The 54,832-nt window shown below is 66.1% G+C and carries 55 protein-coding genes and 1 pseudogene (2 of these 56 cut by a window edge); 23 read left to right on the top strand and 33 right to left on the bottom strand.

Features of this window, described 5'->3' with window-relative positions; all coding sequences use genetic code 11:
• The 3 genes in view from ACFQU0_RS21235 to dut are tightly spaced (at most 13 nt apart) and all read left to right on the top strand, a layout consistent with a single transcriptional unit that may run on beyond the window.
• Positions 1-19, top strand: the final stretch of a protein-coding gene (locus tag ACFQU0_RS21235; protein ID WP_382204168.1) for a TRAP transporter small permease subunit. Its footprint begins 581 nt before the window's first position; only the last 19 of its 600 coding nucleotides appear in the window; its start codon lies beyond the left edge, outside the window; the stop codon is at positions 17-19.
• A 2-nt stretch (positions 20-21) separates the two neighbouring features.
• Positions 22-1,821: a TRAP transporter large permease gene (locus ACFQU0_RS21240; RefSeq protein ID WP_382204170.1), complete on the top strand. Its 1,800-nt coding sequence runs from the start codon at positions 22-24 to the stop codon at positions 1,819-1,821.
• A gap of 13 nt (positions 1,822-1,834) precedes the next feature.
• Positions 1,835-2,284, top strand: a complete 450-nt coding sequence (gene dut, locus ACFQU0_RS21245; RefSeq protein WP_382204385.1) for a dUTP diphosphatase — start codon at positions 1,835-1,837, stop codon at positions 2,282-2,284.
• A gap of 24 nt (positions 2,285-2,308) precedes the next feature.
• On the opposite strand, the gene ACFQU0_RS21250 is transcribed toward dut, so the two are convergent.
• A complete protein-coding gene (locus ACFQU0_RS21250) occupies positions 2,309-2,827 on the bottom strand; it encodes an FKBP-type peptidyl-prolyl cis-trans isomerase (RefSeq protein ID WP_382204172.1) in 519 nt (172 codons plus the stop codon).
• 14 nt (positions 2,828-2,841) lie between these two features.
• On the opposite strand from ACFQU0_RS21250, the gene ACFQU0_RS21255 reads away from it, so the two are divergent.
• The 3 genes from ACFQU0_RS21255 to ACFQU0_RS21265 all read left to right on the top strand — a co-directional run bounded on the left by ACFQU0_RS21255 (position 2,842) and on the right by ACFQU0_RS21265 (position 4,963).
• Entirely contained in the window at positions 2,842-3,996 is a 1,155-nt protein-coding gene (locus ACFQU0_RS21255) for a JmjC domain-containing protein (RefSeq protein ID WP_382204173.1), read from the top strand.
• A complete protein-coding gene (locus tag ACFQU0_RS21260) occupies positions 3,989-4,516 on the top strand; it encodes a hypothetical protein (protein ID WP_382204175.1) in 528 nt (175 codons plus the stop codon). Before ACFQU0_RS21255 ends, ACFQU0_RS21260 begins: the two co-directional genes overlap by 8 nt.
• Positions 4,517-4,711: 195 nt before the next feature.
• Positions 4,712-4,963, top strand: coding sequence for a hypothetical protein (locus ACFQU0_RS21265; RefSeq protein ID WP_382204177.1), 252 nt, complete (start codon positions 4,712-4,714; stop codon positions 4,961-4,963).
• A 111-nt stretch (positions 4,964-5,074) separates the two neighbouring features.
• On the opposite strand, the gene ACFQU0_RS21270 is transcribed toward ACFQU0_RS21265, so the two are convergent.
• Entirely contained in the window at positions 5,075-6,046 is a 972-nt protein-coding gene (locus tag ACFQU0_RS21270) for a helix-turn-helix transcriptional regulator (RefSeq protein ID WP_382204179.1), read from the bottom strand.
• 125 nt (positions 6,047-6,171) lie between these two features.
• Between ACFQU0_RS21270 and ACFQU0_RS21275 the strand changes: the two genes are divergently transcribed.
• The 3 genes and pseudogenes from ACFQU0_RS21275 (at position 6,172) to ACFQU0_RS21870 (ending at position 10,216) form a co-directional block, all read left to right on the top strand.
• Positions 6,172-6,357, top strand: coding sequence for a hypothetical protein (locus tag ACFQU0_RS21275; protein ID WP_382204181.1), 186 nt, complete (start codon positions 6,172-6,174; stop codon positions 6,355-6,357).
• 559 nt (positions 6,358-6,916) lie between these two features.
• Positions 6,917-8,527 (top strand): annotated as a pseudogene (locus ACFQU0_RS21865) (PAS domain-containing protein); the annotation flags it as partial.
• Positions 8,522-10,216: a putative bifunctional diguanylate cyclase/phosphodiesterase gene (locus ACFQU0_RS21870; protein WP_417452239.1), complete on the top strand. Its 1,695-nt coding sequence runs from the start codon at positions 8,522-8,524 to the stop codon at positions 10,214-10,216. The pseudogene ACFQU0_RS21865 and the gene ACFQU0_RS21870, both read left to right, overlap by 6 nt.
• Positions 10,217-10,236: 20 nt before the next feature.
• On the opposite strand, the gene ACFQU0_RS21285 is transcribed toward ACFQU0_RS21870, so the two are convergent.
• The gene (locus ACFQU0_RS21285) at positions 10,237-11,175 is read right to left on the bottom strand and encodes an inositol monophosphatase family protein (RefSeq protein ID WP_382204185.1); all 939 of its coding nucleotides are present in this window, start codon (positions 11,173-11,175) and stop codon (positions 10,237-10,239) included.
• A 90-nt stretch (positions 11,176-11,265) separates the two neighbouring features.
• Here ACFQU0_RS21285 and ACFQU0_RS21290 point away from each other — a divergent pair, with 90 nt between their 5' ends.
• Together ACFQU0_RS21290 and cysE are read left to right on the top strand one after the other, a co-directional pair.
• The gene (locus tag ACFQU0_RS21290; RefSeq protein ID WP_382204187.1) at positions 11,266-12,006 is read left to right on the top strand and encodes an RNA methyltransferase; all 741 of its coding nucleotides are present in this window, start codon (positions 11,266-11,268) and stop codon (positions 12,004-12,006) included.
• A 12-nt stretch (positions 12,007-12,018) separates the two neighbouring features.
• Entirely contained in the window at positions 12,019-12,792 is a 774-nt protein-coding gene (gene cysE, locus ACFQU0_RS21295) for a serine O-acetyltransferase (RefSeq protein ID WP_382204189.1), read from the top strand.
• Between the two features lie 6 nt (positions 12,793-12,798).
• On the opposite strand, the gene ACFQU0_RS21300 is transcribed toward cysE, so the two are convergent.
• From ACFQU0_RS21300 to yjgA, 5 genes are read right to left on the bottom strand one after another with little or no spacing between them, the layout of a single operon-like run.
• Complete coding sequence (locus tag ACFQU0_RS21300; protein WP_382204191.1) at positions 12,799-13,275, bottom strand: FKBP-type peptidyl-prolyl cis-trans isomerase; 477 nt, start codon at positions 13,273-13,275, stop codon at positions 12,799-12,801.
• A 14-nt stretch (positions 13,276-13,289) separates the two neighbouring features.
• Positions 13,290-13,541 carry a DUF2442 domain-containing protein gene (locus tag ACFQU0_RS21305; protein WP_382204193.1) on the bottom strand — a complete coding sequence of 84 codons (252 nt, stop codon included), beginning with the start codon at positions 13,539-13,541 and terminating at the stop codon, positions 13,290-13,292.
• Positions 13,525-13,767 carry a DUF4160 domain-containing protein gene (locus ACFQU0_RS21310; RefSeq protein ID WP_382204195.1) on the bottom strand — a complete coding sequence of 81 codons (243 nt, stop codon included), beginning with the start codon at positions 13,765-13,767 and terminating at the stop codon, positions 13,525-13,527. The genes ACFQU0_RS21305 and ACFQU0_RS21310 overlap by 17 nt, the downstream gene beginning before the upstream one ends.
• Positions 13,768-13,780: 13 nt before the next feature.
• Entirely contained in the window at positions 13,781-14,389 is a 609-nt protein-coding gene (gene mog, locus ACFQU0_RS21315) for a molybdopterin adenylyltransferase (RefSeq protein ID WP_382204197.1), read from the bottom strand.
• Positions 14,382-15,035 carry a ribosome biogenesis factor YjgA gene (gene yjgA / locus ACFQU0_RS21320; RefSeq protein ID WP_382204199.1) on the bottom strand — a complete coding sequence of 218 codons (654 nt, stop codon included), beginning with the start codon at positions 15,033-15,035 and terminating at the stop codon, positions 14,382-14,384. The genes mog and yjgA overlap by 8 nt, the downstream gene beginning before the upstream one ends.
• Positions 15,036-15,091: 56 nt before the next feature.
• Here yjgA and pmbA point away from each other — a divergent pair, with 56 nt between their 5' ends.
• Together pmbA and ACFQU0_RS21330 are read left to right on the top strand one after the other, a co-directional pair.
• Positions 15,092-16,534, top strand: coding sequence for a metalloprotease PmbA (pmbA, locus tag ACFQU0_RS21325; RefSeq protein WP_382204201.1), 1,443 nt, complete (start codon positions 15,092-15,094; stop codon positions 16,532-16,534).
• A 45-nt stretch (positions 16,535-16,579) separates the two neighbouring features.
• Complete coding sequence (locus ACFQU0_RS21330) at positions 16,580-16,885, top strand: NIPSNAP family protein (protein ID WP_382204203.1); 306 nt, start codon at positions 16,580-16,582, stop codon at positions 16,883-16,885.
• A gap of 128 nt (positions 16,886-17,013) precedes the next feature.
• On the opposite strand, the gene ACFQU0_RS21335 is transcribed toward ACFQU0_RS21330, so the two are convergent.
• The 7 genes from ACFQU0_RS21335 to ACFQU0_RS21365 all read right to left on the bottom strand — a co-directional run bounded on the left by ACFQU0_RS21335 (position 17,014) and on the right by ACFQU0_RS21365 (position 23,716).
• Entirely contained in the window at positions 17,014-17,598 is a 585-nt protein-coding gene (locus ACFQU0_RS21335; RefSeq protein WP_382204204.1) for a chromate transporter, read from the bottom strand.
• A complete protein-coding gene (locus tag ACFQU0_RS21340) occupies positions 17,595-18,173 on the bottom strand; it encodes a chromate transporter (protein WP_382204206.1) in 579 nt (192 codons plus the stop codon). Before ACFQU0_RS21340 ends, ACFQU0_RS21335 begins: the two co-directional genes overlap by 4 nt.
• Positions 18,170-18,976 carry a substrate-binding domain-containing protein gene (locus tag ACFQU0_RS21345; RefSeq protein ID WP_382204208.1) on the bottom strand — a complete coding sequence of 269 codons (807 nt, stop codon included), beginning with the start codon at positions 18,974-18,976 and terminating at the stop codon, positions 18,170-18,172. Before ACFQU0_RS21345 ends, ACFQU0_RS21340 begins: the two co-directional genes overlap by 4 nt.
• A gap of 27 nt (positions 18,977-19,003) precedes the next feature.
• Positions 19,004-19,981 (bottom strand): Bug family tripartite tricarboxylate transporter substrate binding protein, encoded by a 978-nt coding sequence (locus ACFQU0_RS21350; RefSeq protein WP_382204209.1) that lies wholly within the window; start codon positions 19,979-19,981, stop codon positions 19,004-19,006.
• 169 nt (positions 19,982-20,150) lie between these two features.
• Complete coding sequence (tcuB, locus tag ACFQU0_RS21355) at positions 20,151-21,320, bottom strand: tricarballylate utilization 4Fe-4S protein TcuB (RefSeq protein ID WP_382204211.1); 1,170 nt, start codon at positions 21,318-21,320, stop codon at positions 20,151-20,153.
• Positions 21,307-22,722 carry an FAD-dependent tricarballylate dehydrogenase TcuA gene (gene tcuA / locus ACFQU0_RS21360; RefSeq protein ID WP_382204213.1) on the bottom strand — a complete coding sequence of 472 codons (1,416 nt, stop codon included), beginning with the start codon at positions 22,720-22,722 and terminating at the stop codon, positions 21,307-21,309. Before tcuA ends, tcuB begins: the two co-directional genes overlap by 14 nt.
• 100 nt (positions 22,723-22,822) lie before the next feature.
• Complete coding sequence (locus tag ACFQU0_RS21365) at positions 22,823-23,716, bottom strand: LysR family transcriptional regulator (protein ID WP_382204215.1); 894 nt, start codon at positions 23,714-23,716, stop codon at positions 22,823-22,825.
• A gap of 56 nt (positions 23,717-23,772) precedes the next feature.
• Between ACFQU0_RS21365 and ACFQU0_RS21370 the strand changes: the two genes are divergently transcribed.
• The gene (locus tag ACFQU0_RS21370) at positions 23,773-24,666 is read left to right on the top strand and encodes a DMT family transporter (RefSeq protein ID WP_382204216.1); all 894 of its coding nucleotides are present in this window, start codon (positions 23,773-23,775) and stop codon (positions 24,664-24,666) included.
• Positions 24,667-25,059: 393 nt separating this feature from the next.
• A complete protein-coding gene (locus ACFQU0_RS21375; protein WP_382204218.1) occupies positions 25,060-25,947 on the top strand; it encodes a hypothetical protein in 888 nt (295 codons plus the stop codon).
• Here ACFQU0_RS21375 and ACFQU0_RS21380 read toward each other — a convergent pair.
• Positions 25,925-26,386, bottom strand: a complete 462-nt coding sequence (locus ACFQU0_RS21380; RefSeq protein WP_382204220.1) for a GatB/YqeY domain-containing protein — start codon at positions 26,384-26,386, stop codon at positions 25,925-25,927. The two genes, ACFQU0_RS21375 and ACFQU0_RS21380, sit on opposite strands and share 23 nt — an antisense overlap.
• 108 nt (positions 26,387-26,494) lie before the next feature.
• Positions 26,495-26,707 (bottom strand): 30S ribosomal protein S21, encoded by a 213-nt coding sequence (gene rpsU, locus ACFQU0_RS21385; RefSeq protein ID WP_056273869.1) that lies wholly within the window; start codon positions 26,705-26,707, stop codon positions 26,495-26,497.
• Positions 26,708-26,898: 191 nt separating this feature from the next.
• Between rpsU and pap the strand changes: the two genes are divergently transcribed.
• Positions 26,899-28,386: a polyphosphate:AMP phosphotransferase gene (gene pap, locus ACFQU0_RS21390; protein WP_382204222.1), complete on the top strand. Its 1,488-nt coding sequence runs from the start codon at positions 26,899-26,901 to the stop codon at positions 28,384-28,386.
• Between the two features lies 1 nt (position 28,387).
• Here pap and ACFQU0_RS21395 read toward each other — a convergent pair whose 3' ends face one another.
• From ACFQU0_RS21395 to nirB, 11 genes are all read right to left on the bottom strand, one after another.
• Entirely contained in the window at positions 28,388-29,599 is a 1,212-nt protein-coding gene (locus ACFQU0_RS21395) for a BaiN/RdsA family NAD(P)/FAD-dependent oxidoreductase (RefSeq protein ID WP_382204224.1), read from the bottom strand.
• Positions 29,600-29,626: 27 nt separating this feature from the next.
• Entirely contained in the window at positions 29,627-32,356 is a 2,730-nt protein-coding gene (locus ACFQU0_RS21400) for a diguanylate cyclase domain-containing protein (RefSeq protein ID WP_382204226.1), read from the bottom strand.
• Between the two features lie 16 nt (positions 32,357-32,372).
• Positions 32,373-32,765, bottom strand: coding sequence for a phosphonate transporter (locus ACFQU0_RS21405; RefSeq protein ID WP_382204228.1), 393 nt, complete (start codon positions 32,763-32,765; stop codon positions 32,373-32,375).
• Positions 32,766-32,888: 123 nt separating this feature from the next.
• Positions 32,889-33,509, bottom strand: coding sequence for a type IV pili methyl-accepting chemotaxis transducer N-terminal domain-containing protein (locus tag ACFQU0_RS21410; protein ID WP_382204230.1), 621 nt, complete (start codon positions 33,507-33,509; stop codon positions 32,889-32,891).
• Between the two features lie 71 nt (positions 33,510-33,580).
• Positions 33,581-33,901 (bottom strand): helix-turn-helix domain-containing protein, encoded by a 321-nt coding sequence (locus tag ACFQU0_RS21415; RefSeq protein ID WP_382204232.1) that lies wholly within the window; start codon positions 33,899-33,901, stop codon positions 33,581-33,583.
• Positions 33,891-34,172 (bottom strand): BrnT family toxin, encoded by a 282-nt coding sequence (locus tag ACFQU0_RS21420; protein WP_382204234.1) that lies wholly within the window; start codon positions 34,170-34,172, stop codon positions 33,891-33,893. The genes ACFQU0_RS21415 and ACFQU0_RS21420 overlap by 11 nt, the downstream gene beginning before the upstream one ends.
• Positions 34,173-34,240: 68 nt before the next feature.
• On the bottom strand, positions 34,241-35,023 hold the full coding sequence (gene cobA, locus ACFQU0_RS21425) for a uroporphyrinogen-III C-methyltransferase (RefSeq protein ID WP_382204236.1): 783 nt from the start codon (positions 35,021-35,023) through the stop codon (positions 34,241-34,243).
• Entirely contained in the window at positions 35,020-35,946 is a 927-nt protein-coding gene (ybiB, locus tag ACFQU0_RS21430; RefSeq protein ID WP_382204238.1) for a DNA-binding protein YbiB, read from the bottom strand. The genes cobA and ybiB overlap by 4 nt, the downstream gene beginning before the upstream one ends.
• Before the next feature lie 36 nt (positions 35,947-35,982).
• The gene (locus ACFQU0_RS21435) at positions 35,983-38,817 is read right to left on the bottom strand and encodes a nitrate reductase (RefSeq protein WP_382204240.1); all 2,835 of its coding nucleotides are present in this window, start codon (positions 38,815-38,817) and stop codon (positions 35,983-35,985) included.
• 16 nt (positions 38,818-38,833) lie between these two features.
• Complete coding sequence (nirD, locus tag ACFQU0_RS21440) at positions 38,834-39,241, bottom strand: nitrite reductase small subunit NirD (protein WP_382204242.1); 408 nt, start codon at positions 39,239-39,241, stop codon at positions 38,834-38,836.
• Entirely contained in the window at positions 39,238-41,742 is a 2,505-nt protein-coding gene (nirB, locus tag ACFQU0_RS21445) for a nitrite reductase large subunit NirB (protein WP_382204244.1), read from the bottom strand. The genes nirD and nirB overlap by 4 nt, the downstream gene beginning before the upstream one ends.
• Before the next feature lie 417 nt (positions 41,743-42,159).
• On the opposite strand from nirB, the gene ACFQU0_RS21450 reads away from it, so the two are divergent.
• Entirely contained in the window at positions 42,160-42,639 is a 480-nt protein-coding gene (locus ACFQU0_RS21450) for a hypothetical protein (RefSeq protein ID WP_382204246.1), read from the top strand.
• Complete coding sequence (locus tag ACFQU0_RS21455) at positions 42,636-42,938, top strand: single-stranded DNA-binding protein (RefSeq protein ID WP_382204248.1); 303 nt, start codon at positions 42,636-42,638, stop codon at positions 42,936-42,938. The genes ACFQU0_RS21450 and ACFQU0_RS21455 overlap by 4 nt, the downstream gene beginning before the upstream one ends.
• Here the strand turns inward: ACFQU0_RS21455 and ACFQU0_RS21460 are convergent.
• From ACFQU0_RS21460 to ACFQU0_RS21480, 5 genes are all read right to left on the bottom strand, one after another.
• Entirely contained in the window at positions 42,927-44,195 is a 1,269-nt protein-coding gene (locus tag ACFQU0_RS21460) for an ATP-binding protein (protein ID WP_382204250.1), read from the bottom strand. The two genes, ACFQU0_RS21455 and ACFQU0_RS21460, sit on opposite strands and share 12 nt — an antisense overlap.
• Positions 44,196-44,368: 173 nt before the next feature.
• The gene (locus ACFQU0_RS21465) at positions 44,369-45,169 is read right to left on the bottom strand and encodes an ABC transporter ATP-binding protein (protein ID WP_382204252.1); all 801 of its coding nucleotides are present in this window, start codon (positions 45,167-45,169) and stop codon (positions 44,369-44,371) included.
• The gene (ntrB, locus tag ACFQU0_RS21470; protein ID WP_382204254.1) at positions 45,166-46,086 is read right to left on the bottom strand and encodes a nitrate ABC transporter permease; all 921 of its coding nucleotides are present in this window, start codon (positions 46,084-46,086) and stop codon (positions 45,166-45,168) included. The genes ACFQU0_RS21465 and ntrB overlap by 4 nt, the downstream gene beginning before the upstream one ends.
• A 10-nt stretch (positions 46,087-46,096) precedes the next feature.
• On the bottom strand, positions 46,097-47,359 hold the full coding sequence (locus ACFQU0_RS21475) for a CmpA/NrtA family ABC transporter substrate-binding protein (RefSeq protein WP_382204256.1): 1,263 nt from the start codon (positions 47,357-47,359) through the stop codon (positions 46,097-46,099).
• A gap of 237 nt (positions 47,360-47,596) precedes the next feature.
• Entirely contained in the window at positions 47,597-48,874 is a 1,278-nt protein-coding gene (locus ACFQU0_RS21480) for a nitrate- and nitrite sensing domain-containing protein (protein ID WP_382204258.1), read from the bottom strand.
• A 52-nt stretch (positions 48,875-48,926) separates the two neighbouring features.
• Between ACFQU0_RS21480 and tsaD the strand changes: the two genes are divergently transcribed.
• The 5 genes from tsaD to pnp all read left to right on the top strand — a co-directional run.
• On the top strand, positions 48,927-50,042 hold the full coding sequence (gene tsaD / locus ACFQU0_RS21485) for a tRNA (adenosine(37)-N6)-threonylcarbamoyltransferase complex transferase subunit TsaD (RefSeq protein ID WP_382204260.1): 1,116 nt from the start codon (positions 48,927-48,929) through the stop codon (positions 50,040-50,042).
• Positions 50,043-50,179: 137 nt separating this feature from the next.
• Positions 50,180-51,472, top strand: coding sequence for a branched-chain amino acid ABC transporter substrate-binding protein (locus ACFQU0_RS21490; protein WP_382204262.1), 1,293 nt, complete (start codon positions 50,180-50,182; stop codon positions 51,470-51,472).
• 15 nt (positions 51,473-51,487) lie between these two features.
• On the top strand, positions 51,488-52,657 hold the full coding sequence (locus ACFQU0_RS21495) for a pyridoxal phosphate-dependent aminotransferase (RefSeq protein WP_382204264.1): 1,170 nt from the start codon (positions 51,488-51,490) through the stop codon (positions 52,655-52,657).
• A gap of 117 nt (positions 52,658-52,774) precedes the next feature.
• A complete protein-coding gene (gene rpsO / locus ACFQU0_RS21500; protein WP_382204266.1) occupies positions 52,775-53,041 on the top strand; it encodes a 30S ribosomal protein S15 in 267 nt (88 codons plus the stop codon).
• Between the two features lie 236 nt (positions 53,042-53,277).
• A protein-coding gene (pnp, locus tag ACFQU0_RS21505; protein ID WP_382204268.1) for a polyribonucleotide nucleotidyltransferase crosses the window boundary here: on the top strand, positions 53,278-54,832 show its 5' portion. Its footprint extends 641 nt past the window's final position; only the first 1,555 of its 2,196 coding nucleotides appear in the window; its start codon is at positions 53,278-53,280; the stop codon falls past the right edge of the window.

Here is a 54,832-nt window from a genome sequence, read left to right on the forward strand (position 1 = left end):
CCTGAAGGGAGCCAACTGATCATGATCGAATTCATCTCTGCCAACTTTGTGCCGCTGATGTTTGGCGGCTTGCTGGTGTTTTTGCTGACCGGTTTTCCCGTGGCTTTCTCGTTGGCCGCGACCGGTTTGTTTTTTGGCCTGATTGGTATGGAAGTGGGGCTGTTCCCCGACAACCTGTTCCAGGCTTTGCCGCTGCGTGTGTTCGGCATCATGCAGAACGACACCCTGCTGGCCATCCCCTTCTTCACCTTCATGGGCATCATCCTTGAGCGCAGCCGCATGGCCGAGGACTTGCTCGAAACCGTGGCCCAGGTGTTTGGTCCGGTGCGCGGTGGCCTGGCGGTGGCTGTGGTGTTGGTGGGTGCGCTGCTGGCGGCCACCACGGGCGTGGTCGCTGCGGCGGTCATTTCCATGGGCCTGATTTCGCTGCCCATCATGCTGCGCTACGGCTACAACCGCACCATCGCCACCGGCACCATCACCGCGTCCGGCACGCTGGCGCAGGCACTGCCGCCCTCGCTGGTGCTGATCGTGCTGGCCGACCAGTTGGGCCGTTCGGTGGGTGACATGTATGCCGGTGCCTTGATACCTGGCCTGCTGCTGGTGGGCTTGTACCTGGCCTTCATCGCCGCCGTGGCGTTGCTCAAACCCGACTGGGTGCCCGCGTTGCCGCTGGAGGCGCGCATCTACTCCGAACCCAATGGCAGCAGCGGACACCGCTCCTTGCTGCTGCTGCTGCTGGCCTGTGGCGCGGCTGCTTATGGCTGGTCACAGATTCACGACAGCATGATGGCGCAGTGGATTGGTCGTGAGAATCCGGCCGCCACCGATGAGGTGTTCATCCTCTCCGCCACGGTTGGCTCGGTGTTGGCCTTGGCGCTGGCGCTGCTCAACCGCTTGTTCCGCCTGGGGCTGTTGTCGCGCCTGGCTGAGCAGGTCACCTTTGTTCTGATCCCACCGCTGGTGCTGATTTTCCTGGTCCTGGGCACCATCTTCCTGGGCATTGCCACGCCCACCGAAGGCGGCGCCATGGGCGCGCTGGGTGCCTTGATCATGGCGGGCTCCCGCAATCGTTTGTCGTTTGACCTGATGAAACAGGCGCTGGAGAACACCACCAAATTGGCTGTTTTTGTGCTGTTCATCCTGATTGGCTCGACAGTGTTCAGCTTCACCTTCAATGCGGCCGATGGTCACATCTGGGTGGAACACCTGTTCGACAAACTGCCAGGTGGCCAGCTCGGGTTCCTGATTTTTGTGAACGCCCTGGTGTTTGTGCTGGGCATGTTCATCGACTTTTTCGAGATCGCTTTCATCATCATCCCGCTGCTCGCCCCGGTGGCTGAGAAGATGGGCATCGACCTGATCTGGTTCGGCATCATCATCGCGATGAACCTGCAGACCTCGTTCCTGACGCCGCCGTTCGGTTTTGCGCTGTTCTACCTGCGCAGCGTGGCGGCCCGCAACGATTACACCGACCAGATCACCAAGCAGCGCATCCCAGCGGTGACCACGGCGCAGATCTACAAGGGCTCGATTGCGTTCATCATTCTGCAGTTGCTTATGGTGGCGGCCATCATTGCGTTCCCGGGCATGGTCACGGGCAGCCTGGGTGAGAAGGTCAAGGTCGATGAATCGGCTGTGACCGACATGCTCAACAACATGCCGGGCATGGAGGACACCGACTCGGGCCAAGAAGCCAGCCAGGAAGGCATGGGCGCCGAGCCCGCTGCCGAAGGCGAAGCCGCTCCGGCTGAAGAAGCTGCGGCCGAGGACGATCCGGCCAAGGCGCTCCAGGACGCCGTCAAGGAAGACAAGAAGTGAAGGTGCCATGCACATGCTGATTGATGTGCGGGTCATGGATGCGCGCATGGCCGGCCAGCTGCCGGCCTACGCCACGCCTGGCAGCGCCGGCCTGGACCTGCGTGCCTGCCTGGATGAGCCTGTTCTGTTGGCGCCCAACGCCTGGCAGCTCGTGCCCACCGGGCTGGCCATCCACCTCAGGGACCCGGGGTACGCGGCGCTCATCCTGCCGCGCTCCGGACTTGGCCACAAACACGGCATTGTGCTGGGCAACCTGGTCGGCCTGATCGACAGCGACTACCAAGGCCAGCTCATGGTGAGCGCCTGGAACCGCAGCGACGTGGCCTACACCCTGCAACCCATGGAGCGCCTGGCACAACTGGTCATCGTGCCGGTGGTGCAGGCGCAGTTTCGTGTCGTGGATGACTTCGATCACGCCACCGAACGTGGCGCCGGCGGCTACGGTTCCACCGGCAAAGCCTGACGCTGGCGGGTCAGCGTCAGCGCCTCAGTGCAGGGTCGCGTCCGGCGGCGAGCCGGTCTGCACATTGAAAAAACCGGTGCCCAGCGTGCCCCGGCCAATTTCTTCTTCCGTCGCTTCGCGCACCTGGTGCACACGCAACTGCAGGCGCAACGCGATGCCGGCCAGCGGGTGGTTGGCGTCCAGCACCACGTGCTCGGGGTAGATTTCGCTCACGAAGTACACCAGATCGCGTGGTGCGTCCGGGTTGCAGCCTTCGGGCAGGCCTTCAAAGGCCATGCCGATGTCCAGTTCGGCCGGAAAATGCGAGAGCGGCTCCAGAAACAGCAACTGGTCGTCGAAGTCGCCAAAGGCGTGTTCGGGTTCGAGGTGCAGGTCGATTTTGTCGCCCGCCTCATGACCCATCAGGCCCTCTTCAATTTTGGCCAGCAGATCGCCGCCGCCCAGCAGAAACTCCACCGGGTCATCCGATTCGTCCAGCACTTCACCCAGGGTGTCCTTGAGCGTCCAGCTCAGCGACACCACACATTGTTCCGAAATTTTCATCGCACAATTGTCCCATGATCTCCTCAGCGCCCCCCAGCCTCCCGCCCGCTCCCGACCAGGCCCTGGCCTTGTTGGGTGGGCTCACCCCTCAGCAATTCATGCGTCGGCACTGGCACAAAAAGCCTTTGCTGGTGCGCCAGGCCCTACCGGCGTTTGTGCCGCCGCTGGACCGCAAGGCGCTGTTCGATCTGGCGGCCCACGAAGGTGTGGAGTCCCGGCTGATCGCGCACGGTGGCAAGGGGTGGCAGCTCAAACACGGCCCGTTTGCGCGCCGCAGCCTGCCGCCGCTGGAGCAGGCGCGCTGGACCCTGCTGGTGCAGGGTGTGGACTTGCACAGCAACGCCGCGCATGAGCTGATGAGCCGTTTTCGTTTTGTGCCCGATGCGCGGCTGGACGATTTGATGATCTCTTGGGCCAGCCCCGGGGGCGGTGTGGGGCCACACTTCGACAGCTACGACGTGTTCCTGCTGCAGGCCACCGGCCAGCGCCGCTGGCGCATCGGCCGCCAGAAAGACCTGAGCCTGCAGCCCGATGTGCCGCTCAAAATCCTGCAGCACTTTGAGCCTGAGGAAGAGTGGGTGCTCAACCCCGGCGACATGTTGTACCTGCCGCCGCGTTGGGCACACGACGGCGACGCCGTGGGAGGCGACTGCATGACCTGTTCCATCGGTTTCCGTTCGCCTCAGCGTGGTGGCTTGGCCGGTGAGCTGGCTCTGCGCTTGGCTGACGAACACGAGGACACCACGCTCTACCGCGACCCGAGCCAGCCCGCCACCGCCACGCCGGCGCGTGTGCCCGAAGCCTTGCAACAGTTTGCGGCCGACGGCTTGCGCCGCCTGTTGGCCGAGGGCGATTTGTTGGCTTGCACCCTGGGCGAGGTCTTGACCGAGCCCAAACCCACGGTCTGGTTCGACGAACCGGCGGCCGCGTGGTCGGGCGGCGCGCTGCAACTGGACCGCCGCAGCCGCATGATGTACGACGACAAGCATGTGTTCATCAACGGCGAGAGTTTTCGGGCCGGTGGTGCCGATGCGCGCCTGATGCGGCAACTCGCCGATGAACACCGGCTGGACGCGCGCGCCTTGGCCCGTGCCAGTGAGGGCGCGCGCGCGCTGCTGGCCGAATGGGTGGACAGCGGCTGGCTGATCGAGGTGCCCGGCGATGACTGACAACCCAACCCCACAGCCTTCGCCTGTTCCGTGGCCGGAGGGGCGTTTTGTTGGCAGGGCGAACTTTCACAACCTGCTGGTTCAGGGCGTGCAGCAAGCCGCTCACCATGCCTGCCCGTTGCTCTGGCTGTGTGACCCTGACTTTGCCGATTGGCCGCTGGGCGAACGCCAGTTGATGCAGGCGCTGGACGACTGGGCGGTGGCCACACGCACCCACCCGTTGGCGCAACTGCGTGTGCTGGGCCAACGGTTCGACGACATGCGCCTGCGCCATGCGCGTTTTGTGGACTTGCGGGCGCGTTGGTCGCACCGCGTGGAGGTTCGTGTCTGGTCGGCGGGCCAGGCCAGTTTGCCCAGTGTGTTGTGGACGCCCTCGTGGACGATGCAGCGGCTGGACAGTGCCCGCGATGTGGCCGTGGCCACCACCGAAACAGTGCAGCGCACGCGGCTGGATGAAGCGCTGCAACAGCTCTGGTCACAGGCCAGACCGGGTTTTCCTGCGACCGCACTGGGTTTGTAGGAAACACCTGGCCACAATATTTCACAAAAATCAATATTTCAGGGTAAGTGCTATTGACTTTTTCGGATATGATCCGGCCGCTTTGTCTTCTGCACTTGTGTGCAAGGCAAATCCGGCCGGCAGTGCTTCACATCGGGGGTGCCTGTTTGCCGAATCCAACATCGTCCCGAACCCCTGCATCAGAGCTCTGACACCATGAACAAGTCGTTTGTTTTCGCCGCCGTGCTGGCCGCCGCTACCCTGGCCGCCTGCGGCAAGAAGGAAGAAGCGCCCGCGCCCGCACCTGCACCCGCTGCTGAAGCCGCCCCTGCCGCTCCCGCCGCTGCACCGGCCGACGCTGCTGCCGCACCTGCTGCTGCTGCCCCCGCCGCAGCCGCACCTGCTGCCGACGCCGCTGCCGCCCCGGCTGCTGCTCCCGCTGCTGCTGAAGAAGCCAAGAAGCCCTGATGTTGCTGTTGCGCCAGCGCCACCGGTTGGTGGCCTGGCGAAGCATCTGAACCCGCCGAGCCATGCGCTTGCGCGGGTTTTTCTTTGCCTCAATGGGTGCTCGGTCCACGCTCAGGCTTGGGCATATTGCTCTGCTGCCTTGCGCAAGGCTTCAGCGACCTTCTGCCGCAGTTCGGGGGGGTGCACCACCTCGCAGTCCGGGCCGTGGCGCAGGATGTCGCCCAGCAGTTCGCGGTCGTCCGCGTAGGGCAGCTCCAACACGTAACTGCCATCCGGCTCCACCTGGGCCGACTGGTCGGGGTGCCATTGCTCGCCACTCACCCAACGCGCCCGTTGAGGGGTGAATCGCAGGCGCGCCCGGGCGACGGGCGGCCCACTGAAAATGCCGTAGCCGGCTTGCATGGCTCGCTTGAGCTGCTCGGCCGGGACATCCACAGCCGGTGTGTCGGTCAGCATCTCGCAGCGCTCCAACGCGTCCACCGAAAAGCTGCGCAGGTCTTCGCGCAAATGGCACCAGGCGTCCAGGTACCAGTTGTCGCGGTAGTGCACCAGCTGCTGAGGCGACACCTCGCGTTCCACCCGTTGCCCGGTGGCGCGGTTGAAGTGGCGCAGCCACAAGCGCTTGCGTTGCAGCGTCGCGCTGGCCACGGTGTCGAAGGCCTGAGGCGGCAGCCGCCGCTGCCCCGCGTGCACCACCCGCATGCGTTGCGCCAGACCGAGGCTGTCGATGTCGATGTCGTGCAGCAGGTGGGCCAGGCGCTCGCGCAGGGGCGCCAGTTTGTGCCCCAGCAGCCCTGGCGCCAGTTCGCTCAGCAAGTGTTGCAAGGTGACCAGGGCGACCAGTTCCTGCGGTGTCAGCCACATGCCGGGCAGCTCGCGGCGTGTGTTGCCTGGGGCCAGCCGGTAGCCACCGGCCAGGCGGTCGTACACCACAGGTAACGACAAGGTTTCGCGCAGCCGCGCCATGTCGCGTTTGAGCGTCGCAATCGAGATGCCCAAGGTGGCCATGAGTTCTTCGCTGGCCACCGCGTGGCGGCTGGTCAGCAGGCTTTTGTAGCGGTAGAGGCGATCTATCTCGTTCATGTTGCGAGCATGCCCGATTTCCGTATCGCGTTTTGATACGGAGGCGCCGTACCTTTGGTGGGTCGTCCTTTGCCAGCGGGGTGAGGCGGCACCAACCCACCTGATTCACGAAGGGAAGCATTCACATGGCACGGTTTCAACAATGGTTTTCGCAACTTGTCCGCCGCGCGCCCGGGCTGGCCGCTGATGCCGCCGGTGCTGGACACGCAGCGTGGCGTGTCATGCCACCCAGCGATCCGACACAGCCCCTGTGGCTGGTGCCCGCCTACCAGCGCCAGCGCCGCTCAGGCGATCGCCTGATGCCGCGCTGAACGGCGCGCGCAAACAACGCCTGCGCCCGTGCCCGGGCGTGGATCGGTTCGTCCAGCGGCACAAGCTGCGATACTTTGGGCAATGGTCTTCACCGCCCTGCTGATCGATGCCGACCCCCAGCGCGTGCACGCGCTGAGCGGTGCGCTGGTCTCGTTGGGTGCGGTGCAACCGGTCGAGGTGGTGAGCTCACGCGCGGCAGCGGTGCAGCGGCTGACGCACGACGGCCCCGTGCCCGAGGTGGTGGTGATGGCCTTGATGTTGCCGGACGGTTGCATGACCGAGCTGGATCTGCCCTGGGAGCGGTGGCCTGCCCTGGTGCATGTGGCGCCGGGGGAGGAGGCGCTCGCGGCCCAGGCCATGCGGCGTGGTGTGAGCGACTACTTCATTGTCGATCCGGCTGCGGGCTATTTGCACGCATTCCCCGAGCAGGTGCGTGCCGTGATGGCCAAGGCCGACAACCTGCGGCAGTTGCAGAGCACCGTGCAACGCCTGGATTTGGTGCTGGGCGCGGTGGATCTGGGCCTGTGGGACCGCGATCTGCGCAGTGGCCGTGAGCTGATGGACGAGCGTTGGTTTGCGCTGCTGGGCCATGTCCGTGGCGACATGGAAACCGACCACGGGCGTTGGTTGTCCCTGGTCCACCCCGCCGACGCCTTGCAGCTGGAGCACCAGCGCCAGCTGGTGGTCAGCGGCGACCTCTCGATGCTTGAGACCGAGTTCCGCATGCGCCACCGCGCCGGACATTGGCTGTGGATACACAGCCGCGGCCGCACCGTGGAGCATTCGCCCGACGGCACGCCCTTGCGCATGGTGGGCTCACATGCCGATGTGAGCACCCGCAAACAGGCCGAACACACCCTGGCTCGGCAACACCGTCTGCTGCAGGCGGTGAGCCGGGCACAAAACAGCTACATCGAGCAAAGCCACCTGCAGGGCGCGTTTCAGCTGCTGCTGGAGGAGCTGCTTCAGGTCACCGACAGTGAATACGGGCTGGTGGGCGAAGTGGTGCCGCGTCCGGGCAGCGTGCCCTACCTGCGCATCCATGCCATGACCAACATCGCCTGGGACGCGCCCTCGCAGGCGCTCTACGCCAAGGTGGCCGAGGGCGGCATGGTTTTTGACAGCCCCGACAGCCTGCTGGGCGTGACCCTGCGCACCGGCAAGGCCGTGATCGCGAACGACCCCAACAACGACCCGCGTGCCACAGGGCGACCGCACGGGCACCCGCCTTTGCGTGCCTACCTGGGTTTGCCGGTCAAGCTGGATGGGGAGCTGGTGGCCCTGGTGGGGCTGGCGAACCAGCCCGAGGGCTACACCCAGGCCGATGCCGACTTTCTGGCCCCCTTCATCAGCACCGTGGGGCAGCTGTTCCGCGCCTGGCGCGTGGAGCAACAACGCACCCAGGCGCAGCAGGAGTTGCAGATCGCCCTCGACAGCATGGACCAGGGCCTGTTGCGGGTCGATGCGCATGGCGTGGTCACCAGTTTCAACCAGCGCGCGCTCGATCTGCTGGATTTGCCGGCCGCGTTGCTGGCCTCCAAGCCCGACTTCCATGCCTTGGTGAACCACCAGAAGGAGCAGGGCGCCTTTGGGCCACAGTTCGAGTTGGTGGACCCCGGTGGCCGCGCTTACGTGAGCGACGCAGCCAGGCTTGACAGCGAAGGCCTGCCCGCGCCCGGCAGCTATTGGCGGCGCACGCTCAAGGGCCTGGCGCTTGAGGTGCGTACGCGGGCGCTGCCCGACGGTGGCATGGTGCGCACCTATGCCGACGTGACCGGCTACTTCGACGCCCAAGAGGCGCTGGCGCAGAGCGAGGCCCGGTTTCGCAGCCTGGTGGAGCTGTCGTCCGACTGGTATTGGGAGCAGGACGCACAGTTCCGTTTTGTGCAGGCGGCCGGCGACCTGGAGCGGGGCACCGGCATGTCGATTGAGGACCACCTGGGCAAGACGCGGCAGGAAATCGGCGCCCTCAACATGACCGATGCGGACTGGGCCGAACACCAGCGCCTGCTGGAGGCGCACCAGGTGTTTCGCGACCTGGAGTTGCTGCGCGAAGGCGAGCACGGTCAAACCTTTTGGGTCAGCATGAGCGGTGCCCCCATCTTTGACGCCATGGGTCGCTTTACCGGCTACCGTGGCGTGGGCCGCAACATCGATGCGCGCATGAAGGCCCAGCAGGAGGTGCAGGCCGCCCGCCACCGGCTGCAGGCCATTCTGGAAGCGATACCCGACCCGTTGTTTGAAATCACGGCCGACGGGCACTACGTGTACGTGAGCTGCAACGACGAGCGCTTGTTGGCCATGTCGCCCGAGCATTTGTTGGGGCGCCACATCAACGAGGTGCTGGCGCCCGAGGCGGCTGAGGTGGTGCAGGCTGCCATCGCCGAGGCGCGCGCGCAGGGCGCTTCAGTGGGGCGGCAATACCCCTTGTTGTTGCCCGAGGGCGAACGCTGGTTTGAACTCTCGGTGACGCGCAAACCCGTGCAGGCCGGCGAGACCGAGCGCTTCATCATGCTGGCCCACGACGTGACCGACCGCAAGCATGCCGAAGAGGAAATCGAGCGGCTGGCTTTTCACGACGTCCTGACCGGGCTGCCCAACCGCCGCCTGTTGCTCGACCGCCTGGCCATGGCCATCACCGGCAGCGTGCGCGCGGGCCAACACGGCGCGTTGCTGTTCATCGACCTGGACAACTTCAAAGACCTCAACGACACCTTGGGCCACGACCGGGGCGACGAGCTCTTGCAACTGGTGGCGCAGCGGCTGCAAAGCGGCGTGCGCAGCGCCGACACCGTGGCACGTCTGGGCGGCGACGAGTTTGTGCTCATGCTGGTGGGCTTGCACGCTGACGTGGCACAGGCGGCTTCGGAGGCCGAGGCCATTGCGCGCAAGGTGCTGGTCATGCTCAACCAACCCTATGTGCTCGCTGGGCGCGAGCACAACAGCTCGCCCAGCATAGGTGTGGCCTTGTTTGGCCATGGCGATGACACCGTGGACGAGTTGCTCAAACGCGCGGATCTGGCCATGTACCGAGCCAAGATCGAAGGCCGTAACACACTGCGCTTTTTCGACCCCCAGATGCAGGCGGCGGTGCTGGCACGCGCCTCGCTGGAGGCCGACCTCCGCGTGGGCCTGCAACGCGACGAACTGGCGCTGTTTTTCCAGCCGGTGGTCGATGCTGCCGGGCGAATGGTCGGCGCAGAAGCACTGGTGCGATGGCGCCATCCCCAGAGGGGCATGGTGTCGCCGGCCGATTTCATCCCGGTGGCGGAGCAAAGTGGCCTGATCCTGCCGCTGGGGCAGTGGGTGCTGGAGCGGGCCTGCGAGTGCCTGCGGGGCTGGGCCGACACACCGGGGCTGGCGCACATGAGTCTGGCCGTCAACATCAGCGCGCGCGAATTCCGCAGTGCCGGTTTTGTGGCGCAGGTCAGCGAGGCCGTGGCCCGCGCCGGCATCAACCCATCGCGGCTCAAACTGGAACTGACCGAAAGCGTGTTACTGCACGACACCGAGGAAATTGCCGACAAGATGAACCGGCTCAGAGCCTGTGGCCTGAGCTTCTCGCTGGACGACTTCGGCACCGGCTATTCCAGCCTGAGCTACCTCAAGCGCTTGCCGCTGGACCAGCTCAAGATCGACCAGAGTTTTGTGCGCGACGTGCTCGACGATCCGGACGATGCGGCCATTGTTCGCACCATTTTGGCCCTGGCGCAGAGCTTGGGGCTGGCGGTGGTGGCCGAGGGCGTGGAAACCCGTGGGCAACGCGATTTCCTCGCGCTCAACGGGTGCCGCCAGTTCCAGGGCTACCTGTTCGGGCGGCCTTCGCCCAACATGGACGATTTCACCCCGCTGCTGTAGCTGGGCAGCAGGCGAGCAGGTCAGAAGGGCGCGTCTTCGCCGTGCGAGCGGGTGTCCGCAGCGGCGTCATCGGTGGCGCTGTCGGCCGAAGGGGCGCCCGTGGCGATTTCGCCGGTGGACTGGCGGACAGCCGCCTTGTCGCCCGCGCTGGCAAATTTGCTGTACTTGCCCACCACCGTCACCAGTTGGCCGTAGATGCGCGGGTTGGCGGCCAGGCATTCCTTTTGTTCCAGAAAGTCGGCCTCGCCGGTGAAGTTGCCGACCAGGCCGCCGGCCTCGGTCACCAGCAGCGAGCCTGCGGCCACGTCCCAAGGGCTCAGACCCATCTCGAAAAAGCCGTCGGAGAAGCCAGCGGCCACGTAGGCCAGGTCGAGCGCGGCCGAGCCGGGGCGGCGCACGCCGGCGCACAGCGGCATCACGTCGGCCAGCATGGCCATGTAGGTCTTGAAATGGTCGCCCGGGCGGAAAGGGAAGCCGGTGGACAGCAGCGTGTCGCGCAACGTGGTGCGCTTGGCCACGCGGATGCGGCGCTCGTTGAGGTAGGCGCCGCGGCCACGCGTGGCGCAGAACAGGTCGTTGCGGGTGGGGTCGTAGACCACGGCCTGCTCGATGCGGCCCTTGACCATGAGCGCAATGCTCACGCAATAGACCGGGAAGCCGTGGATGAAGTTGGTCGTGCCGTCCAGTGGATCGATGATCCACACGTGGTCTTTGTCGCGGCCCCGGCCTTCGCGCTGGCCCGATTCCTCGGCCCAGATGCCGTGGTCGGGGTAGGCGGTGAGCAGCGTTTCGATGATGGCTTTTTCGGCGGCCTGATCGATTTCGGTGACGAAATCGTTGGTCTGCTTGGCGGCTACGCGCACGGATTCGACATCGAGTGCGGCGCGGTTGATGATGGTGCCAGCGGTACGGGCGGCCTTGATGGCCACGTTGAGCATGGGGTGCAGGTTGGACGACATGACTTGTTTAAGAGCAAAAAAAAGGCCGCTCGATGGCGGTGACAATAGCGCGATTTTACCCGCCCGGCCAGCCCGGTGGCAAACCCCGCCATGAAGACCCGTTTTGTCCTGATCGAAACCAGCCATGCCGGCAATGTGGGCGGCGTGGCCCGCGCCATGAAGGTGATGGGCTTTGACGACCTGGTGCTGGTGCGGCCCCGTTGGGCCAACGTGTTGCGCCGCGAAGAAACCATACAGCGCGCCAGCGGCGCCAACGACGTGCTGGCCAACGCCCGCATCGTGGACACGCTGGACGGGGCGCTGGACGGCATCACCCACCTGTGCGCCACCGCCATGACCCCGCGCGACTTTGGTCCGACCACGCGCAGCCCGCGCCAGCACCTGCCCACGCTGGTGGCACCCGACGCGCCGCCCCAAGCAGGTGTCGCATTTCTGTTTGGCAGCGAGCGTTTTGGCATGGCCAACGAAGATGTGTACCGTTGCCACATGTGCCTGAGCATTCCCACTGCGCCGAACTTCGGCTCGCTCAACCTCGCGGCGGCGGTGCAATTGATTGCCTACGAGTGGCGTGAGGCCCTGGGTGGTTTTGCCTTGCCACCCAGTGGCACACCCGAGCAGGTGCCGGCCGACGCGCGTGCGGTGGCCGGCGTGCTGGACCACTGGCAGCAGGCGCTCATCGACGTGGGTTTCCTCGATCCGGCCGCGCCCAAGAAGCTGATACCGCGCCTGAACCAGTTGCTCAACCGGGCGCAACTGGCCGAGGAAGAAATCCACATCCTGCGTGGTGTTGCCCGCGCCGTGCAGCAGATGGCGGCGAAGGCGAAGCGATAGACTGTGCGCCCTATGTTTGAACGCACCCGGGCGGACATCCGCATCATCCTTGACCACGACCCCGCGGCCCGCAGCACCTGGGAGGTGCTGACCTGCTACCCCGGCCTGCATGCGCTGTTTCTGCACCGCCGCGCCCACGCCTGTTGGCATGCAGGCTTCAAGTGGCTGGGGCGTTTCATCTCGCACCTCTCGCGCTGGATGACGGGCATCGAAATTCACCCCGGCGCCAAGATCGCGCCCGGCGTGTTCATCGACCACGGCATGGGCGTGGTGATCGGTGAAACCGCCGAGGTGGGCGAGGGCACCACCATCTACCAGGGTGTCACGCTGGGTGGCACGTCACTCACCAAAGGCGCCAAACGCCACCCCACGCTGGGCCGCAACGTGGTGGTGGGCGCGGGCGCTAAGGTGCTGGGGGGCTTCACCGTGGGCGACAACGCCAAGGTGGGCAGCAACGCGGTGGTCACCAAACCGGTGCCGGCCGGCGCCACGGCGGTGGGCAACCCCGCACGCATCATCGCCGCCGAGGTGGACGCCAAGCGCGAAGAGGTCGCCTCCAAGATGGGCTTCTCGGCCTACGGTGTGACGCAGAACGACGACCCGTTGAGCCAGGCCATGCGCGGCCTGATCGACAACGCCGCCGGGCAGGAGCACCAGATTGCCATGTTGTGGCAAGCCATCGAGCGCCTGCAGGACTGCGTGAAAACGGGGGATTGTGTGCCCAAGGACGCCGCGCGAGAAGAGTGCTTTGAGGCCGACAAGCTCAACCAGCTCGTCGGCAAGTGAGTTTCTTCAGTGGTGGTGCCCGTGCGCGCCATGTGCATGGCCATGGGCGATTTCTTCTGCAATGGCCGCACGCACTGAAATCACTTTCAGCGCGAACTTGAGCGTCTGCCCGGCATAGGCGTGGTTGCCGTCCAGGTGCACGGTGTCGCCCTTGATTTTCTTGACGATGAACCACTGTTCGTGGCCACTGGCGTCATAGCCCTTGATCTCGCCACCCACCTTCACACCGGGCGGGAAGTCCTTCTTGGGCATGGTGGTCACCAGGCTCTCATCACGCGGGCCGAAGGCGTCTTCGGGGGGCAGCGTCAGCGTGGTCTGAAAGCCGGCTTCCTTGCCCTCCAGCTCGGCTTCCACGCGGGGCAGCGTGTTGCCATAACCACCGTGCAGGTAGGCGCGGGGTTCTTTGCCGTCTTCAAGCAACTTGCCTTGGGCGTCGGTGACCTTGAAGGTCATGGTGACCACGGTGTTTTTGGTGATGTGCATAGGTGTTTGGGTGTTCACGCGTGAGCGGCATGGCCGCTGCGGGTCAGATCGGCTCGGCCGGCCAGGAGACCCTGAATAGAAATGTCTTCGTCCAATGCGTCCCAGTGAAGCCCATTGGCGCTCAAGGCCACCTCGGCACGTTGCTCGGGCGATGCCTGCAGCAGCCGCGGGAACCAGGCCAAAGGCGCGGCGATGGTGCGCCCGTCGTTGAGCAGCACCCAAAGGGTGTCTTCATCGATGCGCACCGATTTAGGCGAAGTGTTCATGCCATGCCCTTTCAATCAAGTCGGCGTTGTCGATCACCACGCCGTGCAGTTCGCGCAGGGTCTTGGCGTCGAAACCCACACTGTCTGCCAGCAGCACGGCGGGCGACAGCCAGAATTTTGCCTCACCTTCGGCGCTGCGCACATGGATGTGCAGGGCTTCGCGGGGGTGCCCTTCGTTGGAGTAGAAGAAAAAACGAAAATCCTTGTGACGCAGAACGACGGGCATGGCAGGCGCTGTATCAGCGCGAGGGGCGCACGGCGGATTTGGGCCGAAAGGCCTTGCAGACGTCGTCGTGGGTGTCGAGGTAAGGGCCGCCGAGGAGGTCGATGCAATAAGGCACAGCGGCAAAAATGCCGTTCACCTTCTGGGTGCCGTCGGCGTTCTTCAAACCCTCCAGCGTCTCGGCAATGGCCTTGGGCTGGCCGGGCAGGTTGATGATCAGACTTTTGTCGCGGATCACGGCGACCTGGCGCGAGAGGATGGCGGTGGGCACAAAGGCCAGGCTGATCTGGCGCATCTGTTCACCAAAACCCGGCATCTCTTTGTGCGCCACGGCCAGCGTGGCCTCGGGCGTCACGTCGCGCAGCGCGGGGCCAGTGCCGCCGGTGGTCAACACCAGGGCACAACCGGCGTTCACCAGGTCGATCAGCGTCTGGCTGATGGTGGCCTGCTCGTCGGGGATGAGGCGTGGCTCGAAGGTGAGCGGGTTCTTGAGCGCACGCGCCAGCCAGTCCTGCAGCGCGGGCAAACCTTTGTCTTCGTAGACGCCGCTGCTGGCGCGGTCGCTGATGGAGACGATGCCGATGCGCACGGCATCGAAGGTGGCAGTTGGTGGGGTGTCACTCATGGTCGGTATCGGTTTCGTCGGCGCTGTCGTCTTCGCTGTCGTTGCCCCGCAAGGTCGCACGCACCAGCCGGAAGATTTCGCGGTAGGACTTGCCGTGGCGCACCGCCTCACCTGGGCGTTCTTTCACGCCCTGGGCGTCCTTGCGGGCCTGGCGGATGAGGGTGCGCAGGCGCTGCACATCGGTGTTGGGGAAGGCGGCGAGCCAGTCGGTCAGCGCGTCTTCTTCGGCGATCAGGCGGTCGCGCCACTGTTCTGCCTGGTGCAGCGCCAAAGACTCCTCGGCCGAGCCTTTGTGCTGTTCGTCCAGCGCGGCCTGGGCAGCGGTCACGGTGTCCTCGTCGAGCTGGCGCATGAGCTTGCCGATGAACTGCATGTGGCGGCGCCGGCCTTCAAAGTTGGTGATGCGTTTGGCTTCGGCCAGGGCATCGAGCAGCTTGTCGGACAGGCCCAACTTGGCGAGCAGGTCGGCGCGCAGCGTCACCAGGGCTTCGCCCAGCGCCTGGCGGCGGTCGCTTTCTTTTTTGAGATCGGTGCGACTCAGTTCAACCGAGCCCTTGAGTTCGCGCTTGAGCTCCAGGTCGAGCTCGCTGCCTTCGGCCACGAAGTGGCCTCGGACGTAATAACCTTTGGTGGGTTTTCGGGACATGGTCTTTGGGGAATCCTCGCGGCCCGGCGGACAGCGGCAAGTATCATAGCCGCGCCATGAAGAAAACCCCCACCCGCGCCGTTTCGCCCACCGCAGCCCCTTCCCGGTCCATCGATCCCCAACAACCCGGCCCGGGTTTCCAGTACGCCCGGGCGCAGTTCGAAGCGCTGGCCGATGTGGCCTTGAGCCATGCCAAACACCTGGGGGCGGCCGACGCCGGGGTGGAGGTGTCCGAGGGGGCGGGCCTGAGCGTGTCGGTGCGCAAGGGCGAGCTGGAGAACGTGGAGCGCAACCGCGACAAATCGCTGGGCGTGACCGTCTACCTGGGCCAGCGGCGCGGCAACGCGTCTACCTCCGACTTCTCGCCCGACGCTGTGCGCCAGACGGTGCAGGCGGCCTACGACATCGCCCGTTTCACCGCCGAAGACCCGGTGGCCGGCTTGCCCGACCCCGAGGACGTGGCCGACGAATACCCCGACCTCGACCTCTTTCACCCCTGGGCCATCGACTCGGCCGAGGCCGCGCGCATCGCGCTGGCCTGCGAGGCGGCGGCCTTTGCCACCAGCAAGAAAATCACCAACAGCGAGGGCGCGGGCGTGTCGGCCCAGCAGTCGCATTTTTTTGCTGAACACATGCGCGGCGGCGAACGCCGCATGACCGGCATCTTCAGCGGCGGCTATGCGAGTTCGCGCCACAGCCTCTCCGTGGCCCCCATCGCCGGCAAAGGCAAACACATGCAGCGCGACGCCTGGTACAGCTCCATGCGTGCGCCCGAGCAGCTGGCGAGCCCCGAGGCGGTGGGCCGCTACGCCGCCGAGCGCGCGCTGGCCCGCCTGCACGGTCGCAAGATCGCCACCACCGAATGCCCGGTGCTGTTCGAAGCCCCGCTGGCCGCCGGCCTGCTGGGCGCCTACGTGCAGGCCACGAGCGGTGGCGCGCTGTACCGCAAGACCACCTTCCTGAACGAGAGCCTGGGCAAACAGGTGCTGAGCAAACACATCGACATCGTGGAAGACCCCTTCCAGATGCGCGGCAAAGGCAGCGCGCCGTTTGACGACGAAGGTGTGCGCACCGCCAAGCGCAAGGTGCTCAGCGCCGGCAAGGTGTTGGGCTACTTCCTCAGCACCTACTCGGCGCGCAAGCTGGGCATGCGCACCACCGGCAACGCCGGTGGCTCGCACAACCTGGTGATGACCAGCCGCCTGACCCAGCCGGGCGACACCCTCGACGAGATGCTGCGCAAGCTGGGCACCGGCCTGTTCGTCACCGAGCTCATGGGCCAGGGCGTGAACTACGTCACCGGCGATTACTCGCGCGGCGCGGCCGGCTACTGGGTTGAAAACGGTGTCATTGCCTACCCGGTGGAAGAGATCACCATCGCCGGCAACATGCGCGACATGTTCAAGCAGATCGAGGCCATTGGCGCCGACGCCTACGCCTACGGCGCCAAAACCGTGGGCTCCATCCTCATCGGCAAGATGAAAGTTGCTGGGAACTGACCAGGTTCTAGCCTGTCAGGCGCAAAAACAAGGGAGCAGATTCAAATGATCACGTGTTACTTGAAGTACATCATCGACCCCTTCAAGCTCAAAGAGTTTGAGCATTACGGGCGTTTGTGGATTCCGCTGGTGGAAAAACTGGGTGGCCAACACCACGGGTACTTCCTTCCTTCGGAGGGCGCAAACGACGTGGCGTTGGCCTTGTTCAGTTTTCCGTCGCTTGCCGAATATGAGTTGTACAGGCAGCGGTCATTTCAGGACGCTGATTGCCTGGCCGCGTTCAAGTACGCAGAAGAAACGCGGTGCGTGATCAGCCACGAACGCAGCTTTTTCCGACCGGTATTTGATTGAGTGGGTGCGGCCGACGCTCGGGCGCTCGCCTGCGGTCGGTTTCCCCGAATATCGCTTCCTTTGTTCGTGAGCAAGAAGGCTGCTGGCCCCTTCATCCAGAGCGGTCGCGTCGTTGCCACAGCGTGTTTTTAGACCCAACCCAGGGCACCCAGCGCGGCGCCCACGGCCAGCATCCACAGCAGGTGCAGGCGGGTGCGCCAAATGAGCAAGGCGCTGCCCAGGGTCAGCAGCCACAGGCCCGCGTCCAGCCGGGGGGTGCCGCTGGCACGGCCCAGCAACCAACTGGTGGCCAGCAGCACGCCCACCACAATGGGCGCCATGCCTTGGCGAAAGGATTGCACGCCCAGCTGCTCGCGGTGCCGCTGGCACCAGCGCGTGGCCCACACCGTCAACAGCGAACTGGGGGCGAGCACGCCCAGGGTGCAGATCAGTGCGCCCGCAGTGGAGAGCAGGGCGGTGAGCACCGCGCCCGCCTGCGGGCCGGCCGCGTTGTGGCCCACGTTCCAGCCCACCAGGGCGATGAACAACACATTGGGGCCCGGCGCGGCCTGCGCCAGCGTGACCGACTGGGTGAACTGCAAATCGGTCAGCCAGCGCTGGTCGGTGGCCAGAAAGCGGTGCAGATCGGGCACCAGGGTGATGGCACCTCCCACCGCCAGCAACGAGATCGACAGGTGGTAGAGCAGCAGATGCGCCCAGTCGGCCAGGTTCATGGTGCCCGCTTCCGGTGCAATGCATTGGCGGTGAGCAGGCAGGCCAGTCCGCCCACGCCTAGCACGATGAGGTGCAGCCCCAGGTGCAGCACCACCACCCCGAGGAAAGAGAGCGCGGCCAGCAGCAGCACCAGCACAAAACCCAGCACGTGCCCGCGCAAGCTGGTCAGCAGCTTGAGGCCGGCACCGGCCATCAAGCCCGCCGCCACCGCGCCCATGCCACGCAGCGCGCCGGCCACCAGCGGCTGATCTGCCCCTTGCGTGAACAAGGTGCCCAGGGCCAGCAACAGCAGCATGGGCAAGGCCAGCAGCCCAGCCAGGGCGGTGGCCGCGCCACGCCAACCCGCGTGGCGGTCACCGAACATCAGGGCCAGGTTGCACACGTTGGGGCCGGGCATCACCTGCGCCACGGCCCAGTCTTCCAGAAACTCGGCTTCGGTGAGCCAGCGGCGTTTGTCCACCAGCTCGCGGTGCACCACCGCCAACACCCCGCCAAAACCTTGCAGCGACAGCCAGGAGAAGGCCCAGAACAGCTCGCCCAGGCTGCGCGGGGCCGGGCGGGCGGTGGGGCTCACTTTGCGGCGCCCGCCGTGCCTTGGGCCACCGGGTCCAGCCCTGTGGCGCGCACGGTTTCGGCCACGGCGGGCGAGGTCAGGAAGTGCAGCAGCTGGCGCGCCAGTTCGGGTTGTTGTGCGCCTTGCACCAAACCGGCCGAGAAGAAGATGGTTTGTTGGACCTCGTCGGGCAGGGTGCCAATGAAATCCAGCTCCTTGAAATAGATGAGCTCACTCACCTGCTGGAAGCCCAGCTCCGCGTCGCCCCGCGCCACCACCGCGCCCACCCGTTCGCTGAGGATCTTTTTGCCGGTCTGGGCCAGGCGTTCCTGCACGCCCAGCTTGGCGAACAGTTCGGTGGACAGGTAGGTGCCACTTGCACTGGCCGAGTAGGCCACGGATGAGGCGTTCAGCAGCGTCTGCTTCAAGGCGGCCACGGTGCTGATGTCGGGCTTGGGCGTGCCCTTGCGCACGGCCGCGCCGATCTGCGATCGCACGATGTCCACGCGCGAGCCGGGCACCAGCTTGCCGTCCTTCATCAGCGCCTCCAGCCCACCTTCGGACAGGATGACCATGTCGAACGACTCACCGCGCGCGAAGCGGCTGGGAATCGAGTCGGGGGCGTTGCCGATGGACGCACCGTACGAGCTGATGACCCGATGGCCGGTGGCGGCCTCGAACATGGGAACCAGTTTTTTGTACGCCTCGGTGAAGGCGCCGGAGGTGACGACGCGGATGTCGGCAGCCAGTGCGGCCTGGGCCGTCAGCAAAGCCAGCAGCAGCCCGCCCACCACGCGGCGGGTGAGGGTGGATGTGAAACGCATGGTGTGTCTCCTCTTTGGGGTATGGCGTTACTGCACCGAAATCTTGCGGTCGCGGATCACGCGGCCCCAGGTGACGGATTCGCGCTCGATTTCCTTGGCCAGCTCCTCGCGGGTGCCGGGCTGGGGCGGCATGCCGTGGGCGTTGAGCTCGTTGATCACCTCGGGGTTCTTCAGCACCTTGACCAGCTCGGTGTTCCAGCGGTCGAGCATGGCCGTGGGCACCTTGGACGAGGCCACGAAGGCGTACCAGTTGGTGGCGCTGTAGCCCGGGAAACCGGACTCGGCGATGGTGGGCACCTGCGGCAGTTGTGGCAGGCGCTTGGCCCCCGTGCTGGCCAGCGGAACCAGCTTGCCGCTCTGGATGTGCGGTTGTGCGGTGTTCAGCGTCGAGAAGTACGCGGCCACACGACCACCCAGCAGGTCTTGCAGTGCCGGGGCACCGCCTTTGTAGGGCACGTGCAGGGTGTCGATCTTGGCCATGTCATCCAGCAGCTCGCCGGCCAGGTGCGAGGCCGAGCCGTTGCCGGTGGAGGCATAGTCCAACTTGCCAGGGTTGGCCTTGGCAAACGCGACGTACTCGGCAATGGTCTTGATCTTGGTGCCCGAATGCACCACCAGCACGTTGGGGAAGTTCACGCCCATGGTGATGGGCGCCAGGTCCTTCACCGGGTCGTAGGGCAGCTTCATCAGGTGCTGTGCGATGGACAGCGGGCCCACCGAGCCGAACAGCAACACGCTGCCGTCGGCATTGCCCTGGGCCACGTACTGGTGCGCGATGTTGCCGCCCGCGCCCGGCTTGTTGTCGATGACCACCGGCACGCCGATGTTGTCGCCCAGCTTCTTGGCGATGATGCGCGCCGCCGCGTCGGCCGCGCCGCCGGCCGCGAAGCCGACCACGATGGTCACCGGCTTCTTGGGCGGAAAGTCCTGGGCCTGGGCCCAGGGCGCGGCGAGTGCCAGCAGCGCCGCGCAGGCGGCCGTGGTGAGGATGTGGCGTTTGTTCATGTCATGTCTCCGTGGTGGGGTGGGGAAGGGGTCCGGCGTGTTGTCCGCATCGGCTGACGCAACCCATTCCGGGGGACACCGCCGGGCCGGCTTTGCCGGACGGCTGGTGTCGCCCCCTTGAGGGGGGATGCGGCCACGCGAAGCGGGCAAGCGACGGGGGTGGGGTAGGTCAGTCGGCGCCCAGGCCGATGGGGTTGGGCTGGCGTTTTTCCACCGCATGGCGCAAGAGCGCTGCGGTGCGGAACACGCCGTGGGCGAACTTGCCGTAGGGCAGGGTGGCGAACAGGGCCATCACAGCGCCTAGGTGCAGGCACAGCAGCAGCGGCAGGGCGGCGCTGCCACGCCCCAGCCACAGCGCCAGGCCACTGGCACTGGTGAGGAAGAGCAGGGCGATGAAGCCCAGGTCCATGGGCTTTTGTTTTGCATCGCCGTGCGCGGGGTGACGGCGGCGGTTCAGGTGCCACAGGCCAGCCGTGCCCACCATCAGGCTGAGGCCGCCGACAGCGCCGAGCAGCTTGGGCAAAGAGGGCAGCTCGTATGGTGCGACCCAGCCGAACACGTAGTGGTAAATGGTGGCCACGCTGGTGGCAGCAAAACACAACAGGAAGCCGTAGAATGTGAGGTGGTGGAAGCGCCGGCGCGACAACGTGTAGGCGTCGTCGTTGTTGTGGCAACCGTCGCCATGACCCCCGTCAAGGTATTTGAGGCGCAGCACGTCGTGGGTGGCCTCGGCCGAGGCCGGCAGGCTCAAGGGTGCACCGCTGGTGGCGGGCGACACGTCGCGCCAGAAGCGGCGCACGCCCATGCCCAGCGCGAACACCACGAACAGGAACACCGGTGCGAACAGGCCCACCAGCAGGTTGTGCGGGAAGATGGCGTAGAAGCCGCCCGCACCCACCGCGCCCCACAGGCGACCTTGGGTGGCCACCGCCAGCACCAGGAACAGGGCCAGTGCGGCGGCCAGGGCCACCGACAGCGTGAGACCGTTGCGTTGGTACAGCTTGCCCAGCGCCGGTGGCCAGGCGTAGTCGGCGTAGGTTTGGCCTCGCACCTGGGCCATGGCCTGCGGCACGTTGATGGCAAATTCGTGCGGCGGCGCGTACTGGCAGGCGTGCAGGCAGGCACCGCAGTTGTGGCACAGGTTGGCCAGGAAGTGCACGTCGGCCTTGCCGAATTCGAGCCGGCGCGTCATGGCCGGGAACACGGCGCAAAAGCCTTCGCAATAGCGGCAGGCGTTGCAGATCGTCATCTGGCGCGCGACCTCGGCTTCGGGCGCGGTCACGATCTCGCCGTTGGCCAGGGCGCGCGCGTCGCGGGTGAGGGCTTCAAGCGCTTGCATGTGGGCGTGCTCCAGTGTTGAGGGCGGCATGTGCTGCATTGCTGCCGGCGATGCGGCCAAAGGCGGTGCCGATCGACATGCCCACGCCCGCGGTGTAGCCCTGGCCCAGCACGTTGCCGGCCATCATTTCGCCGGCCACGAACAGGTTGTTGCTGGGCTGGCCGCCAAAGCGCACGGCGGCGGTGTCGTCGGTGTGCAGGCCCAGGTAGGTGAAGGTCACGCCTGGGCGCACGGCGTAGGCGTAGAAAGGAGCGGTGTCGATGGGGCGGGCCCAGTGGGTTTTAGGCGGCGCCAGGCCTTCGGTGTGGCAGTTGTCCAGCTGGGTGTGGTCGAACTGGCCCTGCACGCAGGCCGCGTTGTAGCTGCCCAGCGTGGCCATGAAGGTGTCCACGTCCAGGCCCAGTTGCTGCGCCAATTCAGGCAAGGTGTTGGCCTTCACGCCCGGGAACACCGGGGGCATGAAGCGGCCGATGGCCTTGGCGTCGATGATGGAGTAGGCGATCTGCCCCGGCTGCTGGGCCACCAGGCGACCCCAGATGGCGTAGCGCTTGGGCCAGAAGTCCTCGCCCTCGTCGTAGAAGCGCCGCGCCTCCCGATTGACCACCACGCCCAGCGACACGCAGTCGATGCGGGTGCAGATGCCACCGTCGTACAGCGGCGCGCGGGCGTCGATGGCCACCATGTGGGCCTGGGTCGGGTCGCCAATGCCGTCGGCCTGGTGGTCGTCCAAAAGGTGCTTGAGCAACACGCCCTGGTTGTAGGCCGTGCCACGGATCAGGAAGTTGTCGGCTGGCCATTCGCCGCGCGCGTTTTGGCCCCAGGCCTCGCGCAGCCACTCGCGGTTGGATTCGAAGCCGCCAGCCGCCAGCACGCAGGTCTTGGCGGTGATGCGTTCGCCTTTCACATGGGCGGCCACGAAGCGCCCATTCTCGATTTCCAGCCGGTCCACCGGCGATTCGTAGCGGATTTGCACACCCAGCCGTTCGGCGCTGCGGTAGTAGGCATTGACCAGCGCCTTGCCGCCACCCATGAAAAAGGCGTTGGTGCGGGCCACGTGCAGCGCACCCGACAGCGGCGGCTGGAAGTGCACGCCGTGGCGGCGCATCCAGTCGCGGCAGGTGGACGAGGCGCGGATGGTCAGGCGCGCCAGGTGTTCGTTGGTGCGCCCGCCGGTGACCTTGAGCAGGTCTTGCCAGTACTCTTCTTCCGGGTAGGCATCGACCAGCACGTCTTGCGGCGCGTCGTGCATGCAGCGCAGGTTGCGGGTGTGGCCCGAGTTACCGCCGCGCCAGGCGCGCGGTGCGGCTTCGAGCAGCAGCACCCGGGCCCCCGCTTCGGCGGCCATGAGGGCCGCGCAGAGGGCGGCGTTGCCGCCGCCGATGACCAGCACATCTGTGCCCATGAGAACTTGCCTCCAGTTGGAATGGAGCGAATTCTCTTAGTTGGTCATTGTTTTGATAAATGAAACCTGGGTTAAGACTATTGCGTTTGACGCATGAACGTCAAATCTTGAATGACATGCCACGCAGCAGCATATGGAAGGCCTCTGCCGCAGGCGACAACCCGCCACGCTGGCGTTGCAGCAACACCACCTTGCGTTTGACCGAGGGTTGCACCAGCGGAATTTTGAGGACGTTCGGGCGGTCGCCGGTCTTGAAGGTGGACGACGGCAGGATGGCGCTGCCCACCCCGGCTGCCACCAGGTTGACGGCGGTGGCGTGGTGCTGCACCTCGTAGTTGCCGTGCAGGCGTATGCCGCGCTTGGCCAGTTGGTAGTCCATGAACACCCGGGTGGCCATGAAGCTGCTCACACCAATCAGCTCGGCATCGCGCATGTCGCGCCAGCTCACGGTCTTGTGGTGCTGCAAAGGGTGGGGTGTGTGGCAGAGGAAGACCAGTGGGTCGGCGAACAACACGGTTTCCGACAGGTCGGGGTGTTTGTCGCCAGCCACCGCAATGCCCAGCTCGGCCTGGCCGTTGAGCACCGCTTCGCGCACCTCGTTGGAGGCGCCGTCGAGCAGGCGGATGCGGTTGTCGGGGTACTGGCTGGCGTAGCGGCGAATGACCTCGGGCAGCACGTGCGAGGTCATGGAGGGAATACAAGCCAGCGTGAAGTTGCCGCGCGCGTTCTGCGACATGTCCTTCAAACGTTCCACCGCCGCCGTCATCTCGAACACGATGTGCCGCGCCTTGGGCAGGAATTCTTTGCCCACGGCGGTGAGGTCCACCCGCCGTGTGGTGCGGTCCAGCAGCATGAGGCCGAGGTAGGCCTCCAGTTTTTGGATGCGACGGGTGAGCGCGGTTTGGGTGATGTGCAGTTGTTCGGCGGCCTTGTTGAAGCCGCCCAGCTCGGCCACCAGCACAAAGGCCTGCACGCCATCGAAATCGATTTTCATGGCCCATGGTATGACACGGCGACAATGTTGGGTTCGCCCTGCCGCCGATTGAACCCATGCCCGTCGAATCCCTGGCCTTGCTGGCCGCTGCCTGCTGGGCCACGGCCAGCCTGTTTTCTGCCACCGCATCTGCTCACATGGGGGCATTCGCCTTCACGCGCTGGCGCATGGTGTTTGCCTCGTTGATCCTGTGGGCCATCGTTTCCTTCACCGGCGGCTGGCGCAGCCTGGCCTGGGACGGCGTGGGCTTGCTGGTGGTTTCCGGCCTCATTGGCATCTTCGTGGGTGACACGGCCTTGTTTGCCTGCATGAACCGCCTGGGCCCGCGCCGTTCGGGCATCCTTTTTGCCACCCATGCGCTGTTTTCGGCGGTGTTGGCCTGGGCCTTTCTGGGCGAGCGCATCCAGGGCTTCGCCCTGCTGGGCAGTGCCTTGCTGGTGGGCGGTGTCATGACGGCCATTGCCTTTGGCAAACGCGAGGACGAAGCCCACCGCTGGGAGGCCACGCGCGGGCGCCTTGCGGTGGGCGTGGCGCTGGGCCTCACGTCGGCACTCGGGCAGTCGGTGGGCACCCTCATCCTCAAGCCCTTGATGAGCACCGGCGTGGACCCCATGGCCGCGTCTGCGGTGCGCATGACAGCGGGATTTGGCGCCCATGCCCTGCTGTGGCTCAGCGGCTGGCAGCTGGCGCGCAACCGCGCGCACCTGAACGTGCGCGATCTGGGCTTCACCTTCGTCAGTGCGGCCGTGGCCCTGGCGCTGGGCATGACACTGATCTTGCAGGCCTTGGCCCACGGCAGTGCGGGCCTGGTGGGCCTGTTGTCGTCGGTGTCCCCGGTGCTGTTGTTGCCCTTGTTGTGGTGGGTCTATGGCCGGCGGCCTGCCGCTGGTGCCTGGGGCGGGGCGGTGTTGGCCGTGGTGGGGTGTGGGCTGATCCTGGGGCGGTGGTGAAGGAGGATCGTGATGGTGTTGTCACTCAAACTGCAAAATTGTGATCATTGAATATTTGCATTCACGGCAACTGCGACACTTTTTCTCGTAAAAAATGCGAACAATGCTCGTTTCGTTGACCTCGACTGACTTTGCTTGATACTCTGTGCGCCCCGGCTGCACATGGCCGGGCGCTGTTTCAGGGAGAGCAACATGGCCGCAGAGCCGCACCGTCCGGGCCAGACCTTGCCCCTTGGACAAACCGTTTTTGAACCCGCCCCAGGGGGTGCGCACCAGCCATCTGGCTCGGTTTCGCCATCACTTGCCCATGCCTTGGCGAGCGGACCCGTGCGGCGGCTGGTCTGTCATTCGGTGGTGCCAGGCTGTGTCACATGTGTGGCGGAGGGCGTGGAGGTGATGGGGTCGGCGGCCCAAGCTTTGCGTCCCGATGCAACGGCCACCGCCCCCAGCGCCGACGAAGCCTGTCAGCAGGCGTTGCATCGGGCGATGGCGCGGCATGCCGCCGGGTTCTGGGATGCGGAGGCGTTGACCAAGCACCCGCCTCAGCCACCGCACGGCACTGGCCCAGGGCCTTGGGTGCGCATGTGGGCGGGTGATGAACAGCGGCGTGACGTCTGGATGCCGGCGGCGCGGGTTTACGCGCCCTTCCGACTCGCCAACGGTCGCGTGGTGGGCGACCTGGATGGCTTGGCCTGTGCCGACGCGCTGGCGGCAGCCAGGTCGGCCGCGCAGCATCAGCAGATCAAACGGCGTGCGATGTTGCCGCTTTGGCAGGCATTGGCGCGCCAGCAGCGTGCCGCCTCAGCCCCGCAGCCGGCCGACGGTGTGCGCGATCTGATCGTGTGCCATTCACACGGTTTGTCCGTGGCCATCAGTTTTCAATGGTCGCGCAGCGGGCCGCTGTTTGGCGTCGCGGGCGTGGGCTGCGCGGCCAATGACGACAAGGCGCTGGCGCTGGCGCGCAGCGACCGGATGCACTCCGAGGCCTTGCTGCGTTTGCAGCAAGCGGGTGTGTGGGGCGGGCTGCCTGAGGCGTGTCCACCTGGTTTGGACGACCACGTCCACCGGCTGGCCTGGCGCCAGGACGAGGCTTTGGCCATGGCCACTTTGGTCGGACGCTGGCGGGCCCGCGCGCGGCCCACGGGCGGGGCGGTTCAGCGCTCGGCCTTGGCCTGGGCCGACCTTACTCCAGCCGCCTTGCGCGAGGCTGGCTTGTGGGTGGTGCGCGCCTTGTGGCTGGACGGCGAGGGCGGTGCGCTCAACCGGCCAACGCCGCTTTGACCGCTGCGCTGACTTGGCCCATGTCGGCTTTGCCGGCCAGCTTCTGTTTGACAGCGCCCATGACCTTGCCCATGTCGCCCGGGCCCACAACACGTCCCAGTTCGGCGCCCAGCTCCGTGACGATGGACTTGACCTCGGCTGCCACCTCGTCGGCACTCAGGCGCGCTGGCAGGTAGGCTTGCAGCACCAGCAACTCCGCCTGCTCCTGGTCCACCAGGTCCTGGCGGTCGGCTTTCTGGAAGGCTTCGATGGAGTCTTTGCGCTGCTTGACCAGTTTGTCCACGATGGCGATGACCGCGGCGTCGTCCAGTGTGATGCGCTCGTCCACTTCCTTCTGCTTCATGGCCGCCTGCAACAGGCGGATGGTGCCCAGGCGCGCCGAATCCTTGGCGCGCATGGCGGTTTTCATGTCTTCGGTGATCTGGTCCTTGAGTGCCATGGTGTGTCTCGCGGTGTGGGGAATGGGATTCAGAAACAAAAAAGCCCGCCTGAGCGTCCTCCAGCGGGCTTGTTCGCAGGGCCACCTCAGCGGTGGCACCGGCGGTGCTCAGTACAGCTTCTTGGGCAGCTGCATGGAGCGCACACGCTTGTAGTGGCGCTTGACGGCAGCAGCCTTCTTGCGCTTGCGCTCGGCGGTGGGCTTTTCGTAGAACTCGCGGGCACGCAGATCGGTCAGCAGGCCCAGTTTTTCGATGGTGCGCTTGAAGCGACGCAGTGCGACGTCAAACGGCTCGTTGTCTTTAACGCGGATGGTGGTCATTAGCTAATGGTTTCAAAATGGAGCACCGGGTAGATCAAGCCCTGTGCCGGGAGCATTTTCCCGAGGTGTTTCCCCGTCTGTGAAAAGTATTGGCCGACGGGGTTTGCCAGAAAAGCCCAGCATTATAGCGCGAGTGGCGCGCTTGTCACGCCCTGCTACAGTGCCCGTTCACCCACACCCGGAGGATGCCTGTGTTCGAATCGGCAGAAATTGGCCACCAGATCGACAAAGCCAGTTACAAGCGCGAGGAGCCTCAGCTGCGCGAGGCCCTGCTGGGTGCGCAGTACGAGCTGTTGCGCCAGGCCCGCGCAGCGGTGGTGGTGCTCGTCAATGGTGTGCCGGGTGCCGGCAAAGGCGAGACGGTCAACCTGTTCAACGAGTGGATGGACCCGCGCCACATCCGCACCGAGGCCTTTGGCCCGGCCGGCAGCGATGGGCGCCCTGACATGTGGCGTTTTTGGCAGGTGTTGCCGCCCAAGGGGCACATTGGCATCTTGTTTGGGTCTTGGTACACCGACCCACTGACCGATCATGTCGTCGGGCATGACAAACACGACCGTTTTCTTCACCGGTTGGAGCGCATACGGCAGTTCGAGCAGATGCTGGTGTCCGAAGGGGTGGTGTTGCTCAAGCTGTGGTTCCACCTGTCCAAAAAAGCCGCCAAGGCGCGCTTCAAGCTGCTCGAATCCGATCCCAAGACCGCCTGGCGCGTGACCACCCAGGAGTGGAACCACCTCAAGCAACACGACCAGTGGGTGGTGGCCAGCGAAGAAGCCTTGCGCAAGACCAGCACCGGCGACGCGCCCTGGCGTGTGATCGAAGGCGCTGACCCCGCCTACCGTTCGTTGACGGCGGGGCGGCTGCTGTTGGATGCTCTCAACGCCAGTCTCAAGGCCAAGCCGGCCGTGCCGGAGCGGGTGACCACGGCCACACCGGCGGCCTTGTCCGCCCCCGCACTGGACGGGCTGAGCCTGCTGGCCGCACAAGACTACGGCCGCCACCTGTCCCGCAAACGGTATGAAGACCAACTGGAGCTGCTGCAAGGCCGCCTCAATGGCCTGAGCCGCCGCCTCGAGACGCAGCAGCGCTCATTGGTGCTGGTGTTCGAGGGCATGGACGCCGCAGGCAAAGGCAGCACCTTGCGCCGCGTCACCCAGTCCCTGGACGCCCGGCACTACCGCGTGGTGCCGGTGGCCGCGCCGAACGAGAACGAACGTGCCCAGCCGTACCTGTGGCGTTTCTGGCGCTACATCCCGCACCAGGGCCACATGACGCTGTTCGACCGCTCCTGGTACGGCCGTGTGCTGGTCGAGCGGGTCGAGGGCTTTTGCACCGAGGCCGCCTGGATGCGCGCCTACGGTGAAATCAACGAGTTCGAGGAACAGCTCAGCGAGGCCGGCGCCGTGGTGGTCAAGTTCTGGCTGGCCATCACGCCCGAGGAGCAGTTGCGCCGTTTCGAGGAACGCAAAAACACCGCCCACAAACAGTACAAAATCACCGAGGACGACTGGCGCAACCGCGCCAAGTGGCCGCTGTACGCCCAGGCCGTGGGCGACATGATCGACCGCACCTCGACCCGCACCTCGCCCTGGCACGTGATCGCGTCCGACGACAAGCTGTGGTCACGCATCGAGGTGCTGCGCACCTTGTGCGAGCGGCTGGAGGCCGCGCTGAACTGATTCAGCCGCGTGCGGCGAGCGCCTGGGCGCAGGCATATGCGCTGGCCCACGCCCACTGGAAGTTGTAGCCGCCGAGCCAGCCCGTCACGTCCACCACCTCGCCGATGAAGTACAGCCCGGGCTGCTGGGATTCCATGGTCTGTGACGACAAGGCTTTGGTGTCCACGCCGCCGGCCATCACCTCGGCCTTGCGGTAGCCCTCGGTGCCGGTGGGTGTGAGCTGCCAGCGCTGCAGGCCTTCGGCCAGCCGGGCCAGGGCCTTGTCGGGCACCTCATTCGTGGGGCGTTGCAGCAGCGGGTCTTGTGCGGCCCAGGTGTCCGCGAGGCGACTGGGCAGCAGGCTAGACAACTCGTTGGCCAGCAGGCGCCGGCTGGACAACTTGCGCTCGGTCAGCGTGTGAAGCAGGTTCACGCCTGGCAGCAGGTCCAGGCGCAAGGGCTGGCCTTCGCGCCAGTAGCTCGAAATCTGCAGCACCGCCGGGCCCGACAGGCCCCGGTGCGTGAACAGCAGGTCTTCGTCGAAAGCGCCCTTGGTTTTTTTGTCGCCGGTTTCGATGTGCACGGGCAAGGCCAGACCGGCCAGTTCGGCAAACGGCGCCCAGGCCTGCTCGTCGAAGGTCAGGGGCACCAGGGCGGGCCGGGTGGGCACCACGGGCAACTCAAACTGCCGGGCGATGCGCAGGCCCCAGTCGGTGGCACCGATTTTGGGAATAGGCAGACCGCCGGTGGCCACCACCAGGGCCGGTGCGCGCACGCTGCCTTGGCCCGTCTCCAGGGTGTAGCCATCCGCGCCATGGGCCACCGCCTTCACCGCGCAGGGCTGCCAGCGGGTCACGCCGCCGGTTTCGCATTCGCGCAGCAACACCTTGATCAGGTCCTCGGCCGAACGGTCACAAAAGAGCTGGCCCTTGTGTTTTTCGTGGAAGGGCACGCCGTGCCGCTGCAGCAGGGCGGTGAAGTCGGTGGGGGTGTAGCGCGACAGCGCCGAGCGGCAGAAGTGCGGGTTCTCGCCCAGGTAGTGTTTCTGCGGCGCGCGGGGATCGAGGTCGCGGTTGGTGAAGTTGGCACGGCCACCACCGGAGATGCGGATTTTTTCAGCCACTTTGTCCGCGTGGTCGATCAGCAAGACCCGCTGCCCCAACTGCCCGGCCACACCGGCACAGAACAGGCCGGCCGCGCCGGCACCCACGATCACCACGTCGAAATCAAGCATGCGGGCAGTGTAGCCAGCGCGGCGGTGTCAGGTGGGGGGCGTTGGCGGCACAAACACGTCGCGGCCACGGCCACTGTCCTTGGCGCGGTACAGGCCCCGGTCGGCACGCTGCCACAGGGTGTCGGCGGTGTCGTTGGCGTCGGCCTGGGCGATGCCGGTGGAGAAGCCAATGTGCACGCCTGGGGGCAGGTGGGGCAGGGTGTCGGCGGCGAACAGCGAGCGCAACTCGTTGACCACGCGCAGTGCGCCTTCATGGCCGGTGTCGGTGAGCACCAGCAGGAATTCTTCGCCGCCGATGCGACCTACCGCGTCGCGCTGGCGCACCGACTGCGCCAGCCGCTGCGAGAAGCCCACCAGCACCTGATCGCCCACCGCGTGGCCGTGCTGGTCGTTGATGGCCTTGAATTCGTCCAGGTCGATCAGCACCACCGTCAAGGGCCGGTTGGAAGTTTGTGCCAGTGCCAGCAGGGACTGCAGGCGCTCGAACACGAAGCGCCTGTTGGGCAGTTCGGTCAGCGGGTCGGTGATGGCTGCCAGCATGGCGGCGTCGCGCGCGCGGCGCAGGTCGGCTTCGGTCGATTTGAGGCTGGTCACGTCGGTGGACACACACAACTGCCAGCCATCGGGCCGGGTTTCTTCGGTCACGCGCAGCCAGCGCCCATCGGCGATGTCGGACTCGAAGCGGCGCAGCGGCTGCTGTCGGTAGCGCTTGCGCACGTCGGTCAGCCAGCCATCGATGTCCGCCGTGTCGATCAGAAGGCCCTTGCGGCTGCGGTAGGCCTCGCGCATCACCTCTTCCCACGTGGGTGTGCCCTCCGGCCGATCCCAGTACAGGCTGCGGTACGACTGGTTGGCGTACGCCAGCCGCTCTTGGGGGTCGAAAACCGCCACCGCCAGTTGCGAGTGGTCCAGCAATTCCTGCAGGCGGGTGCAGGCGAACGGGCTGGGCAGCCCGCTGGCTGGGGGCGCAGCCGGCATGGGCGCCGCGGGCGCGGTGGGGCGGGCTTGTTGCCGCAGCCAGTCGGTGGCTTGTGCCTCCGTCAGCGGCCGGCCGTACAGGTAGCCCTGCCCCTTGTCGCATTGCAAGGCCTGCAGCAACTGGGCCTGGCCCGGCGTTTCCACACCCTCGGCCACCGTTCGCATGCCCAGGGTGCGGGCCACGCGCACGGTGGCCTGCACCAGCACGCGGTGGTATTCGCTGGATTCGAGCTGGCTCACGAAGGACCGATCGATCTTGACCACGTCCACCGGCAACTGGTGCAGGCTGGCCAGCGACGAGTAGCCCGTGCCGAAGTCGTCCAGCGCCAGCGTGAGGCCCAGGCCCTTGAGCTCGCGCAGGCGCGCCTGCACGCTTTCGTCCTGGGCCGCGAGGCTTTCGGTCACTTCCAACTGCAAGCAGGCCGGCGGCATGCCAGCGCCGCGCAAAACCTCGGCCACCTCGTCCGGCAGGGTGGGGTTGCTCAGTTGCGCGCGTGAGAGGTTGACCGACATCAGCCCAGGCGCCTGGTGGCCCAAGGTCTGGCGCCATTGCACAAAACAGGTGCAGGCGGCACGCAGCACAAAGGCCGACACCGGGCCGATCAGGCCACTCTCCTCCGCGATGGGAATGAAGTCCGCCGGCGACACCAGGCCGCGCACCGGGTGGTTCCAGCGCACCAGGGCCTCCATGCCAGCGGCTTCCATCGAACCCAGCCGCACAATCGGTTGGTACACCACATACAACTGGCCGGCCTGCACCGCCTGGCGCAAGTCATCTTCCACCACGCCACGCCACCAGGCGCGTTCGCGCATCTCGGCGGTGAAGACCTTGTGCCGCGCACCTCCGGCCAGTTTGGCCTCGCGCATGGCCAGGCTGGCTTCCTGCAGCACCGCGTCGCCGTTGGGTTGTTGGCCGTGGCCCAGGGTCACGCCCACGCTGACCGAGGCGAACACCGGCTCGTTGCCGATGCGGTAGGGTTTGCCCAGCACTTCCACGACCCGCGCCGCCAGGCCGCTGGCGTCGGCGGGGTGGCGCAGGTCTTCCATCACCACCACAAACTCGTCGCCGCTCAGGCGCACCGGTGTGTGTTTGCCGTCGCCGGTGCGGGCCACGGCGTCGCCCAGGCGCACCATGCCCATCAGGCGGGCGGCCATCTGGCGCAGCAACTCGTCGCCGCCGGCCTGGCCCATGGTGACGTTGATGCGGTTGAACCGGTCGCCATTGACGAAGAGCACCGCAAACGCCGCCCCATCGGGCTGGCGGGCGGCGTGCAACGCGGCCTCGATGCGCTCCAGCGCCACCGAGCGGTTGGGCAGCGAGGTCAGGGTGTCGATCCGTGCCGCATCGCGAAGGCGGTCCTCCAGGCGGCGCTGTTCGGCCTGCTCCAGCAGCGACACGTCGCTGAGGCTGGCCATCAGCTTGTCGGCCGCCAGCCGCACCAGACGCAACTCCAGCGTGGTGGTGCTGGGCTGTGCGCGTGTCGCGTGTCCGTTGGTGTGCCCGTTGGGCAAGGGCAGGTGGATGCGCAAGGCCTCGCACACCGGGCCGGGGGCGCCGCCGTTGTCGTGCAGCAGGGGGCGCAGCTGCGGCGCCACCGGGTCCAGCACGTCCAGCAAATTGCCCAACTGGCCGTCAGGCGCCAGTGGCATCAACAGCTGCGCGGCCATCGGGTTGATCAGGGTGATGTCACCCTCGGCATCGGTCTGCACCAGCCCCACCGGGGACTGGTAGAGAAACTGCAGCAGCGCCTCCAGCTCGTTGTCGACGCCGTCTTGCATAGGCACCCTCGTCGCGTCAGGTGGATCGGTCCACCAGCACAAAACGCTGGGCCAGACCGGGTTGATAAAGCAGGCGCAGCCGCACCTTGACGGGGCGCATGCGCAGGGTCAACACGTAGGCGAGGGTGTCGTCCAGCGCGAGCTGCTCAGCCACGGCGTCTTCAAAACGCTGGGCCACCATGAAGTTGTTCATGCACGGCGCCACCACGGTGAACAGCGGCTGGCCCACCACCCGCTCGCGCGAGAGCCCCGCGGCCTCGGATTCAAACCGGTTGTAGCGCCGCACCAGCCCCAGGCTGTCCATGCCGATCACGCCGAAGTCCAGCGTGTCAAGCTCGGCGTCGGTGGCTGTGTGCAGGGCCGTGACGAGGCCCGGTTCGGAGAAGTTCAGAGCGGCGGTCGGACTCATGGCGGGTGCGTGGGTGGTCGGTGGCGCTGGCTCTGTGCAAAGCGCAAAAGTGAAAAATCATTATAGGAACGGCCGCCGCCGTGTGCACCTCGTGGGTGCAATGTCCTCCAACCCCGCCCGACCTCAGCGTGTGGCCAGCGCCATGCCCTTGCGTGCCAGGGTGTCCACCTCGGTACTGATGGTGGACAGGGTGGACGCCACCACGGCGAACTCGCGGCCCACGCTGCCCGCCCGCGCGGCGATCACCTGGGCGTTGAAGGACACCACCTTGGCTTCCCGCGCGACGGACTGGATATCGCCCACGATGCCACGCAGCTCCTTCATCAGCGAAGCCTCTTTGCGGGTGCTGATCTGGTCGAAGGCGGTGGTGGCGGTGTTGAGCGCGGTCAGCACCTCGTCGATGTGGTCCACCAGCCAGGCCAAGGCGCGGGCCTGCAGCGGGCCCGGCGCCAGGGCGTCTTTGGCTTGCGTGATGAAGCTGTCGATGAGCCGCTGCACGCCGCCTGGGCCTTGGTAAACCGCCTGCAGCGCGGCGGCGTCGGTGGCGGGTAACCGGCCCAGGGTGTTCAGCAACTGCGCCTGGCTGTCGGCGAACAGCTTCAGCGTCGCTTGCGCGGCCTGTTCCATGCCGTCGCGGCCCTGCGCCGCCAGCAGGATTTGCAGCGCCAGGCGCTGCGACAGCATGCGCTGGCGTGCCGCGAGGTTGACCAAGGAGATGTCGTTGGTGGCGGGCAGGTGGGTCATGGTGCGAGGAGGTCAGGCTGCGTGCCTCACACCTGCAAGTGCCGTGCCTGAAATGGCCAGAAAGGCTCGCATCAATGCAGGGCGGCCAGAGCGGCTTCGGGGGCTTTGTCCAGCACTTTGAGCAATGCGTGGGCCGCCCCTGTGGGGCTGCGTTTGCCCTGTTCCCAGTTGCGTATGGTTTCGGGCGACACACCGATGCGGCGGGCGAATTCGGCCTGGCTGAAACCCAGGCGCCGCCGCACGCGGCGGGCGAATTTGGCGGCGTCCTGTTGGGCCAGCGCTTCATCCTGAGCGGCCTGTCTGGCGAGGTCAACCTCGCTGGTGGCATCCAGCCTGGACAGGTCCACACGTCCGCTGCTTGCACCCGTGTGCGTGGCGGGTTCAATCTTCACGCGTACCGTTTTCATACTGCTTGACCTCTCGTGTGTTGGCTTTGCGGGCCGAGATGATTCGGGTGGCCTGAGGACGCGATGTGTACACCAGCACAAAAACCCGGGTGTCGATGCGGCCGAGCAAACGGAAGCGGTCTTCTCCGTAGCTGCGTCGCAGATCGGGGCTGATCAAGCGGTCCGGATCGAAGAAGGCTTGCGCGGCATACGCAAAGTCAAAACCCCGCTCCACAAAACAGGCGTCGCTTTTGGCCCCATCCCATTCGAAATCCATGGCGAAGTGTAGGCCATTGGCCTATAGACGACAAGGCCAATGTCGGCAGAAGTGCTTCGTGCGCGTGTTCAGGCGGCTTGCCGTGCCTGTTGTGCGGTTTTGTGCGAGGCGGCGGCCACACCGGCCGTCACGTCCCCCACCACCATCACCGCCGGGCTGCCCATGCCTTGCTCGCGCACGGTGTGTGCCAGATCGCCCAGCGTGCAGAAGGCCTCGCGCTGATGCGGCAGGCTGGCGTGTTGCACGATGGCCACCGGGGTGCTGGTGGGCAGGCCGGCCAGCAGGCCGCCCGCGATGTGTTCCACACCGCTCACGCCCATGTAGATCACCAGCGTGAGCTTGGCAGCCTTCGCGGTGGTGGCCAGGGCGGCCCAGTCGGTGCCGTCGTCACCAGGTTTGGCATGGCCGGTGACGAAGACGACGCCGTGGGCGTGGTTGCGGTGGGTCAGGGGCACGTTCAGCGAAGTGACGGCGGCGAGGCCCGCCGTGATGCCATTGACCACCAACACCGCGATGCCTTCGCGCTGCAGGCTTTCCACTTCCTCGCCGCCTCGGCCGAAGATGAAGGGGTCGCCGCCCTTGAGGCGCACCACGGTTTCACCCTCGCGCGCGGCCATGACCATGAGTTTTTCGATGAAGGCCTGAGGCGTGCTTTTGCAGCCGCCACGTTTGCCGACGTGCACGATGCGGGCGCTTGGGCTGGCGTGTTCCAGCACGGCCGGGTTGACCAGGTCGTCGACCAGCAGCACGGTGGCCCGTTGTATGGCTTTGACGGCCTTGAGGGTGAGCAGCTCGGGGTCGCCCGGGCCGGCGCCGACCAGGGTCACGGTGGGGGCGAAAGGGGTGGTCATGGCGTGGCCTTGGCGGGTTGAAGTTGGGCGTGAATTTGGGTGTGAATTTGCAAGATGTGTTCCACCTGTGCGGCCAGCGGCGCGGGCACGGGCAGGTCGCCATCCAGCACGGCGCGGGTGTAGCGGGCGGTGGCCTCGGCGTCCGGTGCGGGCAGGTCGGGCAGTTGTTGCAGCGAGCCTGCCTGGATGTCCTGCAGGCGCTGGCGCTGGCCGGCCACAAAGCCGTCCATCTGCGGCGCGCGGCGCGGGTCGGCCACCGGTTCGCCTTCGGTGCCGCGCAGCAGCAGGGCATCGGCCTGGACGAGTTCGAAGGTCTGTGCCATCGACACGGCGTACTCGGGGTGGGTGTAGCTGCCCACCACCAGGGCGCGGCCCACGCAGGGGTTCATGAGTTTGACCAGGCTGTGTGCCGGGTTGCGCAGGCCGACCACGCGGCGCACGTCCAGCAGGCGCTTCAAACCGGGGCACAGTGTATCGGTGGGGGCCAGGCTCACCTGGCCCGCTGCCACAGCGGCGCCGGGCGCGATGCCCAACAGGCCCAGCACCGTGGGGGCGTGCACACGCACCGAATCGGTGGCCGCGCTGTGCACCAGCACGGGCAGGCCGCGCTGTGCCAGGAGCAGGGCCAGCAAGGGGGTGAGCACGGGCAGCTTGCGCGCGCCGTTGTAGCTGGGCAGCACCACGGGCAAGAGGTCGGCCGATCCCTGCAGCAGGGTGCGCTCTCGGGTGGCATCGAGAAACCCGGCCATCTCTTCGGGGGTTTCGCCCTTGATGCGCATGGCCAGGCAGAAGGCGCCCACCTCCAGATCGGTCACGGCGCCGTCCAGCACCTGGCCGAACAGGTCGGTCGCATGTTCGCGCGACAACGCCCGGGCGCCGTCCTTGCCGCGCCCGATCTCCTTGATGTAGTGGCTGATCCCCATGGTGCGCGATTGTCCCGCAGTGCAAATGACTTTGGCTTATATGGCGGCTGTCGCCACAGGCGGCGTGGCCCGCACCAGGCGGCGCAGTTCGGGCACGCAGGAGCCGCAGTTGGTGCCACATTTCAGTGCGCCCTGCAGGTTGGCCAGGCGCTGGTCCTCGTTGCCCGCGTTCCCTTGCAGTTGTGTGGTGATGGCGGGTTCGTTCACGTTGAAGCAGGTGCAGACCTGGCGGCCCTTGGCCACCACAGCCACCGGCGCCTGGGCGCCCGGCATCAGCAGCAGGCGGCCGTAGCCGCCAGCGGGCAACTCGTCCTGCAGCACCGGCCGTATCCAGGCCTCGGCGCGGCTGTCGCCGGCCAGCACAAAACCCTGCACCGTGGTGGATTCGCCGTCGCGCACCAGGCGCACGCTGCGGCGCTGGCCCAGGCGGCGGTCGTGGTAGCGCAGTGTGTCGGACATGGCCAGCCCCAGCAGTTGTTCGATCTGGTCGATGAGCGCGGCGTCCGGTGGTTCGTGCGCAGCGGCGCGCAGCAACACGCCGGTGCGCTCCCTTCCAAAGGGCACACAGGCAGCGAACTCGAACGAAGGCATGAGCCCCCGCAGTTCGGTGAGCGTGCTGAGCGCCTGATCATCGGGCAGCCAGGCCATGGCCAGCAGCGTCCACGACAGATCGGCCTTCAGCACCTTGACCGCCGCGTGTTTGAGCTCGGGCTGTTTGGAGCTGGGGCAGTAGGCCGAGGTGGTGAGTGCGTTGACGCCGGCCAGGGGCTCGCCCACGCTGCTGCGACCGCTCAGGTACTCGGGCCCCCAGTGCATGGCGATGAAGGCTTGCGAGAGGCCCAGGCCGGTGTCGCCCTGCGCCGGCAGCACGATAGAGCCGCGTTTGCTGGTCACCTGCACCAGGTTGCCTTCTTTCAGGCCCCGACGTGCCATGTCTTGCGGGTGCAGTTGCACCGTGGGTTCGGCCACGTGGCCGAACAGGCGGCCCAGGGTGCCGGTGCGGGTCATGCCATGCCACTGGTCGCGCAGGCGGCCGGTGGTGAGCGAAAACGGAAAGCGCGATTCACGCGACTCGGCCAGCGGGCGGTGGGGCAGGGCGGCAAAGCGGGCGCGGCCGTCGGCGGTGGGGAAGACGCCGTTTTCGTACAGACGCGTGGTGCCCTGGGCGGCGCCCTCGGGTTGTGGCCACTGCTGGGGCTGGGCTTCCAGCTGGGCGTAGCTCATGCCGGTGATGTCGAGGTCGCGTCCGCGTGTGCTGTCGCGGTGCTCCAGCCACACGCTTTCGGGCGTGGGGTAGTCGAACAGGCTGGGCTGGCCGGGGCGCAGGCGGGCCTCCAGGCGTTGCGCCACGTCCACCGCGATAAGCCAGTCGTGCCGTGCCTCGCCGGCCGCCGGCAAGGCGGCGCGCACGCGGCTGATGCGGCGCTCGCTGTTGGTGACCGTGCCTTCCTTTTCGCCCCAGGTGGTGGCGGGCAGCAGCAGGTCGGCAAACTCGCAGGTGGCGGCGGTGGCGAAGGCCTCTTGCACGATGACAAATTCGGCGCGCTGCAGAGCCCGGCGCACGGTGGCTTGGTCGGGCATGGATTGCGCCGGGTTGGTGCAGGCGATCCACAGGGCCTTGATCTCGCCATCGGCGGCGGCCTGGAACATCTCCACCGCCGTCTTGCCGGGTTTTTCAGGCACAGCGGCCACACCCCACAGGGCCGCCACCTCGGCGCGGTGCGCGGGGTTGGCCAGGTCGCGGTGGGCGCTGAGCAGGTTGGCCAGGCCGCCCACCTCGCGGCCGCCCATGGCGTTGGGCTGGCCGGTCAGGCTGAAGGGGCCGGCGCCGGGCTTGCCAATTTGGCCGGTGGCCAGGTGCAGGTTGATCAGGGTGGCGTTTTTGGCCGTGCCGCTGCTGCTCTGGTTCAAGCCCTGGCAGTAGAGGCTGAGGGTGGCCGGCGAAGTGGCGAACCATTTCGCTGCGGTGAACAGATCCTCTTTTTTCAGCCCGCAGGTTTGTGCCACCGATTCCGGCGTGTATTCCCGCACCAGGGCCTTGAGTTCGTCGAAGCCGCTGGTGTGGGCCGCGATGTAGGCAGGGTCGGTCCAGCCTTCCCACAACATGATGTGCAGCAGGCCGTGGAACAGCGCCACGTCGCTGCCGGGCAGCAGGGGCAGGAAGAGGTCGGCCAGTTCGGCGGTGTCGGTGCGGCGCGGGTCGGCCACGATCACCTTCATGGCCGGGTTGGCGCGCTTGGCCTCTTCGATGCGGCGGAACAGGATGGGGTGGGCGTAGGCCGCGTTGCTGCCAACGATGAACAGGCACTGGGCGTGGTTGACGTCGTCGTAGCAGGCGGGGGGCGCGTCGGCGCCCAGGGTGAGTTTGTAGCCGGCCACCGCGCTGCTCATGCACAGGCGCGAGTTGGTGTCCACGTTGTTGGTGCCCAGCAGGCCCTTGGCCAGCTTGTTGAAGACGTAGTAGTCCTCGGTCAGCAACTGGCCGCTGAGGTACAGGCCGACGGCGTCGGGGCCATGGGCCTGCACGATGCCGGCAATGCGCTCGCTGGCCAGGTCCATGGCTGCGTCCCAGGGCATGGCCACCGGTGCCTGACCGCGCTGCAGCCGCCGCATGGGCTGCAGCAGCCGGGTCTGTCGCGTCACCTGCGGCGTGGCCGTGAGGTGCAGCGTGCTGCCCTTGGTGCAAAGTTTGCCGAAGTTGGCCGGGTGATCGGGGTCGCCGCGCACACCGGTGATCTGCGCGCCATCGGAGGCGATGATCACACCACAGCCAACGCCGCAGTAAGGACAGGTGGAGCGGGTTTCCGACTTGGGTCCCTCTCCCTCTGGGAGAGGGTAGGGGTGAGGGCTGTTGACGGAGCGGGTGTGCACGGCGCCTGCCCTCACCCTAGCCCTCTCCCAGGGGGAGAGGGGACAAAACACGGCGGGTTGGTCCGGCGATGGGACGGGTCAGATCGGTAGCGTGTGACGCCAACTGCGTGGCATCCAGGAACACCTGACCATCCTTCACCTTGACCACGAACTTGGGCGTGCAGCCTTCGTCGGGCGCGGCCGCCTGGCCGGTGCACAGGCCAATGGTCCAGTTGTGCAGCGGGCAGGCCACGCTGGTGCCGAAGACGATGCCCTGGCTCAGCGGTCCGCCCTTGTGCGGGCAGCGGTCGAGCAGGGCAAAAACTTCGTCCTGGTCGTTACGGAAAATGGCCACGTCCAGGCCGGCGTCGCGCGCCACACGGCGCGAGCCCAGCACCGGGATGTCCTCGACACGGCAGATGGGGGTCCAGTTGGCTTCGCTCATGCGGCGCTCCCTTCGGCTTGTGCCGTGACGGCGGGGTTGATCGGAATGAATTGCCGGGTGTCCACCGCGGCTTCCTGGAGGTCGAACCACGGGTCGGGTTCGCCGTCGAGCGCGAACTGCAACTGCTCCCACAGCGCCTTGCGGCCCTCGGCGTCTTCCAGGATCTTTTTCTTTACGTAATCGAGGCCCACGCGGTTGATGTAGTGCACCGTGCGCTCCAGGTACCAGCCTTCCAGGCGGTAGAGCTGCATGAAGGCGCCGGTGTACTCCATCACTTCCTCGGCGGTCTTGAGCTTGGCGAAGAAGTGCGCCACCTCGGTTTTGATGCCGCCGTTGCCGCCCACGTACATCTCCCAGCCGGATTCCACGCCGATGATGCCCACGTCCTTGATGCCGGCCTCGGCGCAGTTGCGCGGGCAGCCCGAGACGGCGAACTTCACCTTGTGTGGCGCGTACATGCGCCACATGGCGCGTTCCAGGTCCTTGCCCATCTGCGTGCTGTCTTGTGTGCCCATGCGGCACCACTCGCTGCCCACGCAGGTTTTCACCGTGCGCAGCGCTTTGGCGTAGGCGTGGCCGCTGGGCATGCCGATGTCCTTCCAGACGTTGACCAGGTCTTCCTTTTTCACGCCCAGCAGGTCGATGCGCTGGCCGCCGGTCACCTTGACGGTGGGGATCTGGTACTTGTCCACCGCATCGGCAATGCGGCGCAGCTCGTCGGCCGTGGTCTCGCCGCCCCACATGCGCGGGATCACGCTGTAGGTGCCATCCTTCTGGATATTGGCGTGGGCGCGTTCGTTGATGAAGCGGCTCTGCGGGTCGTCCTTGGCCTCCTTGGGCCAGGTGCTGATGAGGTAGTAGTTGATGGCCGGGCGGCAGCTGGCGCAGCCGTTGGGCGTCTTCCAGCCCAGGTGGGCAAACACCTGGGCCGAGGTCAGCAGCTTGCTGCCGTCGGCCAGGGGCGTGGCAATGGCTTCGCGCACCGCCGCGTGGCCGTGGTCGGTGCAGCCGCACATGGCCTTGAGCTTCGGGCTCGCCGAATAATCGCCACCGGCGGTGAACATCAAAATCTGCTCGACCAGGCCGGTGCAGGAGCCACACGAGGCGCTGGCCTTGGTGTGCTTGCGCACCTCTTCGAGCGTGAACAGGCCCTTGTCCTTGATGGCCTTGCAGATGGCGCCCTTCTTGACGCCGTTGCAACCGCAGACCTCGGCCTCGTCGGGCATGCTGGCGGCTTTGTTGTGGCCTTCGTGGCCCACGTCGCCGATGTTGGACTCGCCGAACATCAGTTTGTCGCGGATGTCGGCCACGCTGCGGCCTTCGCGCAGCAGCTTGAAGTACCACGAGCCGTCCACCGTGTCGCCGTAAAGGCAGGCGCCCACCAGCTTGTCGTTCTGGATCACCAGCTTCTTGTAGACGCCGCCGAAGGGGTCGCTCATCACGATCTCTTCTGCGCCATCGCCGCCCATGAAGTTGCCGGCCGAGAACAGGTCGATGCCGGTCACCTTGAGTTTGGTCGATGTGAGCGAGCCGGTGTAGCGGCCGATGCCGAACTCGGCCAGGTGTGTGGCCAGCACCTTGCCCTGCTCGAACAGCGGCGCCACCAGGCCGTAGGCAATGCCCCGGTGGGCCGCGCACTCGCCCACAGCGTAGATGCGCGGGTCGGTCACGGTCTGCAGGGTGTCGCTGACCACGATGCCGCGGTTGACGTGCAGGCGCATCTTTTCGGCCAACTCGGTGTTGGGGCGTATGCCCACGGCCATCACCACCAGGTCGGCCGGCACCTCGCTGCCGTCCTTGAACTTGACCGACTTGACGCGGCCACCTTTGCCCTCATCCTGGTCGCCCACCAGCTCCTGCGTGTTGGCGCCGATCAGGAACTTCATGCCCCGCTCTTCCAGCGATTTCTGCAGCAGCTTGCCCGCCACGTCGTCGAGCTGGCGCTCCATCAGCCAGGGCGAGACGTGCACCACGCTCACGCTCATGCCGCGTTTCATCAGGCCGTTGGCCGCTTCCAGGCCCAGCAGGCCGCCGCCGATGACCACCGCGTGTTTGTACTGCGCGGCGGCATCAATCATGGCCTGGGTGTCGGCGATGTCGCGGTAGGCCAGCGCGCCCTTCAAGTCTTTGCCGGGGATCGGCAGGATGAAGGGGTTGGAGCCGGTGGCCATGATCAGGCGGTCGTATTCGGCCGACACCTGCTCGCCAGCCGCGTTGACCGCGTGCACCACGCGCTTGACCCGGTCCACCTCGGTCACCTTGGTGCCGGCGTGCAGCGTGACGCCGTTGTCGCTGTACCAGGACCAGTCGTTGAGGACAATTTCCTCCAGCGTCTGCTCGCCAGCGAGCACCGGCGACAGCAGGATGCGGTTGTAGTTGGGGTGGGGCTCGGCGCCGAAAACCGTGATGTCGTAGAGGTCGGGAGCGATCTTGATCAGCTCCTCCAGCGTGCGCACGCCGGCCATGCCGTTGCCCACCATCACCAGTTTGGATTTCTTCATCGCGGCTGCTCCTGATTGTGTTTCGCCTGGAAACGAAAGAAGTCGTGGCGCACAGGCGGAAGGGCACACGCAGCGGCGCGGACCGGTCACCTGGCGGCAAAAAATGGGGTGCAACAGTGCGGCCCAAAAGCCATCCAAGACCCGCCTGCGGTCGGGTCACGTTCACCAGCGCATGCACGGCGTTGTGCACACATGCCCCGCTGTTGCGGTCGGGGCGCGACGCGTCGTCACGTCTGCCAGAGGTTATGCAAGACGTGTGCCACGTGGTCGGCGTGTGCGGCAGCCGTTGGCGTCACCCGCTGGCGGCACTTGCTTCCGCCTTTCACGGTCATGCCGCTGCCCAGGGTTGTGCGTGTTGCACCAAGTTGGGCAGGTGCTGCGCGGTTGCTTAGCCAAGCCCCCAGTTACCATCGCCGCATGAGCGAAAACACCCAAGCACCCATCCGCGAAGACCGCGTGTGGAGCGATGAACACTGGACCGCCCGTGTCATCAAGAACGAAGACGATGATGGCTGGGCGGTGGCCATGTACCTAGATGGCGAAGCCGAGCCGGCCCTGGTGGGGCCATGGACCATGGGACGCGACAAGAAGAACCCCAAGCCGCTGGACACCGCTGCGTTCAACACCTTGGTGAAAACCGCCAGCGAATTCATTCGCCGGGCCGAGCAGCAGCGCCACGCCGAACTGAACCGAAGCGTGACGGTGGATGTGGACGGGCGCCGCATCCGCGTTCTACTGGCCATCGTGCCGGACGAGGACGGTGCCACGGCCAGCTTGCGTGCCTTGGACACACTGGACGAAGAACTGGCTTGTGTGCCGGTGCCGCCCAGCTTCAAGCTCAATGTGGACAGCGCCTTGGCCTGGGCGGCCTCGGGTTTCGTGAAGCCGCGCGCATGATCGACGCCTTGATAGCCGGCCACCTGATGGGCGACGCCTCGCGGCGCGTGGACAAGGCCGGTCGCGAGTATGTGGTGGCCCGCGTGCTGGCCCGCAACAGGGCCGACGAGGAGTTCATTGTCAATGCCATCGCCTTCGACGCGGCGCCGTGTGCCGCATTGCTGGCGCTGCGCGACGGCGATGCGCTGAGCCTCACCGGCGCGCTGACCCCCAAGGTCTGGACCGACAAGCAAGGCAACGCCCGCCCCAGCCTGGACGTGGTGGTGGCGCAGGTGTTGTTGCTGAACTCAGAGGGCTGAAAGCGGTACGGCCCACAGACCGGACCCAAAGGACAGGGCCTGGGTGCCGTCGTACAGCACGATGCCGGTGGTGAATGCGTCGCCCGTCAGTGACTGGAGTTTTTTCAGGCCTTTGAAATCGCTCGCCTGCACCGTGGCGGCGGCCTTGACTTCGATGCCCATGATCTGGCGCAGTGGCGATTCGAGCACAAAATCCACCTCTACCTGGTCTTTGTCGCGGTAGTGGGACAGGAACCAGGCGTCGGCGCTGAGGCTCAGCGCTTTGCGCAGTTCGGCATGCACCCAGGTTTCAAGCGTGGCGCCCCAGCGCGCACGTTGGTTGAACACGAGATCGCTGCTCAGGCGGGTCATGCTGGCTTGCAGGCCGGCGTCCAGAAAATGCAGCTTGGGCGCCTTGATGAGGCGGCTGAGTTCGTTGTGGCTCCACGCGGGCAGGCGCTGCACCAGGAAAAGTTTTTCCAGGATGCCCAGGTATTTGTCCACGGTTTTGCCATTCAGGCCGAGTTGGGCACCGGCTTGTGTGGCGTTGAACAGCTGTCCACACTGTGCCGCGGCCACCGCCAGCGTGTGGGGCAATTGGTGGAGCTGATCGATCTGTGCGATGTCGCGCACGTCACGTTCGACCAGGGTCTGGATGTAGGCCTTCGCCCAGGCCTGGCGTCGGGCAGCGGTGGGGCGCTGGCGCATTTCCGGGTAGCCGCCGGCCAACACCTGGCCCACGGTGTCGCGCTGTGGCGCGGCCCAGAGGGGGTGGCTGAGCGGCCAAGTTTGCGCCTGTGCGCGTTGCAGAAAGTCGTTCGGGCGACCTTGTATCTCGGCTTGTGACAAGGGCAGCAAGGTGTGCAGCGCCAGGCGGCCCGCCAGGCTGTCGGCAATCTGGGGCAAGGCCATGAGGTTGGCCGAGCCGGTGAGCAAGAAGCGGCCTGGGCGGCGGTCCTGATCGATCACCAGTTTGAGGGCCAGCAGCAACTGGGGTGCGCGCTGCACCTCGTCAATCACGGCGCGGTCGAGTTGGCGGGCAAAACCCAGCGGGTCTTGCTGAACAGCGGCCAGCAGGTTGGGGTCGTCCAGGGTGAGGTAGGCCATGTCACCCCTCTCGCTGGCCAACTGCTGCGCCAGCGTGGTCTTCCCACACTGGCGCGGGCCGTTGATCAGCACGGCCGGGGTGTCTTGCAAGGCTTCGTTCAACACCGGCGCCAAGTGGCGGGCAATCAGGCCGGGTGCAGACGCTGAAGGCGCTTCGGGTGGGTGCGACATGGGCCGTCCAGGGCGGATTTCGATGTCGTCCATTATGAATTGAAACAGCGTCCAAATTGGATTATTGATCCGTCCAATCGGGATTAACGTGCCTCGAACACCACCTCAACCGCTGCGCAGACGGCTGCAGGCACAGTGCGGCCGCGAGCACAAAATCAGCTTGTGCCGAGCGTTCAGGCCACCTTCTCCACGTGCCCCTGGCGGGTGTAGAGGAAATCGATCACCGCCTTGCGGCAGTGCTGGTAACGCGCATCGTCCGCCAATGCCACGCGGTTGCGCGGGCGGGGCAGGTCCACGCTGAGCACCTCGCCGATGGTGGCGGCCGGGCCGTTGGTCATCATCACGATCTTGTCGCTCAACAGCACGGCTTCATCCACGTCGTGGGTCACCATCATCACGGTGGCCTGCGTCTTGGCCACGATGTCGAGCAGCTCGTCCTGCAGCTTGGCGCGGGTCAGCGCATCGAGTGCGCCAAAGGGCTCGTCCATCAGCAGCACCTTGGGCTCCATCGACAGCGCCCGCGCAATGCCCACGCGCTGCTTCATGCCGCCGCTGATTTCGCCGGGGCGTTTCTGCGCCGCCGCCGTCAGGCCGACCAGGGCCAGCGCCGCATCGGTGCGGGCCTTGAGCTGTGCGCGGTTCTCGGTAGCGCCAAACACGCGCTCCACCGCCAGGTGGATGTTCTCGAAGCAGGTCAGCCAGGGCAGCAGCGAGTGGTTCTGGAACACCACCGCGCGCTCGGGGCCAGGGCCGGCTATTTCCTTGTTGGCACACAGCAGCACGCCTTGTGTGGGTTCGGTCAGCCCGGCCAGCAGGTTGAGCAGGGTGGACTTGCCACAGCCCGAGTGGCCGATGAGGGCCACGAACTCGCCCTTGGCCACGGTGAGGTGGATGTCGCGCAGCGCGGGGAACAGGCCCTTCTTGGTCTTGAAGGTCTGCTCGACGTTCTGGATTTCGATGTATTTGGTGGTCATGCCTTCACCTCTTCAAAGGTAAACAGGGACGCGAGTTTGATGAGCGCGAACTCCAGCACCAGGCCGACGGCGCCGATGACGAAGATGGCGACGATGATGTGCTGGACGTTGAGGTTGTTCCACTCGTCCCAGACCCAGAAGCCGATGCCCACGCCGCCGGTCAGCATCTCGGCGGCGACGATCACCAGCCACGCCGTGCCCACGGCCAGGCGCACCCCGGTCAGCATGTAGGGCAACACGGCGGGAAAGAGGATCTTGGTCAGGATCTTCCATTCGCTGAGGTTGAGCACGCGGGCCACGTTCATGTAGTCCTGTGGCACGCGCTGCACGCCCACGGCGGTGTTGATGACCATGGGCCAGATGGAGCAGATGAAAATGGTCCAAATGGCGGCCGGATTGGCGCCCTTGAACACCAGCAGACCGATGGGCAGCCAGGCCAGTGGCGACACCGGGCGCAGCAGGCTGATCAGTGGGTTGAACATGCGCGAGAGGAAGGTGAAGCGCCCGATCATGAAACCCACGGGGATGCCCACCAGTGCGGCCAGGCCGAAGCCCACGGCCACGCGCTGCAGCGACGAGAGCACGTTCCAGCCTATCCCCTGGTCGTTGGGGCCGTTGCGGTAGAAGGGGTCGCTGAACAGCTTGACGGCGGCCTCCCAGGTGGCGGCGGGCGAGGGTATGCTGCTGCCGGTGGACACCGACACCAGGGCCCAGATGCCGACCAGCAGGCCCAAACCAAAGATCGGCGGCAACACGCGCAGCCACAGGCCGCGCCAGTCGAAGGGTGGTCGGCTGGGGGCGGCCACCGTAGCCACCGAGGGGGCCACCTTGGCGGCGGGCCGCTCGGGGGCAGATGGGGCGTTGCTGGGGTTCATGGAACTCGCATCCAGGGGTGAGTGAAATACAGCGCTGACCATGGCGTGCTCCTCAGACTTTGACTTTGAAGCTGTCGGCGTACTTGGCCGGGTCTTTCCCGTCCCAGCTCACGCCGTCGATGAACTTGTGGCTGCGCATCTCGCTCTTGGGCAGGCTGACCTTGGCGGCGCTGGCGGCCTGTTTGTAGATGTCGATGCGGTTGATGGACTTGGCCACGCCCAGGTAGTCGGGGTGGTCCTTCATCAGGCCCCAGCGCTTGTGCTGGGTGAGGAACCACATGCCGTCGCTCAGGTAGGGGAAGTTGGCCGCGCCGTCGTTGAAAAACTTCATGTGGTTGGGGTCGTCCCAGGTCTTGCCCAGGCCGTTCTGGTAGCGGCCCAGGATGCGCTGGTTGATGGCGTCCACGCTGGTGTTCACGTAGGCTCGGTCGGCGATGGTCTCGGCCATCTTGAGCTTGTTCTGCAGACCGGCATCGATCCACTTGCCGGCCTCCAGAATGGCGGCCGTCACAGCGCGTGCGGTGTTGGGGTATTTCTGCACCCATTCCGAGGTGGTGCCCAGCACCTTTTCCGGGTGCTCGGGCCAGATGTCCTGCGTGGTGGTGCCCGTGATGCCGATGCCGTCCATGATGGCGCGGTGGTTCCAGGGCTCGCCCACGCAGAAGCCGTCCATGTTGCCCACGCGCATGTTGGCCACCATCTGCGGTGGCGGCACGGTGATGACTTTGGCGTCCTTCATGGGGTTGATGCCGTGCGCCGCCAACCAGTAGTACAGCCACATGGCATGGGTGCCGGTGGGGAAGGTCTGGGCGAAGGTGTATTCGCGTTTGTCGGTGGCCATCAGTTTGGCCAGGCTGGCACCGTCCACGGCGCCTTTGTCCGCCAGCTTCTTGCTCAGGGTGATGGCCTGGCCGTTCTGGTTCAGGTTCATCAGCACAGCCATGTCCTTCTTGGGGCCGGCCGTGCCCAGGTGCACGCCGTACACCAGGCCGTACAACACGTGGGCCAGGTCCAGCTCGCCGTTGACCAGCTTGTCGCGCACGCCGGGCCAGCTCGCCTCTTTGGTGGGGATGATCTTGACGCCGTACTTCTGGTCGATGCCCAGCACCGAGGCCATGACCACGCTGGCGCAGTCGGTCAGCGGGATGAAGCCGATCTTGACCTCTTTCTTTTCGGGTGCATCCGACCCGGCGGCCCACGCGCCGTGGTGGCCCAGCGTGCTGAACCAGGCGGTGCCGGCGGCGGCGGTCTTGAGGAAGTCGCGGCGGGAGGCTGTGTCGGTGTGTGCGACAGCGGGTGTGACGGGTGTGTCCATGTTCAACTCCTGTAGGCCAACAAAAATGCGGTTCCAGAAAGCACAACGGCGTCCGTCTCGGAGCGCGGGTTGCGCTGCGAATACGGACGCCGTTGTCCTGTGTCTGGCTGACGGTTGGTACCCACCGCCCTTGGTGGGTGCCTCGTCAACTGTTAAGCAGTTTGTGTGCCAGCTGGTTTTGCCCCTTACGCTGGACGGGATGCGGCCGTTTGTGCACCGGCACGGGGCACAAGCACGTTATTTGTGCGTTGCAGCATCCGTGTGCGGGTGCACGGTGCCCGTGGTCAGATCGGCCAGTGCGAGCACAGCTTCGGCCACGTCCACCAGGCGGCGGTTCTGGTTCATTGCAAGCTGGCGCAGCGTCTTGTGGGCCTGGGCCTCGCTCAACTGGCGCTGTGCCATCAGCAGGCCCTTGGCGCGTTCCACCAGCTTGCGTTCGTTCAGGCTGGCGCGGGTGGTGTCCAGCTCGGCCGACATGGCTTGCAGCCTTTGAGCCTGGGCTTGCACCAGCTCCAGCACCGAGTGCTGCAGCTGCGTCCCCAGGGGCAAGCCCGGCGACGGCGAGCCGTCTGGTGTGGCATCAAAAAAGTCCAAGCCGACAGGGAGCACGCTGGTGGGTACCTGATCAAGCGCCTGCAGCTCCTGCCCCAGGTGTTCGCGGCGCTGGTGGCACAAGGCGCGCAGGTCTTTGCTGAGGTGGTCTTCCACCGCTTTCATGGCCTCCATGCGTTCGGTGCAGGTGTCGAACCAGCGTTGGCTCAGCTCCGGGTTGAGTGCGCCGCCCGCGACCGTGGCGCCCAGCATGCGGCGCATGCGTTCCAGCGCGGCTCGGGTGTTGGGATCGTCGCTGCGCTGCCACAGCGCAACGGCCTCGCCCGGTGCGAACTGCGCAAACACCTCCAGCGCACGTTCTTGCGACTCGATCAGATAGGTCAGCCGCTGCTGCCCGGCGTCGTCGGCCTGGCCGCTGGCAAACAGGGCGCTGCCGGTGGCGCGTTCCTGGCCGGCCAGTTCCTTGCTTTGCATGAAGTTGAAAAACCCCACCAGCAGACGCGAAATGGCCGGGTCGCTGGCGGTGTCGGCCGCTTCGAAGATCACCGCCAGCAGGCCAGCGATGAGCCGCGTGTAGGCGGCGGTGGCCTGCGCGGGCAGCCACGCACCGCGCCCCACCTGCTGGCGCAGGGCCGGCAGCGCAGCCAGCCCGTGCAGCACATAGGCGATGCGCGCAAACAGCCGCGCGCCCTGGCGCAACTGCGTGGCCTGGGTGTCCAGCTGGTCGAAGTGCTGGCGCAACGCTTGTTCGGCGTGTGCCGTCTGCGCCACCTGCGCCAAACGCTCGGCACCAAAACGCTGCCCGGCTGAACCCAGGTACAGGTTGCTCATGCCACGCTCGCGCTGCAGCTCGTGCACCAGACGTGCGCTCGCATCCACCAATTCGGCGGTGAGCGTGAGTTGCTGCAACTCGGCGATTTCGCAGCATTTGGCGGCGAGCAGGAAATGGAGTCCGGATTTCATGTCCCCGTGGCGGCAGCAATATCCGTGCCCTCGGGGCTTTTACACTGGGACCATGTTGATCCTCGGAATCGAATCCTCTTGTGATGAAACCGGCGTGGCGCTGGTGGACGCGTCTGCCGCCGCCACGCAGGCCGGTGTGCCGCGCCTGCTGGCGCACGCCTTGCACAGCCAGATCGCCATGCACCAGGCCTATGGTGGCGTGGTGCCCGAGCTGGCCAGCCGCGACCACATCCGCCGTGTGCTGCCGTTGAGCACCGAGGTGTTGAACCGCGCTGGGCGCACGCTGGCTGAGGTGGACCTGGTGGCCTTCACCCGAGGCCCTGGCTTGGCGGGCGCCTTGTTGGTGGGCGCGGGTGTGGCGGTGGCCATGGGGGCCGCGCTGGGCAAGCCGGTGCTGGGCATTCACCACCTGGAAGGGCATTTGCTCTCGCCTTTTTTGAGCGCCGATCCGCCCGAGTTTCCGTTTGTGGCCTTGCTGGTGTCAGGCGGTCACACGCAGCTCATGCGGGTGGATGGCGTGGGCCGCTATGAACTGCTGGGCGAGACCATCGATGACGCGGCCGGCGAGGCTTTCGACAAATCGGCCAAGCTGCTGGGCCTGGGCTACCCCGGCGGGCCGGCGCTGTCGCGCCTGGCCGGGCAGGGCGACGCGACGGCGCACAAGCTGCCGCGCCCGCTGCTGCACAGTGGCGATCTGGATTTTTCGTTTGCTGGCCTGAAGACGGCGGTGCTGACCACCGTGAAGAAACAACTGGCCCAGCACGACGTGGGCACGGTGGCGCAACTGCCGCCCCACGTGGTGGCCGATGTGGCCGCGTCCACCCAGGCCGCCATCGTCGAGGTGCTGGTCAAAAAGTCGCTGGCGGCGGTGGCGCAGTCGGGCCTGAAGCGCCTCGTGGTGGCGGGCGGGGTGGGGGCCAACAGCCTGCTGCGCCAGCAGCTCAATGCCGGGTGCGCGGCGCGCGGCGTGCGGGTGCATTACCCCGAGCTGGACCTGTGCACCGACAACGGCGCGATGATCGCCCTGGCCGCTGGCATGCGCGTGTTGGCCGGCTTGTTGCCGGCGAGCGGTGAAACGATCAGCTACCGCTTTGACGTGCGGCCTCGCTGGCCTTTGTCGGAGCTGGCACCGGATCGGACAACGGGGGCAGAAACCCTGCCAAGCTGACGGGCTTGGGTGAATCCGCTCTGTAATTATGAATTACACTCCGCGACCTTGATCGGCGGAAAGTTGTCGCATTGGCGACAGGTGGCAATCGTGCCCCTCCGTGCGGTTGGCACAAGGTATTCCTGAACATGAAGCACATGAGAGAACTTCGCCGCCAGCTGGTGGCTGGCCTGATCGCAGGCCTGGGTTGGGCGGTGGGAGCCGGTGGCGCGCTGGCGCAAAACGCGGCCGCGCCCTCGGCGGCACCCGTGCGCATCGGCATGATTGAGGTGTTCTCGGGCCCGTTGGCCAACACCGGCGAGTCGGTGTTCCGCAACCTGCTGTGGGCGGTGGAGCGTGTCAACGCCCGGGGGGGCGTCAAGTTGCCGGGTGGTGCGCGGCCACTGGCGCTGGTGCGTTACGACAGCAAGGGTCAGAACGAGGAGGCGCTGTCGTCGCTGCGTGCGGCGGTGGACGGTGGCATCAACGTGGTGGTTCAGGGCAACTCGTCGGCCACGGCGGCGGCGTTGATCGATGCCATTGGCAAACACAACGAGCGCGAGCCACAGCGCCAGGTGGTGTTTCTCAACTACTCGGCGGTGGACCCGGTGTTGACCAACGAGAAGTGCAGCTACTGGCACTTCCGTTTTGATGCCCACGCGGACATGCGCATGAACGCGCTGATGAGCGTGCTCAAGGACGACAAGGCGCTCAGGAGCATCTACCTGATCGGCCAGGACTACAGCTTTGGCCAGGCGGTGCTGAAAGAGGCCAAGCGCCAGTTGGCCGACAAGCGCCCCGACGTGAAGATCGTCGGCGACGAGCTGCACCCCATGGCACGCGTGAAGGACTTTTTGCCCTACGCCACCAAGATCAAGGCCAGCGGCGCGCAGGCGGTGTTGACCGGGAACTGGGGCAACGACCTGACGCTGCTGGTCAAGGCCGCGCGCGAGGTGGGTTTCGAGGGCAGCTTCTACACCTTCTATGGCAACGCGCTGGGCGCGCCTGCGGCCATCGGCGAGGCCGGCATCGGCAAGGTGATCGCCGTGGCGGACTGGTTCCCCAACGTGGCCACCCGCGAGTCCGAGGCCTTCTACCAGTCGTTCCGCCAGCGTTTCCCCAAGCCGGAAGACGATTACGTGCACATGCGCATGCAACTGCTGATCGAGTCGCTGGCCCAGTCCATCGAACGCGCTGGCAGCACCGAGGCCAAAGCCATTGCCGCTGCCCTGGAAACGGCGCAGGTGAGTTTTGCCGGCCAGACCGCACGCATGCGGGCGGGCGACCACCAGTTGCAGCAACCCCTGGTGGTGGCGGTGATGGACAAGCAGGGGGCGCCCGGCGTGAAGTTCGATGTGGAAGGCTCGGGCTTCGGTTTCCGCCCCGTGCGCCAAATCACCGCCGAGCAGGCCGAAATGCCGCACAGCTGCCAGATGCAACGCCCACGCTGAGGGAGAATCGGCGGCATGAGAAACGCCGTCAGCGCCCTGGAGGGCTCCCGCATCCGTGAAGTCGCCAACGAGGGCCTGGGCCGCGAAGGCGTGCTCAAGTTCTGGTTTGGTGAGAGCGACGAGGTCACGCCGGCCTTCATCCGCGAGGCCGCGATCGCCTCGCTACACGAGGGCGAAACCTTTTACGCGCACAACCTCGGTTTGCCCGAGTTGCGCGCCGCTCTTGCGACCTACACCGCGCGACTGCACCCAACGCAGGCGGGGCAGGGGCTCCCGGACCGGTTGGCCGTCACTTCCGGCGGTGTCAACGGCCTCATGCTGGCCTGCCAGGCCGTGCTGGACGCGGGCGACGAGGTGGTGGCCGTCACGCCGGTGTGGCCCAACCTGGTGGCGCAACCGCTCATCATGGGCGCGCAGGTGCGCCGCGTGCCGCTGCGCCCCGGGGTGGACGGTGCCTGGGGGCTGGACCTGGCCGAGCTGCTGGCCGCCATCACGCCCCGCACGCGTCTGCTGGTGGTCAACGCCCCCAACAACCCCAGCGGCTGGACGCTGAGCGCCGATGAGCAGCGCGCCATCCTGGCCCATTGCCGCCAGACCGGCACCTGGATTCTGGCCGACGAGGTGTACGAACGGCTCTACTACGCGCCCACCGCCAATGGCTGCGCGCCGTCCTTTTTGGACCACGCCAAGGCCGACGACCGCCTGATCGTCACCCACAGCTTCTCCAAGAGTTTCCTCATGACCGGCTGGCGCCTGGGGTGGCTGGTGATGCCACCGGGTTTGACCGACGCAATGGGCAAGCTGATCGAGTTCAACACCTCGTGTGCGCCCGTGTTTGTGCAGCGCGCCGCCTTGCAGGCCCTGGCGCGGGCGGACGAGGTGACGCCCGCCCTGGTGGCCCACCTCAAAACCTGCCGCGACACGCTGGTGCCTGCCCTGCAGGCGCTGCCCGGCATCGAGGTGGCGACGCCGCTGGGGGGTATGTACGCCTTTTTGCGCATCCACGGCCAGGACGATTGCCTGGACGTGGCCAAGCGCCTGGTGCGCGAGGCAGGGCTGGGCCTGGCGCCCGGCAGCGCCTTCGGGCCCGAGGCGGCAGGTTGGCTGCGCTGGTGTTTTGCCAGCCGCGACACGGGCCGGCTGCTCGAGGGGGTGGATCGACTCAAGCGCTGGCTCCGGCTATAATCGCGGGTTGCTGCCCAAACGGGTGGCATCTTCACGCCTGTTGTGGCGCCGGTCTGGGAACGTTTTTCTGGGTCCGGGCGGCTGCGGCAGGACGCATGTACTCCTAAGGAAATCGAAATGATCGCTCAATCCGTCAAGGCCGAAGTCATTGCGGCCAACGCACGTGGCGCCGCCGACACTGGCAGCCCCGAAGTCCAGGTCGCCATCCTGACCGCTCGCATCAACGAGCTGACCCCCCACTTCAAGACCCACGCCAAGGACCACCACGGCCGCCGCGGTCTGCTGCGCATGGTCAGCCGCCGCCGCAAGCTGCTCGACTACCTGAAGTCCCGTGACGCCGACCGTTACGTGGCTCTGATCGCCAAACTGGGCCTGCGCAAGTAATTGCTGTAGCCAAGTAGCGCAAAAACGCCTGGGTTGGTTCGCTGGCTCAGGCGTTTTTCGCTTGTTTTTCCCCTTTCATCTTTCGGGTACATCACATCAAGCAGAGCGAAGCTGTGTCATTCCAACGGACCTGAAGCCGCAGGTTCCTCAAGTCCGCTGGAATGGCATCGTGTTCTGCAAATGTGGGTTCCGGGCGCCGGGTGCTGCCACATGCACCTCTCACACAGGAGAACCACATGACCATGTTCAACAAAGTCACCAAAACCTTCCAGTGGGGCCAGCATTCGGTCCGCATGGAAACCGGCGAAATCGCCCGCCAGTCCAGCGGCGCCGTGCTGCTCGACATGGAAGGCACCGTGGTGCTGGCCACCGTGGTGGCCAAGTCGGACGCCAAGGCGGGCCAGGACTTCTTCCCGTTGACCGTTGACTACATCGAGAAGACCTACGCCGCCGGCAAGATCCCTGGCAGCTTCTTCAAGCGCGAAGGCCGCCCCAGCGAACTCGAAACCCTGACCAGCCGCCTGATCGACCGCCCGATCCGCCCGCTGTTCCCCGAAGGTTTCTTCAACGAAGTGCAGGTGGTCATCCACACGCTGTCGCTGAACCCTGAGGTCGACGCCGACATCGCCGCCATGATCGCCACCAGCGCCGCGCTGTCGGTGTCGGGCATCCCCTTCAACGGCCCCATTGGCGCCGCCCGTGTGGGTTATGTGAATGGCCAGTACGTGTTGAACCCGGGCCAGACCGAGCGCAAGAACTCGTCCATGGACCTGATCGTGGCCGGCACCGAGGCGGCCGTGCTGATGGTTGAATCGGAAGCCCAGCAACTGAGCGAAGAAGTGATGCTTGGCGCCGTGGTGTTTGGCCATGAGCAAGGCAACATCGCCATCGCCGCCATCAACGAGTTGGTGCGTGACGCAGGCAAGCCGGAGTGGAACTGGCAAGCGCCCGCCAAGGACGAGGCCCTGATCGCCAAGATCGACGGCCTGGCCAAGGCCAAGCTCGAAGCCGCTTACCAAATTCGCAACAAGCAAGCCCGCACCCAGGCATGCCGCACCGCTTACGCCGACGTGATGGCCGCCCTGAAGGCCGAAGGCGTGGCCTTCGACAGCGTCGCCATCGAAGGCCTGCTGTTCGAAATCGAAGCCAAGATCGTGCGTGGCCAGATTTTGGCCGGCGAGCCCCGCATCGACGGCCGCGACACCCGCACCGTGCGCGCCATCGAAATCCGCAATGGCGTGCTGCCGCGCACCCACGGTTCGGCCCTGTTCACCCGGGGTGAAACCCAGGCGCTGGTGGTGGCCACCCTCGGCACCGACCGCGACGCCCAGCGCATCGACGCGTTGGCTGGCGAGTACGAAGACCGCTTCATGCTGCACTACAACATGCCTCCCTTCGCCACCGGCGAAACGGGGCGCGTGGGTTCGCCCAAGCGCCGCGAAATCGGCCACGGCCGTCTGGCCAAGCGCGCCCTGGTGGCCGCGTTGCCGAGCAAGGAAGAATTCCCCTACACCATGCGTGTGGTGTCGGAAATCACCGAGTCCAACGGCTCCTCGTCCATGGCTTCGGTCTGCGGCGGCTGCCTGGCACTGATGGACGCCGGCGTGCCCATGAAGGCGCATGTGGCCGGTATCGCCATGGGTCTGATCAAGGACGGCAACCGTTTTGCCGTGCTGACCGACATTCTGGGCGATGAAGATCACCTGGGCGACATGGACTTCAAGGTGGCCGGCACCACCAATGGCGTGACCGCCCTGCAGATGGACATCAAGATCCAGGGCATCACCAAAG

It is taken from the genome of Hydrogenophaga defluvii, from assembly GCF_042665235.1.
In the GTDB taxonomy this organism is placed as follows: domain Bacteria; phylum Pseudomonadota; class Gammaproteobacteria; order Burkholderiales; family Burkholderiaceae_C; genus Hydrogenophaga; species Hydrogenophaga defluvii_A.

Excerpts from the sequence above, each read along its gene's own strand:
- ACFQU0_RS21240 (WP_382204170.1), top strand. The coding sequence starts at position 22 with ATGATCGAATTCATCTCTGCCAACTTTGTGCCGCTGATGTTTGGCGGC.
- dut (WP_382204385.1), top strand. The coding sequence starts at position 1,835 with ATGCTGATTGATGTGCGGGTCATGGATGCGCGCATGGCCGGCCAGCTG.
- ACFQU0_RS21250 (WP_382204172.1), bottom strand. The coding sequence starts at position 2,827 with ATGAAAATTTCGGAACAATGTGTGGTGTCGCTGAGCTGGACGCTCAAG.
- ACFQU0_RS21255 (WP_382204173.1), top strand. The coding sequence starts at position 2,842 with ATGATCTCCTCAGCGCCCCCCAGCCTCCCGCCCGCTCCCGACCAGGCC.
- ACFQU0_RS21260 (WP_382204175.1), top strand. The coding sequence starts at position 3,989 with ATGACTGACAACCCAACCCCACAGCCTTCGCCTGTTCCGTGGCCGGAG.
- ACFQU0_RS21265 (WP_382204177.1), top strand. The coding sequence starts at position 4,712 with ATGAACAAGTCGTTTGTTTTCGCCGCCGTGCTGGCCGCCGCTACCCTG.
- ACFQU0_RS21270 (WP_382204179.1), bottom strand. The coding sequence starts at position 6,046 with ATGAACGAGATAGATCGCCTCTACCGCTACAAAAGCCTGCTGACCAGC.
- ACFQU0_RS21275 (WP_382204181.1), top strand. The coding sequence starts at position 6,172 with ATGGCACGGTTTCAACAATGGTTTTCGCAACTTGTCCGCCGCGCGCCC.
- ACFQU0_RS21870 (WP_417452239.1), top strand. The coding sequence starts at position 8,522 with ATGAAGGCCCAGCAGGAGGTGCAGGCCGCCCGCCACCGGCTGCAGGCC.
- ACFQU0_RS21285 (WP_382204185.1), bottom strand. The coding sequence starts at position 11,175 with ATGTCGTCCAACCTGCACCCCATGCTCAACGTGGCCATCAAGGCCGCC.
- ACFQU0_RS21290 (WP_382204187.1), top strand. The coding sequence starts at position 11,266 with ATGAAGACCCGTTTTGTCCTGATCGAAACCAGCCATGCCGGCAATGTG.
- cysE (WP_382204189.1), top strand. The coding sequence starts at position 12,019 with ATGTTTGAACGCACCCGGGCGGACATCCGCATCATCCTTGACCACGAC.
- ACFQU0_RS21300 (WP_382204191.1), bottom strand. The coding sequence starts at position 13,275 with ATGCACATCACCAAAAACACCGTGGTCACCATGACCTTCAAGGTCACC.
- ACFQU0_RS21305 (WP_382204193.1), bottom strand. The coding sequence starts at position 13,541 with ATGAACACTTCGCCTAAATCGGTGCGCATCGATGAAGACACCCTTTGG.
- ACFQU0_RS21310 (WP_382204195.1), bottom strand. The coding sequence starts at position 13,767 with ATGCCCGTCGTTCTGCGTCACAAGGATTTTCGTTTTTTCTTCTACTCC.
- mog (WP_382204197.1), bottom strand. The coding sequence starts at position 14,389 with ATGAGTGACACCCCACCAACTGCCACCTTCGATGCCGTGCGCATCGGC.
- yjgA (WP_382204199.1), bottom strand. The coding sequence starts at position 15,035 with ATGTCCCGAAAACCCACCAAAGGTTATTACGTCCGAGGCCACTTCGTG.
- pmbA (WP_382204201.1), top strand. The coding sequence starts at position 15,092 with ATGAAGAAAACCCCCACCCGCGCCGTTTCGCCCACCGCAGCCCCTTCC.
- ACFQU0_RS21330 (WP_382204203.1), top strand. The coding sequence starts at position 16,580 with ATGATCACGTGTTACTTGAAGTACATCATCGACCCCTTCAAGCTCAAA.
- ACFQU0_RS21335 (WP_382204204.1), bottom strand. The coding sequence starts at position 17,598 with ATGAACCTGGCCGACTGGGCGCATCTGCTGCTCTACCACCTGTCGATC.
- ACFQU0_RS21345 (WP_382204208.1), bottom strand. The coding sequence starts at position 18,976 with ATGCGTTTCACATCCACCCTCACCCGCCGCGTGGTGGGCGGGCTGCTG.
- ACFQU0_RS21350 (WP_382204209.1), bottom strand. The coding sequence starts at position 19,981 with ATGAACAAACGCCACATCCTCACCACGGCCGCCTGCGCGGCGCTGCTG.
- tcuB (WP_382204211.1), bottom strand. The coding sequence starts at position 21,320 with ATGCAAGCGCTTGAAGCCCTCACCCGCGACGCGCGCGCCCTGGCCAAC.
- tcuA (WP_382204213.1), bottom strand. The coding sequence starts at position 22,722 with ATGGGCACAGATGTGCTGGTCATCGGCGGCGGCAACGCCGCCCTCTGC.
- ACFQU0_RS21365 (WP_382204215.1), bottom strand. The coding sequence starts at position 23,716 with ATGAAAATCGATTTCGATGGCGTGCAGGCCTTTGTGCTGGTGGCCGAG.
- ACFQU0_RS21370 (WP_382204216.1), top strand. The coding sequence starts at position 23,773 with ATGCCCGTCGAATCCCTGGCCTTGCTGGCCGCTGCCTGCTGGGCCACG.
- ACFQU0_RS21380 (WP_382204220.1), bottom strand. The coding sequence starts at position 26,386 with ATGGCACTCAAGGACCAGATCACCGAAGACATGAAAACCGCCATGCGC.
- rpsU (WP_056273869.1), bottom strand. The coding sequence starts at position 26,707 with ATGACCACCATCCGCGTTAAAGACAACGAGCCGTTTGACGTCGCACTG.
- ACFQU0_RS21395 (WP_382204224.1), bottom strand. The coding sequence starts at position 29,599 with ATGCTTGATTTCGACGTGGTGATCGTGGGTGCCGGCGCGGCCGGCCTG.
- ACFQU0_RS21400 (WP_382204226.1), bottom strand. The coding sequence starts at position 32,356 with ATGCAAGACGGCGTCGACAACGAGCTGGAGGCGCTGCTGCAGTTTCTC.
- ACFQU0_RS21405 (WP_382204228.1), bottom strand. The coding sequence starts at position 32,765 with ATGAGTCCGACCGCCGCTCTGAACTTCTCCGAACCGGGCCTCGTCACG.
- ACFQU0_RS21410 (WP_382204230.1), bottom strand. The coding sequence starts at position 33,509 with ATGACCCACCTGCCCGCCACCAACGACATCTCCTTGGTCAACCTCGCG.
- ACFQU0_RS21420 (WP_382204234.1), bottom strand. The coding sequence starts at position 34,172 with ATGGATTTCGAATGGGATGGGGCCAAAAGCGACGCCTGTTTTGTGGAG.
- cobA (WP_382204236.1), bottom strand. The coding sequence starts at position 35,023 with ATGACCACCCCTTTCGCCCCCACCGTGACCCTGGTCGGCGCCGGCCCG.
- ybiB (WP_382204238.1), bottom strand. The coding sequence starts at position 35,946 with ATGGGGATCAGCCACTACATCAAGGAGATCGGGCGCGGCAAGGACGGC.
- nirD (WP_382204242.1), bottom strand. The coding sequence starts at position 39,241 with ATGAGCGAAGCCAACTGGACCCCCATCTGCCGTGTCGAGGACATCCCG.
- nirB (WP_382204244.1), bottom strand. The coding sequence starts at position 41,742 with ATGAAGAAATCCAAACTGGTGATGGTGGGCAACGGCATGGCCGGCGTG.
- ACFQU0_RS21450 (WP_382204246.1), top strand. The coding sequence starts at position 42,160 with ATGAGCGAAAACACCCAAGCACCCATCCGCGAAGACCGCGTGTGGAGC.
- ACFQU0_RS21455 (WP_382204248.1), top strand. The coding sequence starts at position 42,636 with ATGATCGACGCCTTGATAGCCGGCCACCTGATGGGCGACGCCTCGCGG.
- ACFQU0_RS21460 (WP_382204250.1), bottom strand. The coding sequence starts at position 44,195 with ATGTCGCACCCACCCGAAGCGCCTTCAGCGTCTGCACCCGGCCTGATT.
- ACFQU0_RS21465 (WP_382204252.1), bottom strand. The coding sequence starts at position 45,169 with ATGACCACCAAATACATCGAAATCCAGAACGTCGAGCAGACCTTCAAG.
- ntrB (WP_382204254.1), bottom strand. The coding sequence starts at position 46,086 with ATGGTCAGCGCTGTATTTCACTCACCCCTGGATGCGAGTTCCATGAAC.
- ACFQU0_RS21475 (WP_382204256.1), bottom strand. The coding sequence starts at position 47,359 with ATGGACACACCCGTCACACCCGCTGTCGCACACACCGACACAGCCTCC.
- ACFQU0_RS21480 (WP_382204258.1), bottom strand. The coding sequence starts at position 48,874 with ATGAAATCCGGACTCCATTTCCTGCTCGCCGCCAAATGCTGCGAAATC.
- tsaD (WP_382204260.1), top strand. The coding sequence starts at position 48,927 with ATGTTGATCCTCGGAATCGAATCCTCTTGTGATGAAACCGGCGTGGCG.
- ACFQU0_RS21490 (WP_382204262.1), top strand. The coding sequence starts at position 50,180 with ATGAGAGAACTTCGCCGCCAGCTGGTGGCTGGCCTGATCGCAGGCCTG.
- ACFQU0_RS21495 (WP_382204264.1), top strand. The coding sequence starts at position 51,488 with ATGAGAAACGCCGTCAGCGCCCTGGAGGGCTCCCGCATCCGTGAAGTC.
- rpsO (WP_382204266.1), top strand. The coding sequence starts at position 52,775 with ATGATCGCTCAATCCGTCAAGGCCGAAGTCATTGCGGCCAACGCACGT.